Below are 49,677 nucleotides of genomic sequence, written 5' to 3'. Positions count from 1 at the left end.
AAAGACCTCTATCAACTACTACCTTCAAACTGGGAAGAATACCGACTTAAATAAAATATCCCTACAATTCAAGATGGGGTTGGTCGGGCGGATACGTTGATAAAGTGAATTTGGACTTAAATATCATCTATCTTTAACTAATAGATTTTAATTTATCTTCATGAAATCAAGCTCTTCAAATATTCTCTTCAAATATCCTATTGTTACTGGAATACTGGTTTTTTTATTGATAACAGGACTTCAATATTTTACTGTAAAGGATTATGATTTAAAAAAGAAATCGGAGGAGCAACGTGTCATTGAGCAGGCCAATCTTCTGGAGAAGCAAATCTCTGGTGCTTTGGCTAATAGCATCTCTACCACGCGGGTCTTGGAATATATCGAGCGCAATTATGGGATCGGTAATGACTTTGACAGTATAGCTGCGGGATTATTAAGAACAAATAAATTCATCGATGCTATACAATTAGTAGAGGGAGGAGAAATCAAATACACCTATCCACTTAAAGGAAATGAAGAAGCCATTGGTTACAATATCCTCGAAAACCCTAAAACTAAATATGAAGCCTTAAGAGCCATTGAAAAACGTCAACTGTATTTTGCCGGCCCTTTCGAGCTAAAACAAGGTGGAATTGGAATTGTCGGAAGAAACCCAATTTTTAAAAATGATGAATTTTGGGGATTTGCTGCTGTAATTATCAAATTTGATTCTTTCATAAAAGTAGCAAACATTGATATTTCAGATGAAAGTCCATTTTACATACAACTTTCTAAAATCAATCCTGAAACAGGTGAGGAAGAGTTTTTTCTACCAAAAAATGATGCTGAATTTGATGGTTTTAAAAAAAATCTCCTGTTACGTGAGGGAGATTGGAGTATCACAGTACAGCTAAAAAAATCTACAGCTTTTAAAGAAGTATATCCATTCATGGTGCTTCGCGTTGTCCTATCAATGATCCTAGGTTATCTCTCGTTCTATGTCACTAGCTTGCCTGCTATTTTATCCAGAAAAGTAGAAGAACAATCACACGAAATCAAGCTGAGTAATGAGAGATTTACCCTTGCGACAAGAGCAACTTCAGATGCTATTTGGGATTGGAATCTATTGAATGGAGAAGTATATAGAACGGATAATTTCGAGAAACTATTCGGCCATCCTATTGATAGCTATTCTGGCACAGGAGAATTTTGGATCAGTCAGATTCATCCAGATGACTATCAAAGAATAGAAAAAGACATGAAGGACTTTTTGAATAGCAATAGAGAATACTGGGAAGCAGAGTTCAGGTTCAAAAAAGCTGATAGGACTTATGCTTATGTATTGGATAAAGGTATTGCTATTCGAGACGAAAATGGAAAGCCACTTAGGATGATAGGTGCAGTAGAAGACATCACCGTAAGGAAAGTTACTGAATTAGAATTGGAAAATGAAAGAGAGTTTCTCAAATCTATGATGGAAAGCTTATCCGAAGCAATAATTGCTTGTGATAAAGAAGGTAAACTTATATTATCAAACAGAGCTGCTCGAGAACTCCATGGTGAGAATATTTTAAATACACCTCCAGACCAATGGAGTGATACTTTTGGTTTGTTTTGTTCAGATGGAAAAACCAAACTTCCCTTAGAGGAAATACCACTTAATAAGGCTTGGAAAGGAGAAACAGTCCTTAATCAGGAAATTGTAATTAAAAGAAAAGATGGCACTTTCAGCGTAGTTTTCGCCTCAGGCACTCCCATCATTACTCAATCAGGAAGAAAAATCGGTGCTGTAATAGCCATGAAAGATATTACTGCTATGCGATCAAATGAAAAGAAGTTGTTGAATTTAAGTAATGAATTAGCTTTAAGAGCAAAGAAATTAGAAATCTCAAATTCAGAATTGGAACAATTTGCATATGTTGCTTCTCATGATTTGCAAGAACCACTTAGAATGATCACTGGATTCTTGAATAGATTAGAAGTGAAATATGCACAAGTTCTCGACGATAAAGCCAAGCAGTATATCTTCTTTGCTTCTGATGGAGCCAAACGGATGAAGCAAATTATTCTGGATCTTTTAGAGTACTCCAAAGTGGGGAATTATGAAGATAAAAAACAGCTTATCCAAGTAGATCAAGTTTTGAAAAACGTCACTATTCTCAATCGGCGCATCATCAAAGAGAAAATGGCTGATATTACATGGTCAGAGATGCCTCAGATCTACTTTCAGGAAACACCACTTCAGCAAATTTTTCAAAATCTGATCGGTAATGCCATCAAATACCATCATCCAGATCGAAATCCAGAGATTAGAATAAATTTCGAAGACACACCAGATTCATGGGTGTTTTCTATTAAAGACAATGGGATTGGTATAGAAAAATCTTATTTGGAGAAAATATTTATTATCTTCCAAAAACTTCATACAAAAGATCTCTACGAGGGTTCCGGGATAGGATTAGCCATTTGCAAAAAGATCATCGACAAATATAATGGCAAAATCTGGGTAGAATCTACTCCTCAAGAGGGAAGCATCTTCTTTTTTTCTTTACCAAAATCTAAATTATGAAACCAAGTTTTAAGATTGCATTGATTTATTTGTTGGTCGGTGTCTTATGGATACTATTAAGTGATAGAATTCTTGAACTAATACTTGAGCCGCTTGATATTTTTGAATACAAATATTATCAATCTATTAAAGGTGTCACGTACGTCACTCTTACAGCTATATTACTTTATATTTTAGTCAAGAAATACCATATAAATCTTTCCAACAAAATCAATGAACTAGAGAAACTTAACGAAGAGCTCAATTCTCAATCTAAAAAACTAGAAAATTCAAATAGAGAATTAGAACAAATTGTATTTGTAGCATCACATGATTTACAAGAACCCTTAAGGATGATTTCCAGTTTCATGACGCAACTGGAGAGAAAGTATATCTCAGAAGTAAATGACAAGGGTAAAAAATACATTCGATTTGCCATAGACGGAGCAGAAAGGATGAAAAGAATCATTCTAGATCTACTTGACTTCTCAGAAGCCACCAAAATCAACGAAGACGACGTAGAACTCAATATGAATCAACTGATGGAAAAACTGGTTGCCTCCCATCAGAAAACTATTTTTGAAAAAGAAGCTAAAGTCACTTGGGATCCAATGCCTAGTATCATAGGAAAAAGAGTGCAGTTAATACAGGTTTTTCAGAACCTACTTAGGAATGCCTTGTCTTATCATAAAGAAGAAACCTCACCTGAAATTCATATTACTTTCAAAGAGGATAAAAGAGAATATCTATTTGCAATAAAAGATAATGGCATAGGAATCAAGCCAAGATACCAAGAGAGAATTTTCAATATCTTCCAAAGACTTCATACCCACGATGAAGTAGCTGGAACTGGTATGGGATTAGCTATTTCCAAAAAGCTAGTTTCCAATATGGGTGGGAAAATATGGGTGGAATCAGAAGAGGGAAAAGGAAGTACTTTTTACTTCACGATTCCAAAAAATCAATTGTGATGATACAACATCCATCAATATTCTCTTGAAGATCTCCCAACCTAGTGATGTTTAATTTGCCATTTCGAAATAGATATTAGTAACTATGAAAACTCCAAATCTACAAACTGAAGATTTGATCAATACAATCAACGGCATCATATGGGAAGTACATATGACACCATTGAGATTTACTTTTGTTAGTCCTCAGACAGTAGACATACTTGGGTTTGAACAAGAAGATTGGCTTCAAGAAGGTTTTTGGGAATCCAAAATTCATCCAGCTGATAGGGATTTTACGCTTAGGTATTTTTTAAATCAAATAGAGCATAGGCTAAATCATTCTTTTGAATTCAGAATTTTTGATCAATGGGGTAATATCAAATGGCTAAATAATATAGTCAGTGTGATACAGTTCGAAAATCAAGTTATCGCTAGAGGTGTGATGACGGATATAACTGAGAAAAAGAATATTCAAACTGAAAGAGACCGAAACAGGTACAAGCTTTCCAAAATTATGGATGGTTCTTTGGATGTCATTTGTACCATTGATAAAGAAGGTAGATTTGAAGACATGAGTGCTGCAGCTATAGATCTTTGGGGGTATAAACCAGAGGAGATGATAGGAAAGCTTTTTATGAATTTTGTATATCCAGAAGACCATACCAAAACAGCCCAAGCTGCTAAAGACATCATGGAAGGTCGTAATATGACAATGTTCCAAAATAGGTATATCAAAAAAGATGGAACTCCTGTTCCTCTGATTTGGTCTGTCAAATGGGATTTCTTGGACGAACTGATGTATTGTGTAGCACGTGATGGAACAGAAAAAGAAAACAACGAGGCTCAAACTGCACTTCGATTAAAAGTGGCTGATATTTTTTCAGAAAAAAAACTACTCAAAGATGCGTTTGAAGAAACATTGAAAATATTTCTTTCATTTACTGGCTTAGACTATGCAGAAATCTGGACTAGTAGTATGGATGAGCAATCTATTATCCTTACTGCTTTTAAAGGTCCTGATCATATAATCCCAGAAAGAGAGTTTCGCCCCATCAATGGTGAAAAGGGACTAATAGCAGAAGTATTTAGTAAAAGAAAGCCAATCTATATCCCTGACCTTAAATCTGGAGAAAATCTGCTTCGAACAGGGTTTTCAAAAAAATTCGGGTTCGAAGGAGCAATCGCGTATCCTGTGGATTTTGAAGAATCAGTAAGTGCTGTAGTAGTTTTAGCTGCAATAGGTAGGCAAGTTAACCTTAAATCTCTACCTAAATTAGAAAAAGATCTCCTCAATCAGCTAGGAGCCATGATCAAACGAAAGCAAGCTGAAGACGAGCTCAATCAGTTTTTTGAACTTTCATCTGATTTACTTTGCATTGCTGGATATGATGGTTATTTCAAAAAAATCAACCCAGCATTCGAAACAACTTTAGAGTATTCAGTAACCGAAATTCTCAAAAAGCCATATTTGGACTTCACCCCTGAAGAAGATCGCTCAGACTTGATTGAAGTGCTCACTGAAATCTATTCAGGATCAAGTATAGCTAAATATGAAACTCGCTTCATCACCAAGACTGGTAGAACTATATGGTTAGCATGGACAGCTACTCCTATTCCTGAAGAAGGGTTGATCTATGCTACAGGTAAAGACATCACAGAGAATAAGGCGGCAGAACAACAGCTACTTGCACTTAATGAATCGATTTTAGATAAAGCCAAGCAACTTGAAGACTCCAATGCTGAGCTTGAGCAGTTTGCTTATATCGCTTCGCATGATTTGCAAGAGCCACTCAGAATGGTGACTGGATTTTTACATCAACTAGAAAAAAAATATCAAAACCAGTTGGATGAAAAAGCATTGAAGTACATTAGCTTCGCTACAGATGGAGCTAAAAGAATGCGACAAATCATTCAAGATCTGTTAGAATACTCTAGAATAGGCAGATCAAATGTGGCCAAAGAACCAATCAATCTCAATGAAATGATGATGGAATTGAGTAAAATTTTCCAACCTACTTTGGAAGAGAAACAAGCCCTATTGACTTGGGATAGGCTTCCGGAAATTCATGCTACTAGAAGCGGTATGTTTCAACTTTTGCAAAATCTAATATCAAATGGCTTCAAATATCAAAAGGCCAACAATCATCCCAAAGTTCATGTCAGTTGTGAAGACTTGAATTCTCACTGGCAGTTTACTGTTCGTGACAATGGCATTGGAATAGCGAAAGAGCATCAAAAAAAGGTTTTTGAAATTTTTCAACGCTTGCATTCCAAGGAGGAATTCAAGGGCAATGGAATTGGGTTGGCTATTTGCAAAAAAATAGTAGAATCAAATGGGGGGATAATTTACGTAGAATCAGAAAGTGACTTCGGTAGCACTTTTGCATTTACCATTAAGAAATAATGTAAAATTCTGCTGGGCAATCATTTTAGATAATCATCATATTTATTTTTGAAATTTATTTTCTTTTTTATTTAAATTACAGTTCGCTAAATCATCCACCCATGGTTTTCAAATTCAGGAGCTTTATTATTAGCTTCTCCTTCTTGATCATTTGCATAATAGCAATAGTGTTCCTTTTCAAAACACCAGGAATGCTGAGGGATATTTTTGCACTAATCTTTATAATTTCCTTAGTTTCCTTGTTTTATTTTAATCTAACTACCCTAAAACAAAAAATTCAAAAATCTCAAACCAACCTTGACGAATTCAACACTGCTTTTGAATTTGCGGCTATAGGAATGGCGCTAGTCAATGAAAAAGGAAGATTCACCAAAGTAAATAAGAGTTTTTGTAAACTTTTAGGGTATACTCCCGAAGAATTAACATCCCTAACTTTTCAAGAAATAACCCATCCTAATGACCTTAATGCTGATTTGGAATATGTAAACAAACTAAACCGTGGAAATATAGAAAGCTATCAAATTGAAAAAAGATACTTCAACAAAAATGGGGAGACTATATGGATCAATTTAAGTGGTTCAAAAGTCCTCAATCCAGATGGAAGCTTTAAGCACTACATTGCACAAATACAAAATATCACTGAAAAAAAACTAGCTCTAGACGAGCTAGAGAAACAAAAAACTAGAATTGAAAATATCCTTAAAGGAACCAACGTAGGGACTTGAGAATGGAATGTCCAGTCAGGTGAGACTATATTCAATGTACGATGGGCAGAGATGATAGGATATACTTTAGACGAACTTCAACCCATTTCAATCCAAACTTGGGAAAGATTTGCTCATCCTGAAGACTTGAAAATTTCCTCTCAAAAACTCAAAGATTGTTTTGAGAAAAAATCTGACTATTATGATTGTGAGTGTAGAATGAAGCATAAAGAAGGGCATTGGATATGGGTTTTGGACAAGGGAAAGGTGATTTCATGGACTAAAGAAGGTCTTCCGCTAATGATGTTTGGAACCCATACCGATATCACCGAGACCAAAACATCAGAATTGAAATTAGAAGAAATGGCTAAAAAATTTCAAGGGATTTTTGATTCTACATTTCAATTCATTGGTTTTTTAAACCCAGATGGGATTCTACTTGAAGCCAATCAAACAGCAATGGACTTTGCTGGGCTTTCCAAGGAAGATTTGATTGGAAAGCCATTCTGGGAATGCTATTGGTAGACAATCAGTGAAGAAACTCAAAACACGCTCAAAGAAAACATCAAAAAAGCATCCCAGGGAGAGTTTATTCAATACGAAGTAGAGGTTTTAGGAAAAGACTCAACAGTCACCATTCATTTCAACCTTAAACCATTGTTTGATGATGCTGGTAATGTCATTGCCATCATTCCAGAAGGCAGACCAATTCAAGAAATAGTAAATGCGAGAAAAGCACTTGAATTGAAAAATGTAGAATTGGAGCGATTCGCCTATATTGCATCTCATGACTTGAAAGAACCATTAAGAATGGTTCATAATTTCATGGGTTTGATGGAAAAAAACTATGCTACACAGCTTGACGAAAAGGCTAAGAAATATATTCATTTTGCGTTAGACGCAACAAGTAGAATGACTGGCTTAATCAATGATTTGTTGGAATATGCTAAGATAGGCGCAGAGGACACACCTTTTGAAGAAATAGACTGTAATGTTCTAATCCAAGAGTTCATCCCTTTATTCAAAGCTGAACTAGAAGAAAAAAATGGTGAAATTCACTTTCAGTACCTTCCGACAATAAAGGCGCAGCGAACTCCTCTCAAATTACTTTTCCAGAACCTCATCAACAATGCTCTCAAATATCAAAACTCTAATAAACCACCAAGAATTCAAATTTCGGCAATAGAGTCCACGCAGTTTTGGCAGTTTTGTGTAGCAGACAACGGAATTGGAATTAATGGAAATATCTTCCCTTCATCTGTCAAAATGCCAGATGGTAAACTTTGGTTTCCTACTATCAAGGGGGTTGCTATAATGGATCCAAAAAATGATCTTTATGATAGCCAAGAAGTAGCAATTCAAATAGAAGGACTTAGAATCGGTGATCTATTCATTAATGAAAATGAAAAAATAATTATCCCACCAGGGACATTCAAGTTTGATATTAGTTTCACCTCAGTAGATTTTGATGATCCAGAGAATACTCAATTTTTTTACAGGTTTACCAAGAAGGACATGGAATACATTCCCATAGGAAATGACCGAATCATTAGCCTCACTTCAATTGAAAATGGCAATTACACAATCGAGATAGTCGGTTATAAGTCAGGCAGATGGACTGAACCTGCCACTATTAGTTTTAGAGTGGATGGTTTCTTTTTCGAAAGCAATGCTTTCAAACTTATGATTGCCTTCCTAATTTTTTTGGCCGGTGCTTTGAGTATTTACATTGTAAAAAAAATAAGCAGAGGAAAAAAACTAGAAGAAATGGTTTTAGAAAGAACCAAAGAGCTGGAAGCCTCGACTACCGAACTTCAGACTGCACTCATCAATATTGAACAGCAAAATTTCAAACTCAAAGAAATCACTTGGCAGCAATCACATATTGTAAGAGCTCCATTAACTAGAATCATGGGAATCTTACATGTTTTAAAACATTCAAATAACTTCAAGCACTTGAACAAAAGCAAAGAAGATCTCATACAGGAATTAGAAGATGGATTGATGGAAATGGATGACATCATCCGCACAATTCATAAGAGTTCTGAAAAAGAAAATAATCCCCATGATGAAAACTGAAGTATTGATTATAGATGATGACCCTGGAGTACTATTTTATCATGAACTCATGGTCATAGAAAGTGGGCTATCTGAAAATCCAATGACCTTCAATAGTGCTGAAAATGCTCTGTATTATATCAATTCAAAAAGATTTGAAGAAACTCAATTCTTGATATTTTTAGATTTGAATATGCCAAGGGTAAGTGGCTGGGATCTCTTGGATACTTTGACTAGAGGCAACTTCAAAAATATAGCACAAGTAATCATCGTGACTTCTTCACTTAGTCAATCTGATAAAGTCAAAGCCAAAGATTACAAGGTAGTAAAAAGCTTTTGGGAAAAACCAATGACAGAAAAAGACTGTAAGTCACTTTTGGGTCCTTTTTAATATAGGTTTTTCAATCTATTATTGATATTTTTAGGTACTTAGCCCTAAGTACTATGAAAACATTCCATGACCTATCTATAAAGGCGAAATTGTTTTTCCTCTTATGCCTTTTATCCATTCCATTGGTCTATTTCACAACAAGGCTCCTTTGGCAAGAATACCAAGCTACACAGGTACTATCACGATCTAGGCAAAACCTAGAAGAGGTACAATTGATCACTGATTTGTTGCAGGAAATGGAGTCAGAATGGATATCAGGCTTTGATCATTTCCTGTCTTCCAACCCTACTTTACTACAAAAACTCAATTCAGAGATAACAAAGACAAACACCACTTTTCAAAAACTAGTCAAATTTGGCCGATTGACCAACAACCAAGTGTCAGAAACACTTATAATAAATAATCTTGAGCTCATCAGAGGCGACTTTAGATCCAATGACTCAGGTAAAAATATCTTGCAAATCAGGGAGTCTTTCAATCAAATTACCAATTTGTTGATTAACGAAATAGATGATTCTGGTAAACAAGCCGAAAACAAAGTAGTCAAACAGAGGATCAATGAAATATTTCACATATCCAGTGCAAAGGAACAACATGCCTCTATTCGCTTTTTAATAAAATCACTCCTACTTTCAGAAACAAATCAAACTTCCAAATTAGCTAAACTCCAAGCAGCTAGTGACCTTTTTGATTACCACATTTCAAAATTCAAATCAAGTATAAGTAGTGACGAACTTGAAATATTTCACAATGTTTTTTCAGGAATTGCTGTAGATCAATTTATTGGAACAAAGAATGAAATCCTATCCAAATCTAGTCTAAATACTGTTCTCTATTCAACTGAAGAATGGACTGACATATCCATCAATGGTTTTGACAAACTTTTTGAATTTGAGACGACTTTTATTGATGAAGTGATTCTGGAGGTAGAATCAATGATTAGCAAATCCAAAACGCGTTTCAATTTGATCTTAGTGACATCCATTTTGGTGTTTGGCCTTACGCTTTTATTTGCATTTTACCTGACTAGATACATCGCTAACAACCTCATAAAACTCACCAAATCTGCCGAGCGAATTAGTCGTGGGGAGATAGAAATCTCACCTTTAAGAACGAGTAATGATGAATTAGGTAGACTTTCCCTTTCATTCAATGCTCTCATTCAAAATGCTCAAAATTTAAGTAATGCGGCTTTAGCAATCGGTAATGGTGATTACGAAACAACTATACAAGTCAGAGGAGATCAAGATAGATTAGGGAAAGCGCTTGTACAAATGAGAGAAAATCTCCTCAAGCTATCATTAGAAAACCGGAAAAGGACTTGGCTTCTTTCTGGAAATTCTGAGCTGAATGATACCATCCGAGGTGACAAAGAACCTAAACAACTAGCTGAAGATGTAATTACTCAAATCTGCAATTACCTTCAGGCTAATATAGGAGCTATCTACCTCTATGAAGCAGGTAACTTCAGTCTCTTTGGCAGCTTTGCATACATACCAAAATCGAGCGAAAACAATCAATTTGAATTAGGAGAAGGACTCTTGGGCCAAGTAGCGCTAGAGAAAAAGCCTATTATCATCAATGATATCCCTTCCAACTATATCAAAATCAAGAGTGGATTAGGTAATGCTATTCCAAATAACCTCCTACTCTACCCAATTATATTTGACGAGCAAGTACTTGGAGTTGTTGAATTGGGTACATTAAAATCTTTTGGTGAAGAAGAGCTTCAATTGATGCTTATGATTGGAGAAAATCTAGGCATTGCTTTCAATTCAGCATTTTCTAGGGAAAAAATGCGCGATCTATTAGAAGAAACACAAAGGCAAGCTGAAGAACTGGAGACCCAGCAAGAAGAGCTCAGACAAACCAATGAAGAGCTGACAGAGAAAACAGAAATGCTCCTCCGGTCCGAAGCAGAACTCAAGACCCAACAAGAAGAACTTCAGCAAACTAACGAAGAGCTAGAAGAAAAAGCCAATCTCCTCCAAGAACAAAAAGAAAGACTTGAAAATGCAACCAACGAGCTAGAAACCAAAGCTCGGGAATTGGAGATTACAAGCAAGTACAAGTCTGAATTTTTGGCTAACATGTCTCATGAATTGCGGACACCACTCAATAGCATCTTGATTCTTTCTCAGCTGATGGCTGAAAACAAGAATAATCAACTAGCAGAGAAAGAAGTTGAGTTTGCCAAAAACATATACAGTTCAGGAACTGACCTATTGTCCTTGATCAATGAAATTCTGGATCTCTCAAAAGTTGAAGCAGGCAAAATGGAATTGGATATTGAGCAAATTGATATATCAGAAATTTCTAGAGACCTGAAGACTATGTTTGTAGAAGTAGCGCAAAGCAAAAATATAAACTTTGAGATCAAGGAATCATTAATTGATATTCATTCAGTTCAAACTGACCGGTTACGCCTGAATCAAATATTAAGAAACCTGCTATCAAATGCTTTTAAATTTACCCCAAAAGGTGGGAATGTGGCAATCGAAATATCACAAACTAGAGGGGCCCAAAAATTCAGGAACAAAAAACTTCAAAAATGTAAAAATGCATTCGTCTTCAAAATAAAAGACAATGGTATTGGGATACCTGCTGAAAAGCTAGGAATTATTTTCGAAGCATTTCAACAAGCTGATGGCAGCACCAAAAGACAATATGGAGGAACTGGATTAGGGCTATCTATCAGCAGAGAATTGGCCTCAGCGCTTGGAGGTGAAATTGAAGTCGAAAGCATTTCTGGAACAGGAAGTATTTTCACCCTATACCTTCCAGAAAATTTCATGCAAACCGAAGATCTCCAAAACGTAGATTCTCCAAGCTTTGAAAAGTCAAATCGAACTCAGGATTCTCAAAATCAACTTGCCTCTCTACCTACCTTGGATGAAAAAGAACACAATATTGAAGATGATAGAGAAACTATAAAAAAAGAAGATCGGGTAATCTTGATTATGGAAGATGATCCAATTTTTGCAGAGACCCTTTTGGAATTTGTTCGCAGTAGAGGATTTAAGGGCATCATAGCCACCCAAGCAAACAAAGGGGTAAGCTATGCCTTAAAGTTCATGCCTATGGCAATTCTGTTAGATCTCAAGCTCCCGGATATCAGTGGAGAGGAAGTCTTGAAAATGCTTAAAAATAGTCCTGAACTACGTCATATCCCAGTACAGATTATCTCAGGACAAGACAAAAAGATTGAGACGCTAACAGCTGGTGCCTTTGATTTTCTCAAAAAACCAGTTGATCTTCCTTCATTACAAAAGGCATTTGACAAGATTGAGGATTTCTATAAGCGGAAAGTAAAAAAACTTCTCATTGTAGAAGACAATAGCAACCAAAACTCAGCGATCCAATCTCTTATGGAGGATCATGATATTGAGATACATACAGCATTTACAGGAGCAGAAGCCTTACAACATTTCGACAACCATCGTTTTGATTGTATGATCATTGATCTTGGTTTACCTGATATAAGTGGGATTGAATTGATAGAGCAAATCAGGAAAAAACATACCATTAACCAAACCCCTATTATTGTCTACACTGGAAAGGAACTTAACAAAGAGGAGCATCAAACATTGCTCAAATTGGCAAATAAAATAGTCATCAAAACAGTTGAAAGCAATGAAAGGCTACTAGATGAAACCAAGCTCTTTTTGCATCGTGTAGAATCCAAGCTTCCTAAAGAAAAGCAAGTTGCCTTCAGGACACTTCATAAAAATGATGAAATACTGAAAGGTAAGCATGTGTTGGTCGTAGATGATGATATTCGAAACATATACTCGCTTACCAACTTGCTTGAAGAGGAAGGAGTCATATGCCATACTGCCGAAAACGGAAAAGTTGCGGTAGACATGTTAGCTCAGCTAAAAGATGTAGACTTGATCCTAATGGATATCATGATGCCAGAGATGGACGGCTATGAAGCCACCAAAGCCATCAAAAGCCTTCCCAAGTATTCGAAAATACCAATCATTGCTTTGACAGCCAAAGCTATGAAAGGTGATCGAGAAAAATGCCTCAATGCGGGCATGTCTGATTATATTTCAAAACCTATAGATATAGATCAATTGCTTTCCTTAATGCGGGTTTGGCTATACAAGTAAGATGATATGGAAGTAGAAGAACATCAACTTTGGGGTTTTTTAGAAAAATTGTATTTGAATTTTGGTTATGACTTTAGAGATTATGCACGGGCTTCATTAAAAAGAAGAATCTGCCATTATCTACAACTCAAAAAAATCAATTCTCTTCATGAACTCTGGGAAACTATAGAATCCAATGAATTGGCTTTAGAGCAAATGATTCAAGAGATCTCTGTTACTGTTACTGAGATGTTTCGAGACCCTACCTTTTTCAAAAGTCTCAATAAGCATGTGATTCCGAGACTCAAAACTTACCCCTTTTTCAAAGTTTGGGTGGCAGGATGTGCCACTGGAGAAGAGGTCTACACCATTGCCATCATTCTGAAAGAAGCTGGCTTGCTTGAAAGGAGCATTATCTATGCGACTGATATCAATCAACATTCGTTAAAAAGAGCTTCGGATGGAATTTTCCCAATAGATTCCATGAAAAACTACATAGCTAACTATCAGCAATATGGGGGCTTAGGAGAATTTAGCCAATATTATTCTGCCAAATACAATGCGGTAATGATGAATAAAGATCTCAGCAAAAACATCGTATTTGCACCTCATAACCTTGCCGTGGATCATGTTTTCAATGAATTTGAACTGATCATTTGTAGAAACGTCTTGATCTACTTTAATCAAAATTTACAAAACAAGGTCATCAACCTATTTTACCAAAGTCTATGTGATTTTGGATACCTGGGATTAGGTAGTAAAGAGTCGCTGCTGTTCACTGACAAAAGAAAAAACTTCGTTGAAATAGATCGAAAAGAGAAATTATTTATGAAATCATAAAATTAATGAAATCATTCAGGATCATATTGATTGGATCATCTGCAGGCGGCTTACAAGCCATCATGCAGATCCTTCCGGAACTTTCAAAGGAATATCCAATCCCTATTATCCTAGTACAACACCGTGCAAAAGAGCCTAAGGACTTGTTAGAAGAAGTTTTACAGCATAAAACCAAACTTAAAGTAAAACAAGCTGATGAAAAAGAAAAAATTCTTCCTGGTCATATTTATGTCGCTCCACCTGATTACCATCTTCTAATAGAGCAGAATGAAACCTTTTCTTTGAGTAGCGATGAGCCCGTACAATATAGTCGACCATCAATAGATGTGCTATTTGAATCAGCCGCTTCAGTCTATGGAGCAAGTCTATTGGCTATCATACTTACAGGAGCCAATCAGGATGGGACTCAAGGACTGAAAGCAATAAAATCAAAAAATGGATATACAATAAGTCAAAATCCAAAAGAGGCCACATTCCAATTGATGCCAGAAAGTGCCATTGCATCAAATACCATAGACAAAGTCCTAAATCTCAATGAGATCAAGCAATTTTTAATCAACTTATCTAATCATGTATAAACCTGTCAAAGAAACCATTTTAATAGTGGATGATAAGCCAGGGAATATCCTTGCCTTAGAATCACTTCTAAACACCACAGATAGGAGGATTCTACATGCTCTCACTGGCAATGAAGGATTGAAGCTCGCATTAGACCAAGAAATTGATTTGATTCTATTAGATATTCAAATGCCAGAAATGGACGGCTTTGAGGTAGCTCAAATCTTGAAAACGAATAAAAGAACAAGAGAAATACCCATCATTTTTATTACTGCTGAGATCATTGATTCAAAAAATATTCTGAAGGGTTATGAAGAAGGGGCTGTAGATTATTTGACCAAGCCACTAGACCCACAGCTTGTCAAAGCAAAAGTCAATGTACTTCTCCGGCTTCAGGCTCAAAAAAAAGAACTGATAGAAAAAAATTTAATTCTTGAAAAATACAATCTCCTAATTAACAATTCAGCGGATATGATTGGAGTGATTGATCGAAAATCCTTAAAATTCGAACAAGTCAACCAGGCTGTGGAAGAAATACTTTACTACAGCGAAAAGGAGTTATTAAAATATGACCTCTTCTATCTTCATGATAAAAACAATCACCAGCATTTAAAAAAACTTAGCCAGCAGGAAGGAGAACTAATTAATTTTGAAACTTGGATTTTCACAAAAAAAAGAGAACAAAAATGGTTGCATTGGAAAATCAGAATCAAAGGTGAAAAGTGGTTTTTCAATGCCAGAGACATCACCGAAATCAAAAAGAACCAAAGAATTAGAAGCTACCTTGCCACTGTAGTAAAGCAGTCTAATAATGCTATATATATATCTGATTCTGATGGCAATATCATCTCTTGGAATATCGGTGCAGAAAAGATCTACGGGTACTCCGAGCGAGAGGCTTTAAAAATGAAAATCTGGAACATCATTCCTGATATCATCAAACCTGAGGCTAGTCTTTTGATGCAAAAAATTCTCAAAGGCGAAAGAATCCTTGACCTGGAAACTAAAAGGATTAATAAGTTTGGCAAATTGATTGATGTATTGTACTCGGCAACACTTTTGGACGAGGAGAAAAAAAGTACCGAATCCTCTATTGCAATCACCGAAAGAGATATTACACAGCAAAATATAGCAGAAGAAAGGATCAAAAAACTAAATCAAGACCTTCAAAATAATGTAGCACAATTGGAGTTTTCTAATCAAGAACTCGAATCATTTTCCTATTCAGTATCTCATGACTTAAGGGCGCCCCTCAGGGCACTTTATGGATACGCACAGATCATAGAAGAAGACTTTGGTATGGAGCTCAGTAATGAAGCTCAGAAGTATCTAAACAATATCAAAAGAAATGCCCAACGAATGGGAGTATTGATTGATGATTTATTAAATTTATCTCGGCTAGGAAGAAAAGAAGTTGATAAAAATAGAGTTGATATGCTCCGAATTGTAAATGAAGTGATTGATTCAGTAGATATAAAAATTAGAGAAAAATCAAATATTCTAGTAGATCAACTCCCTTCTGCACTTGTGGATTACACACTTTTCAGACAAGTCTGGGAAAATTTAATTTCTAATGCTATCAAATATTCTAGCAAAAAAAATCAACCTGCAATTCATATTTATGCGGAAGAATCAACTGATGAAATCACCTATCATATAGAAGATAATGGCGTGGGGTTTAAAATGGATTATGCTGACAAGCTTTTTGGTGTTTTCCAGCGTTTACACAGTGATCAAGAATTTGAAGGAACAGGAGTAGGTCTTGCCATAGTTAAGCGGATCATCAACAAGCATCATGGGAAAATCTGGGTTGATTCTCAAGAAGGTATTGGGACAACATTTTCATTCACCTTACCAAAAAACTAAGATGGAAGCGATAGATATATTATTGGTCGAGGACAATTCCAGTGATGCAGAATTGAGTCTGAGAGCTATTAAAAAATATGATCAAGATCTCGCTGTACTTCATTTGGAGGATGGAGAAAAAGTACTTGATTTTATAAAAAATAGTAAAGAGCAATCTGTCATTAACTCACTCAAATTGATTATCTTGGATCTAAAGATACCAAAGATCAATGGTATAGAGGTTTTAAATCATTTTAAAGAGTCGAGTAGGTTCAAAAACATCCCAATTGTCATGTTGACCTCCTCAATGGAAGAAAAAGACATTGAAGCTGCTTTCAATAAAGGTGTCAGTAGCTATCTAGTCAAGCCTATGATCTATGAAGAATACATCAAGATGATTCATGAAATGCTACAATATTGGATAGATTATTATCACAATTCCAAATAGGATGAATAAGTTAAGAATTTTATACCTCGAAGATTCACAAGATGATATCAATTTGGTCAACCGAGTTTTAGGAAACTCTGATTTAGATTATGAATTAATCACCGTAGACACAAAAGCAGAATTTGAGAATTTTTTAAACTCTGAAAAAGTAGATACAATTCTTTCTGATCACACCTTGTTTCAATTTAATTCTAAAGATGCACTTCGGATTTTTAAAGAAAAAAATCTGGATTGTCCATTTATATTAGTTACAGGCACTGTTTCGGAAGAATTTGCAGTAGAGATATTGAAAGATGGAGCTGATGATTATGTCCTGAAAGATAGACTTCAAAGGCTTCCAACGGCAATCGATAATGCGCTAAGAAAGAAAGGAGGCGAAAAATCCAAGAATAGAGTCAATTCTGAAAATCAGCTCATTTTAGAGCTGCTGAATAATGTATCTGATGAAATTTATGTAATGAATTCAGAGACTTTGATCTTTACTTATGTCAACCAGGGTGCCTGTAATAACCTTGGTTATTCTAAAGAAGAGCTTCTTGAAATGACTCCATTTGAACTCAAGCCAGACATCAGTAGAGAGAAATTCTCAGATCTCACCTTACCCATGCTTCTGGGTGAGGTAGAAACGGTAAACTTTCAAACAGTACATAAAAGAAAAAACGATACTATTTACCCAATTGAGGTAGTTCTTAAATATCAACAAATCAATGGTCATTCTTATTTTGTAGCTACTGCAAGGGATATTACTGAACACTTAGCTACTGAAGAAAGACTCAAAAGACTCAATATTGAGCTCAAAAACTCTAATGAAGAATTAGCAAAGTTTGCTTCAGTAGCATCACACGATATGCGTGAACCGCTCAGGATGATCAAAAGCTTCTTGGACTTGCTAGAACGAAAATACGGTCAAGAATTAGATGAAAAAGCAAAAACTTACATCCATTATGCCGTAGATGGAGCAGAAAGGATGACAGCCTTGATCAATGATTTACTGACTTATGCGCGCATAGATGGAAATGAAAGCCAAATCAAAAATGTAGATTGTAACGAAGTTCTCAATGAAGTAGTAGAACTTTACTCCTCAGTAATTAAAGAAAAAAACGCAAATGTCCAATCAGGAATGCTTCCAACCATTCGTGGAAAAAAAATTCCTATCAAGCTAGTTTTTCAGAATTTAATCAACAATGCATTGAAATACCATGCACCTGAAGTAAAGCCCGAAATTAAAATTAAGGCCGAAGCTTTGCCAGATCATTGGTTATTTTCCATAAGTGATAATGGAATTGGCATAGAGAAAGCCTTTCATGATCAAATATTTCAAGTTTTCCGAAGACTACATCCTAAAAATGAATATGGTGGCTCTGGCATGGGACTTGCTATAGCTAAGAAAATAGTGGAGCAACACCTAGGTGAAATCTGGGTAGAGTCGGATAAAGGTAAAAACAGTACCTTCTTCTTTACAATTTTCAGAAACCTCTAATTCCTTGTATCAGGCGCATTTTAACATATCGCCAATTCCCTCACTAATCATCAGATATGAATCAGATGAGATGAAAATAATGGCTTGCAACGAGGCTTTTTGCGAATGGGCTGATTGTAATGAAAAAATATCAAATCTACGGACAATCGCTCAAGCTTTTGCGCATCATGTTTCAAGCAAACAACTTATAGAATTAGAACACCTATTAGAAGTGGTGTTAGAAAGAGGTAAAACCAGATTTTTCAACTTTATCAAGAATACAGCTCAGCTTGAAGAGTTTAGGATTGAAATAAGAAAATTAATAAATGGTAAAAATGAATTAGCCCTTTTCCTCCAAGCTGTTCACCCTAGTGGTAATAAATTGAAATCAATCCTCAACCATATTCCAACAGCAATTATCGATGTGAATTTGGATGGAAAAATTTTAGGCTGTAATCCTATCACTTTAAACACATTAGGATCTGATAATTACGCGGATATATTAGGTGTCAATATTCTCAAATTCTTCCATGAAAGTGATAGACCTGTCGCAAGTGAAATCATCAAGCAGATAGGACAATTTGAGAGGCTAGAAAGAGAGCTAAGAATCATAGACCTCAAAGGGAAAAAGAAATGGCTTTCTATTACAGTGGCACCACTGAGTAATAAAGAACAAAAAATCATCTCCATCCTAAGTATAGCTAAGGATATTACAGAGGAAAAAAAGGCTTTGAGAGCCCTTAAAAGAGAAAAAGAACTTACACAAACTTTGATTAACAATGTCCCTTCCCTCTTTTTTCTTTTTGATCAAAACGGAAAGCTACTCAAATGGAATGGCTACACAGAATTAGCTACTGGGTATTCTAATGATGAATTTTCTCAAATTCCCAATGTCATAGATCTTATTGTAGATGAAGATAAAACTAAAGTTAAAGAGGCTATATTAAAAGCATATGAATTGGGCAGCTACCAAGTTGACGCCTACCTACAACATAAAACAACTGCTTCAAGTCCTTACCTTTTCAAAGCCAAACCAATAATCTATCATGGACAGCCATGTATCATTGGAACCGGTGTAAATATCAGTACAAGGAAGGAATTTGAAGATGCACTATCCGCAAAAAATCAAGCTTTGGAAAGGGCTAATCAAGAACTTAATGCATTTGCTTCAATGGTCTCACATGACCTGAAAGAACCCCTCAGAATGGTGAAAGGCTTTATGGAGTTGCTTGATAAAAAATACAGCGATGATCTTCCACCAAAAGCCAAGCAATACATACAGATATCCAAAGACAGCGCCATCAAAATGCAGGATTTGATTAGTGAAATGTTAAATCATGCTAGATTAGGTTATGCTGATCAAGCCATGGAGACTTTCAATCCAGAAATCTTAATCAGTGAAATCAAAGAACTACACAAGGCTCAAATTGATGAAAAAAATGCCAAGTTTCTTGTCTACCCACTGCCGATGATAGAAGCCTCTAGGACAGCTATCAAAATTGTATTTCAAAATTTGATCGGCAATGCCTTGAAATACTGTAATGACAATCAATATCCTTTGATTAAGATTGCAGGCAATGACCTAGAAGATTATTGGGAATTTACTGTGACTGACAATGGCCCTGGAATTGCAAAAAAAGATCAGGAACTGATATTTCTCTTGTTTACAAGAACAAAAGCCTCAGTTAAATATGAGGGAATAGGTATGGGACTTGCTACATGCAAAAAAATCATCCAACAACATGGTGGGAGCATTTCTGTAGACTCAGACCTTGGTAAAGGGGCTAAATTCACCTTTACCATCAAAAAGTCACCTGAAATGTTCAAGTAGGTTTACGATAAGACAAACTTTTTAGTATATTCGGATAATACAATAATTATTTAGCATTTGGGTAAATCACCTAGGAAAGCTATTAATAAATCTATGAAAAATGTCCATATTCTGTTGGTGGAAGATAATGATGGTGACATCCTATTAACTTTGGAAGCACTAGAGGAAGCCAAAATGAAAAACTCAATCAGCGTAGTCAAGGATGGTGAAAAAGCCATACAATATGTAGAGAAATTTGGTGAATATAAGGATGTGATCAGCCCCGACTTGATTATCTTAGATGTCAATCTTCCAAAACTTAATGGACATGAAGTGTTGCAATATTTTAAGAAAAGTGAAAAGCATAGACATATTCCGATCATCATGTTGACTACCTCTTCTTCTCCTAGAGATATCAATGAATCTTACAAAAATCACGTCAACTGCTATATCACCAAACCTATTGAAGTTGATGACTTTATCAAAGCAGTAGTAAGCATTGAGAATTTCTGGCTGTCCATCGTCACTTTACCTTCAAAAACCAACTAAAATGAATGAAAAGGAAGAATTGATGCGCATATTAGTCATAGAAGATAATATGGGGGACTTCCTACTCATTTCCGAATATTTGGAAGAAGAGTTCAATTACTTGGAAATCGAGTGTACCAGTACCTGCAAAGAAGCCCTTACTAAAGATACTTCTATATATGACGTCATTCTACTAGATCTAAGTTTACCTGATAAAAGTGGAGAGGAGTTAGTAACAGAAATCCTGAAATTTGCGGAAAACAAGCCTGTAATTGTTCTCACTGGCTATTCTGATAGAAATTTCGCGATTAAGTCTATTGGTATGGGTACAGCTGATTACCTTCTAAAAGATGAACTTAAGTCAGATATTCTCCAAAAAAGCATTGCATATTCCATAGAGCGTAAAAAAGTATTCAACCAACTAGAGGATTCCGAAAAAAGATATCGAGAGCTTTTCCACCTAAGTCCGCTTCCTATGTATGTATTTGACAAGGAAACATTCAAATTCCTCGATGTCAATAAAGCGGCAATTTCACATTATGGATTCAGTAAAGAGGAGTTTTTGAATATGACTGTATTCGACTTTCGACCTGATTCTGAAAAGAAAAGGGTACAAGAAACTATAGCACAGAATGAAGACTTAGAAGGAAAGAAAAATCCTGGTGTTTTCAAACATTTGAAAAAAAATGGGGAGTTGATCGATGTAGAAATCAGTTACAATGACCTTGATTTTGAAGGAAAGAAAGCCCTATTGGTCTTGGCCAATGACGTAACACTCAAATACCAGTACATAGATGCTATTGAAAAGCAAAATGAAAAGTTGAAAGAAATAGCTTGGATTCAATCACATGTTGTAAGAGCTCCTTTGGCAAGACTGATGGGCTTGGTCAACTTGATTAAAATGACTGATGACAACGATCCTGATATAGACAAAAACGAAATGATGCAACATATCCTCAATTCTACAGAAGAATTGGATAAAATCATCAGAGATATCACAAATAAAACTGAGCAAATAAATATAGATTCCTTGAAATGAAATACGATATTTTAATAGTGGATGATGAAGACATCATCATCAAACTCGTCAGGCATCTTTTGGTAAAAAGTGGGCTTCACCAAGACCCTAAAGGGTTCCTGTCAGGTCAGGATGCCTTGAGCTTTTTGAGTGATCAAAAAGATAGTAAAGAACCCCAAATAATTTTATTGGATATCAACATGCCTGAGTTTGATGGTTGGGACTTTTTGGAAACTATCCCAACTATGGATTTAAAATTCCCCATTTACGTAGTCATAATTACTTCTTCCATTAACAAATCTGACCGACTTAAAGCAAGTCAATATGATTTGGTAGCAGGATATATAGAAAAACCTGTAAGTATGAAAAACATGGAAGAGATCAAGGCCTTGGATCGTTTAGCTTCTCTATTTGATGTTTGACAATAACTTGAGATAGATTTCAGGAGATTGACCTAGATGATTTTTGAAGTCATTTAAAAATGCAACTCTTGAACTATATCCAACCAAAGCTGCATATTTCTGAACTCGATAAACATCCTTGTGTCTCTGTATAAACTCTATTGCTTTTTTGATTCTAAATTGATTTAAAAATTGCCTGAAACCTATTTTCACAGAGTCATGAATGATTTTAGAAAGTGCTCGGGGACTTAGCCCGAGCATTTTTGCAAAAGTGTATAAATTCAAATCAAAATTCTTGTAATTACTGTTTTCCTCTAGCATTACATTTAAATCATGCTCTTGGATATTTTAGGTTTCTGAAATCATTGCTTTTTAAACTTCAATCCTAACCTTATTTATATAACTTTCATTCACCTCTATATTTTCCCAAAAAATGCTATGTTTCAACAAATATTTGTGTTTTTACGGGACTTTTCTAAAACCTGGTAGGTATCTATATCAAATGCTACCTCTCTAAAACCTGCCAGATTTCAAACGATTACTTTTATCATTCCGATCTTTTTTTTAAATCTGGCAGGTTTCTAATACTACCTCTCTTTCTAAAACCTGTCAGGTTTTAAACAGTAACATTTATTTTGACTAATCTTATCTAAAACCTGTCAGGTTTCTTACCAAATCAACACTTCTCTCCTATCTGATCTGATATTCTTCCTGAACAATGGAATTACTGCCAAAAACTCGTGGGTGGTATTTGGAAGCAAGTAGGATTTATTCATCGGTAACTCATAAACATAGCCAATGCGCATCATTGGAAGCAATACACCTAATTGAAAATTATTGGCGTAGTCGACTCTATGACCTGCTCCAAGCCAAAGCTTATCCATCATCAAAACCTTGAAATTCAATTCAATGTTATCTGGTAAATCTGACTGACTCCTGTACATAAAATTGGTCGCGATAGCGAGGTTTTCAGAAATTGCATTTCTGTAGCCTGCTTGAACAATGCCCACTCTTGGCTTTCTTTCCATAAATACATCACCTGAATTGATCGCTCCTTGATTGACATGATGCATGGCATAGGAAATGTAATAATTCGGATGGGTCAGTGCTAAACCAATGTTGAAGTCCATTACCTGCATATTGGCAAAACCATTCAAATATTGATTGATCTTTGGGTCATTGGATTGTTCTGTAGTCAGGTTGTTTCCATCCAGTCTTACATTATTGTAATTCACACCCATTCCTAGCCTTAAGGATGTCTTTTCCGCTATCTGAATTCTGGATGCATAAGAAGCGATTAGCTCCGTCTCGGTAAATGCTCCATATTCGTCATGAAGGATATTGAAGCCCAAGGCATTTTTATTTGGATCAGTACCTTTAGCAAAATCTGCAATATCAAATTCCAAAGATCCCACGTAAGTCATCGGGGCACCTTCGAACCCTGCCCATTGATTACGGATCAGTCCTCTGAAGTTAGAGCCCTCATAGCCTGTTAAAGCTGGATTGAAATAGCTCTGCATGTGGCTGAATTGAGATACATATTTTCTAGATTGAGCAAAAACTGAGGAACTCAAAGCCAATGCTAATAAGAATGTTAATAATTTTTTCATAGCTTATGTTTTTAAAGAGGTGAAAGGTTCGAGATTAAAGGACAAAGGAGCCCCCCTTTTTCCTTTAACCTTTTCCCTAATTCCTGTTATTTATTTCCTAAATAGATTCAACATTCCTTTTCTTACCTCTCCTGTTTCTTTCACTTCTACTGTCCAGTAGTAAGTACCAGTAGGCAACTCTATGTTTTCAAAGGTTCCATCCCATCTAATGTCTGGGTTTTGGGTATAGAATAATCGCTTACCACTTCGTTCAAAGATTTGGATCACCACACCTGAGTAGAATCTTAATTCAGCAACTCCCCAAGTATCATTTACATTGTCTCCATCAGGAGTGAAGGAATTGAAGATTTCAATATTGCTAACCGATGTCCTATTTCTGATAATGGTAAATTCCTTTTCAAGAATATTTCCGTCTCGGTCCTGTACGCGAATCAAAATCTTAAATTCTGTTCTACCATCTGCCCTTTCTGCTGAGTTCCAGAATAAGGTTCCGCTGTTGATCTGGAAAAACACATTGTCAAATGCCATATCCGCTAGTGAAATATCATGCTGATTATCGATTGGGTCGATTACGGTCAGGTTACCCACTGCGATAAAGTTCTGTCCAGCATCCGCCTCAAAACTGTTGTTGTCAAGTAGAATATCCTCTGGTGCTGGCTTAGGAAGAACAGTCACCACGATCTCAACTGTCAACGCTTCCGTATTCAGAATTCCTGAAGGTAAATTAATCGTTGCCGTTAGCTGATATTCTCCATTCCTGAAGACATACAAGGTTTGTAAATCCCATATGATCGGTAATGCTAGGAATTGACCATCAGTTGTAATTACTGTGACTGTGGAAGGTAAACCTGGATAAACTCCCCAAACTGTCTCGATTGGAGCAGGCTGCATGACCGCTTCAATCACCGCAGGGATAATCTCAAAATCTGCACTTTTATATACAATCTGATAGTTCCCTCCAGCTACTAAGCTTCCAAGATTGATTGGGTAAATGCCAACAGCTTCACCCACATCCCTTATCAAAGTACCAGTCAATACTTGTTCATCATCACCAGCTGCAAAACCTGTTGCAGAATAGCTCAATACCGGATCAGCCGTTCCAAAGATTTTAGACTGCCCTTCATTGGCTGTGATCGTCAGAGTAGCTTGGATTACTTCCAGTTCTCCCTCAACTAAGGTGATATTATAATTAGCATCTGCACCACCGCTCAAAGTGATAGGATAAGTTCCAACATTAGAATCTGTATTAGCTATGGTGCTAATACTAGGTTCAGTAGTTACTTGTGTATCTCCATTTACTAAACCTAAATATGTAATGGTTAGAGAAGGATTCGCTTGGCCATAGACCTTTTTCTTATCCGCTGCGGTAATTATAACTGAAGCCGGAGTCACTTTTAACTCTGCACTCAGGGAAAGCGTCATATAATTTAAGCCGCTTATGCTAGCTATTACGACTTTGCTCCCAACATTTGTTAAGCTATTGTTGCTGTAAGCAACTGAAGTCCCTGATGGAAGTTTTCCTTTAATAGCAAGTGACATGGAGGTTCCGTCATATACGAATATGCCATCCTTTAATTCAACTCCTGTTACTACTGCTGGGGTAATCGCTAAAGTCGCTGTCAATTCCAATGTAATGTAGTTAGCACCTGTGATTGTTGCAGTCACCGTCTTGCTTCCAACATTCACTAAGCTATTGTTGCTGTATGTTATCGAAGTTCCTTCAGGAAGTTCTCCTGTAATAGTAAGTGACTTGGAAATTCCGTCATATATATAGCTATTCTCCATCAAATCAACTCCAGTTACTGTTGCAGGTACGATGGTAAATTCAGCTCCTTTGAAGGAAATTTTATAATTATCATTTGAATTAAGATCTCCTTGGTTGATGGTATAAGCACCTACAACTTCTCCAGCTACTCTTACCAAAGATCCTGTGAGTACAGATTCATAATCATTGCCTTCGAAACCTGTTGCCTTGAAAGTCAATGCAGGATCGTTGGCACCATAGACTTTGCTTTGTTCTGGGTTGGCCATCACAGTCAAAGTTTTGGTAGTGATACTGAAATTATCACCTATAAAATCAATGCTGTAGTTTTTCCCAGCCGAAATTGTCCCTTTATTGATGGCATAAGTGCCTACATCTTCTCCAGCTGCTCTTGCTAAAGTTCCTGTGAATATGGACTCATCGTCACTGCTTTCGAAACCTATTGCCTTAAAGGTCAATGCAGGATCATTGGCACCGTAAACTTTGCTCTGGTCTGGGTTGGCCATCACAGTCAAAGTTTTGGTAGTGATATTGAAATCAGCCCCTGTGAATTCGATACTGTAGTTGTCGCCAGCTGAAAGTGTTCCCTGATTGATGGCGTAAACACCAACATCTTCTCCGGCTGCCCTGGTCAAGGTTCCCGAAATGATAGATTCATCATCTTCGTTTACAAAACCAGTTGCCTTAAAGGTCAATTCAGGATCATTGGCACCGTAGACTTTAGCTTGTTCTGGGTTGGCCATCACAGTCAAAGTTTTGGTAGTGATATTGAAATCAGTCTCTGTGAATTCGATGCTGTAGTTATCGCCAGCTGAAAGTGTTCCCTGATTGATGGCATAAGCGCCAACATCTTCTCCGGATGCTCTTGCTAAATTTCCTGTGAATACAGACTCATTGTCACTGCTTTCGAAACCTGTTGCATTAAAAGTCAATGCAGGTTCTGCGGTACCATACGCTTTTCCCTGGTTTAAGTCCGCAGTGACAATAAGGGCAGCCTTATTCACTATTAAAGTTCTTTCAATAGGTTCGGCAGCAAAATATTGTGATGTACCACTTTGTGAAGCTATAATTGTTGTCGTTCCAACTTTCAAGATCGTTGCTTGATTACCTGATATACTGACTATTGATGGATCTTCAGCCGTATAAGTCACAGCCAATCCCTGATCAGTTTCTGTATCTCCCAAAGTAAAAGTGGCATCTCCATAAGTCTTAGGGTCAATTTCAGAGAATGTAATCGTTTGATTCAATTTGTTGATGGTGGTAAATTTCCAGGTATTGGACTCTGGGATAAAACCTTCAAATACATTTCCTGCCTGATCTTCAACAAACCCAGTAGAAATACCTACCGTAATATCGGTATTAAAAGGAAGGCTGATATCAAGGTCAATTGAAAGACTTAAATGATCACCTGAAATGCCTATTTCATTACGATCCGCTGGTACGGAAAGGTCATATTGCCTTAGGATTGTAGAACCATTATTAACAGTAAGCATGCCTGTATTTCCCAATACTACCTCCTCATCAAAAGTAATAAACAAGCTTGGTTGGAACTCCACATCAGTTGCGTTGTGAGTAGGTGCAAATGTGGAAACAAGAGGGGCTGTTTCATCAGTGACTGTAATGGTAAACTCCTGATCAGTAAAGCCTGCATCATTTGTAGCTCGGAGAGTAACCGTATGGTTACCAACGTCTGATTTAGCTGGAGTACCTGTCAATACATTCCTTGTCTGAAGACGGTAAACTTCATTGGTGTTGACTTTTGCATATACCAAAAGACCACTAGAACTTAGCGATAAACTCCAAATATTATCTGAAGCACCCATAGACACTACTTCAAAAGAAGAAAAATCAGAGCTGTATTTTCTTATACCTCCATTATCCATTGATATGTAAAAATTACCGCTATCGTCTGTTTTGATGGAGGTTGGTCCCGTCGGTAAGTCTGATAAAACTGTAATTAACTCAATTCCATCATATTTCAGGATTGAATTAATTTCGAAAGCTGCAAAAAATAAATTATTGTCATTATCAATTGTCAATCCAAATGGACTATTTGAAAACAGATCACTCAATACAACTGAAACTTCTTTGGTAGTCTCATTGATTTTTAAAATCTCACTTGAAGGATAATTTGCAGCATAGATAAAGCCATCTTTATCTATCAAGGAGATTACTCCACCTGGTCTTGTCAAGAAAACCTCTTCGACAGCTGACGGATTATTCAACGGCACTCGAGTGATAGAATTTGTAAAATTATTATTTCTTGAAATATAGAGGTACCCATTAGCAATATGCAGTGAGAAGACATTTCCAGGAATTCCTGACCTCCAAGAAGTGCTAGTACCATCTGGGGTGATTTTAAAGATCTGAGTACCATCTGTTAGAATGGTATTGATATTTCCATCATTGTCCGCAGCTGTACCTCTAAGTCGAAATCCATTAGGTACCGTCCCCGCTAGAGACGCAACACCGGACTCACCTGCGCTGAAACTTAACCATGCTGGCATAGTAGGTGAACTGATTGTTGTTTCTAAATCACTCTCTACCGACCCTTCAATAATATAATTGTAAAATTCGCCATAGGGAATGGTCGTGATCGGAGAACTTGTGAAGATAGGCGCTAAAGGGGCAGTTTGAGTATCAAAAGACAAGTCCTCACCATAAGCTGTTCCGATTGAATTGGTAGCATATGCTCTCACATAAATCGTAGAACCAGCCGGCAGTCCAGTCACAGTGCCTGAGAAAGTGCCAGTACCAGATTCCATTTCAACTTTAGTGTCTGAAATGGTCGGATTGCTAGATTGGGACCATACTATCCCTCGATCAGTCACTGCTGCTCCACCGTCTGAAGTAATTTCCCCACCAAGTTTAGTAGAAACTGTAGTCACATCAAGAGGTGTAGCTGTCGTCAATTCAGGTAAAGTGATTTGAACCAAACCGGGAATAGGGTTGACTTCAGGTTCAGATTCAGGCTCATCATAGTTTAAATTTTGCAGGTATGGATAAGAGATGTAATCACCAGCTTCGATTTTCCAGATTCCGGTAGTAGCATTGAAGTCCCAATTTGCATCTGTAAAAGTCGTCAGAGTTTTCATTTCGGCTGTAGACTTTCCAGTTCCGCCAGCACTGGATAACAGACCTGAGGTTTCGGTGTCCCAGAAGCAATTTTGCGCACGTCCGCCATTATCCATAAAACCTGTAAAACCCCCTATATCTGAACCAGAACCTGTTACTTTTCCTACAGAGTAGCTAGTATTGATCGTTCCTCCATCGTTGTTTAATCCAACAAACCCACCAAGATGAATTCCGGAGGAGAAGACTTCAACGTCTGTGTAGGAATTATTTAGAGAACCTCCACTATGTTGTCGCCCGGCAAGTCCCCCAACTTGGTTTACCCCTGAAACACTCCCTTTCACATATAACTTGGAAAAATTTCCGGCTATTTTTGAACCGATTAAACCTCCTACGAAATCTTTCCCAACAATGGAGACATCAATAAGTCCTAAATTATTTACATGGCCTCCTTCTGTTTCAGAAAATAGTCCCACATAATCTGTTTGGGGTCTATTGATTATTAGCCCCTTTATGAAGTGATTTTTCCCATCAAAGCGACCTGTAAATTTTCCAAATGGAATCCAGCCTTGATTGTCATTTGCTGTGGCTGAGGCATAGGTCTCGTAGCCTGATGAAGTTTCGTTTATATTATTATTAAGGATATAATAACCCACTAAATTCTCTCTGATGTTGTGTAGATGTCTCCAGTCTTCAATCTGGTAAGGATCTTCTATAGTTCCTGCTCCTCCTGCAAAAAGTGCAGGTATAGCAACTGAACTGCTCGCCGTTCCCGCTCCTGCGGCATTGACTGCACGAAGCTGAATAGTATAGGAAACAGTATTGTCAATACCGGTGATGGTAAGGGGTGAGATGGTTTGGACTGGATCCAGTGGCACCCATGTGTCTCCTTCGTTAAGTGAATATTCGTAGTTTATAATAGCACTTCCCCCATCCGAACCAGCGGTGAAGGTTATCTCTATCTCGCCATTTCTTTGAATAGCGGCGAGATCAATTGGGGCAGATGGGGTCGGTGGTGGATCATTTGAATTTTTCAAGACCACAAACCTAGCCGTTGGTATACCATTGATTGAGGTAAAGGAACCCCCTGCATAAAGGTAATTAGCGGAAATTAGAACAATATTCACTGAAACGGAAGCGACGGTGGAACTGATATTTTCTGCATCCGCAATCCACAGGGGATCGACAGCCCCATCCGTATTATTAAGTTTGGCCAAATTAACACGGGATACCCCTCCAATGGTGGGAAAAGATCCACCCACATAAATATCACTCTCAGAAATAGCAATTGAATTAACAACATTGACAGTGTTGGCAGCATTTGGATTCCAAATGGGATCCGCAACCCCTGTCGTATTGTTTAATTTAGCAATTCGGCTACGGGCCAGTCCTCCCAAAGAATTGAAAATTCCACCCACATAAATATCATCTCCCGATACAGCAATTGAAAAGACCTCATTGCCAAAAGTACTACCTGCATTGGGATTCCAATCAGGATCTAAAACTCCTGTTACTTTATTTATTTTGGCGATTCTGTTTCGGATTTGGTCACCTATAGTAGTAAATACTCCTCCTAAATAAATATCGCTTCCCGATATCGCTATAGTACGGACAGTACCGTTAGCAATAGGATTCCAGTCAGGGTCCAATGTCCCTGTTGTTTTGTTTATTTTGGCAATTCTGTTTCGGGTTTGCCCCCCTATGGTAGTAAATGCTCCTCCCAAATAAATATCGCTATCGGCTATTTCTATCGTGTTGACATCACCATTAGCATTGGGATTCCAATCAGCATCAGCATCTCCTGTGGTATTGTTTACCTTTGCCAATCGGTTGAGGGACTGACCTCCCACATTTGTAAATCTTCCCCCCAAATAAATTTCGCTTCCCGATACTACAATCGTATTGACAAAATTGTTAGCATTTGGATTCCAATCAGGATCTATCTCATTGGTTATTTTGGAAATTCGAGCGACTCGATTCCTAGCTATATCTTTCAAAACATCAAATCTCCCACCAAAAAAGACATCGCTTCCAGATATCGCTATGGAATTTACAGTATTGTTAGCTTTTGGGTCCCAATCAGCATCTGAAGTTCCAGTGGTATTGTTTAACTTCGCAATTCGGTCCCGACTTAGCCCACCGACCGTTGTAAAGGTTCCACCTACAAAGATATCACTTCCAGATATTGCTATCGAATTGATAACCCCTCCAGAATCTGGATTCCAAGTAGGATCAACTTCTCCCGTTATCTTGTTTAATTTGGCTAAACGATTGCGTGTTTCACCTCCGACTGAGGTAAAATTTCCTCCCACATAAATAGCATCACTAGCTATAGCCATATCAAAGACCGTATTATTTGGATTTGGGTTCCATGTGGCATCTGCAGTACCCGTAGTCTTGTTTAATTTGGCTAATCTATTATAGGATACTCCTCCGATTGAGGTAAAAACACCACCCAGGTAAATATCATCACCGGAAATAGTAATTTTTTGAACTGTATTATTTGGGTTTGGATCCCAAGAAGCATCTACTGCTCCGATAGTATTATTCAATTTGACTAATCTGTTACGGGTTAATCCTCCTACCGAGGTAAAAGATCCACCCACATAAATATCACCATCGGAGACAACAATAGTATTGACGGCACCACCTGTAATGTTTGGATCCCAATCGAGATCAACCTCTCCTGTTGTCTTGTTTAATTTGACTAAATTATTACGGGTTTGTCCGCCGACCATGGAAAACGATCCACCCACATATATATCACTTCCTAATACTACAATAGAATTGACTACAGCGCCGCTTGACATTTTTGGATCCCATTCGAGGTCTAATGTTCCATCGCTGAAGATATGAGCTATCCCCAGCCTTGGTAATCCGTCAACTACCCTAATCAACCCTCCAATAAACCAACCGCCTGAACCGTCAGGAACCACTACGTTTACATTTCGATCAGCTAAAGGCTGATCAACTGTAACTTGATCATTTGTTGTAGAGATTTTTGCAAATCTTCCGGGTCTAGCACCACCAACTGATGTAAATGTTCCCCCGATATAAAAATAATTGTTATCCTCAGCAATGGCTGAAACAATACCATTATTCACCCCAGGCTGCGGGACAAGGGTTTGTCCTACAAGAGGTGAGTGTAAACCTATCAAAATAGAAAGAAAACATCCAAATAGGACATATATTTTTGAAGGAATAAAAATAGGGACTATTAAACTGGATCGTAGATTCAATGTCCGTATCAACTGTTCGGATTGTTTTGCTTTTGTCATTTTATAATTTTTCGTAAACCGTGATTTCATAATGAAAAAATTTAGAGAGTGTAAATGTTGGGTTTTGATTATTAGTATCTCAAAGGAGCCCAATTCACCTCTGTTTTTCAACTTTTATATGTTTCAGTTACCGTTTTTGAAACGTGAAGGCGAGGAGATTCAATTAAGTAATTGTGAAATACAAAAAATAACATCAGAAAAATCCACGAAAAAATGGAACATAAATTCTTAAATTAAACATTGTTCTTTTTCTCAAGTTTTTAAGTGCAACTATCCTAAAAAATCTAATCGCATTTACCCAAAACTAAAAGATATTCTCTTGACACTATTTTTAGCTTCATCCATTTTTATTTCAAGGAGAATAAAAGTATTGGTTAGAAAAATAAAATCTGGACCTAAGAGATGTTAGAAATTGATTTTAATGTTATTCCAAATTAATTTGTATTAACTTGAGAAGTTTCATCAAAACCTTTTAAATAAGTTATGAGTTTCAGTCTTTTAAAAAAATAAATGCTAGTTAATCCACTCATTCTCTTCCTACACCCTCTTGGAACCTTTTCCAATATTCATTTGGACTGTATCCCTTCTCTTTTTTGAAAGCATTGAAAAAAGTAATTCTTGAATTATATCCACAGGCATCACTGAGTGCTTCAATAGTTTGAAGATCAAGAAAATTTTCTTCAATTTTCAGCACTGCATAATCTATTCGAAACCTATTGACCAACTCTTTAAAATTACAACCATAAACATCGTTTAAAAGTGTAGGTAGTGCTCTAGAGTTGACCCCAATCAATCCGGCAAGAGATATAGTTGTAATATCCTTAAGAAGGAAAATTTGATCACTCTCAAAAAGCACTTTGAGTTTCTCATTCAAGTCGCTATTTGAATTATGATTAGTTGCCCTAACTTTATTTTCGATACCCATCAATTTGGAGATAACAGGAAATGACCTTTTCTTTTGAGGAGTTTTCTGAGCAGTACGAGCCAAATCGAGCTTTAAATAATTCTTTAACACATAAGTAGAAACAACTACTAGAAACAATCCAAACAATACGCCCTGCACTTTTGGGATTTCCTGATTATAAACTCTAACAAAGAGTGTTGAAATTGAAAAAATGATTACTAAGGATTTTAAAGTAAATAGAAATATCAAGGAAGACTTAAGCCAATACTTGTATTCTATATTTTTTAATTCTCTAATGCTATCTGATTTGAGTATAAGGTTGAGGGCTATGGTAAAATAAACAATGATCAAAACCAGCCTAATTAGGTGAATGTAAAAGCTAGGTATAAATCCGACAATGTGTACATATACATCACTGTAAGATACCATGATCTTGTCTAAAACATCTTGCTTCTCAATGGAGGGCATCAAATAAAAAGGTATTAAATCGATAGCAGAAATCAATGCAGGTAAAAAATGTAAAAGATCTTTTTTTCTAAATACATCTACTCCAAAACTTATATTTCTGACTGCAAGATAAAAAAGCGGAGCAGGAAGAAACATTATAGGACTAAATACACCTAAAAGGTCTTGATTGGTAGCAATAAAACCAAAATTAAACCAAAGTACCCTTGTCAAAAAAAAGGTTGAATAAATTAATAATGTCAAACAAATAAATTTATCCTGAAATCGAAATTTTAAAGATCTAACTAAATAAATTAAAGATAATAAGGTATAAAAAGAAGTTACGACAAGGAATATTAAATTAAAGTTAGACATTTATAGGAAATTCAGTTTTTTTGAGTCTGAAGGGGTGCTTAATACAGCTTACTCTTTGACGAAAGTATTCATATTCCTTCATATTCCAACTCAATATTTGGATTAAACATAAAGCATTTGATACCTGAAAACTGATTTCCAAAAAGAAAATTAAAAATTATGTTATTTACATAGCCTCTTTTGACAGATGACAAAAATCAGTAACATTTATACTTTTTGATTCAACTTATGCCGGAATTCTAGATAATCATTTGATTTATAAATTCCACTTTTAAAGTGTTGCTTCATAATTTTCCCTAATTTGAGATATATTAACCTCTTGATGTTTTCGTCAAGAGTAATTTTAATATGATTATCCGCTTGTATACAAGTAGGGGCAAATGCTTGCAATAACTAATCTGTCAAATAGTTTTTCACCAAAGTATCTTCGGTTTAGTTTGTAACAGAATTCATTGAGATAGTTTTGAAGCATCTTTTCTGAAACCATATGGTACTTCTGCAGATCTCTTTTAAGGTTACTTATTGCTATATGTGCCCATTTGAGGTTGAACTTACCCTCTTTTGTGGAGGATAGTTCGCTTACATGGACATCGATACAATCTTCTAGGTTAGAATAAGTCGTACTTTCATCAGTCTGAACCACAGCTTTCTTGTCAATCAGTCCTTTTATCAGTTTTTCGGCTGTTTTTGCCTTCAAGTTATCTATTTTGACCATCTTGAAATATCTGCAGCTTTTTGTCCTTTTCTCCGGTAATTAAGTCTTCAAGAATAGATGATTCAGCCATGACAGCAACGGAAGCTTGTTTTTGACTTCCGCGTCCTTTCTTCAGCTTCATCCTTTCCGAAAGTTTTGTTGCCTTGCTTACAAAAGCCTCATCATATTCAACCATATCCTCTAGTTTATATTGGCTGTCACGTTTACCCATTGCTTCCCGGAGCTTGTGGTACAGTCTGAAAACAGTCTCGTATCTGCTATGCCCCATCTGCCTCTGGAGTTCCAGGCAGCTAAACCCCTTCTTGGTTGCACTTACAAGTGTCATTGCAAGCAACCAAATCCTTAATGGCAACTTGCTGTTTTCCATAACGGTACCATTCTTCAGGCCTGTCCTAAATTCACAATATTTACATTGAAACATATTGAGAGAATTAAGCCAGTAGTGTTCTCTGGACTTACATTTCTTGCAAATAATGCCTTCTCTTTCTCTTTGTTCCTTAAAGAAATGGATGCAACTTGCCTCATCTGGATATCTTTCATTGAATTGTAGGATAGTCATGGCTTTTTTCTTTATTTCAAGCCAATTAAACACTTAAAATACAGTCCTGAAAGTTATTGACACGTATTGTCAAAGTATAAAATTTGCCTACTTGTATGTAGACGGATATTCATAAAAGCTTATATGATTATTCCAAATTTCACCAATAATTTAATTAACAATATTAAGGTTCCTGAAGAAAATCAACGACATTTTTAGCTTAAAAGTATATTTAGAATCAACCGTAAATTATAACGTTCAACCACTTTTCTAGCAGTCTCCATATTATTGAAGTTGATCATTATGATAACCTAAAGTCCAACTTTTTTGATTTCCCACTTTTTCAAATTAAGTTGGAACAACTTTCACCCCCACGCTATGAAAAATCTTAAACTTGAATTCAAATGGGCCATCATCTTTACGGTAATGACCTTAGCTTGGATGGTCCTTGAAAAGGCAACAGGCTTACATGGAAAGTACATTGATTACCATCTTTACCTGACCAACCTCTACGCCATTCCTGCGATAATTGTGATGGTCATGGCATTGAAGGACAAAAAGAAAAACTTTTATGATGGCAGGATGACCTACAAGGAAGGTTTAATTTCCGGAGTTATCATTTCTGTGATCATTGCCATTCTCAGCCCCGGAACACAATGGATCATCTCTTATGTAATTACACCTGAATACTTTCCAAATGTCATCAAACGCTCCGTTGAGATCGGCTATTTCAACACAACGGAAGAAGCAGAAGCCCAATTTAATTTTGCGAACTATGCCAAACAATCTACCATCGCCGCCTTGGTCATGGGTGTGATCACTACGGCAATTGCGATGATCTTCATCAGAACAAAAGAGAAATAGTTATTAGTGGATTAGTTGATTGGTTATTTGCTTAACTGTTTAATTGATTAAGAACCACCCTAAAATTAATAAAATCACAAAGAGCCATCCCCCGTAATACTGCGGGGCAGGCTATGTGGGAGGGAATATCAAATTGGTAAATGAACATGAAGAAGGTTAATAATTATTTTGTGGGCTTTGTGGATCTTTGAGAATTTTGTGACGTTTTTTTTTCAGGACATTAAGAGTACTAAATTATTAAGCGTTTTTAACTGAATCTATAATCAAATGAATAAAGAAAACTTACTTGAAACTTTAAAAGAAAGGTTTGAGAATAATATGCAAAGACATCCTGACTACAAATGGCAGCATGTGCTTTCTAAATTTTCAAAAAATCCTCAAGCATATAAAACAATCCAGCAAATGGAATCTACAGGCGGTGAGCCAGATGTGATTGGAATTGATCATGAAAGTGGAAAATTTATCTATTGTGATTGCAGTATTGAAAGTCCTCTTGGCCGAAGAAGTCTTTGCTATGACCAAGAAGCTTGGGAAAAAAGAAAAGCCAATAAACCCTCTGGAACAGCAAAAGGAATGGCTAAAGATTTCGGTATACAGCTCTTAACTGAAGAAATGTATTTTCACTTGCAAACTCTTGGTGATTTTGACCTCAAAACCTCCTCATGGCTAGAAACCCCCGATTCTATCCGTAAAAAAGGCGGAGCAATTTTCGGTGACAAACGCTTCGGAAGAACCTTTATCTACCACAATGGCGCAGATTCCTATTATGGCGCAAGGGGATTTAGAGGATATTTTTTGTTGTGATATATGAAAACATCATTACACCAACTTTTTCATAAATCGCTAAATAATTGTTAAATTAAAGATCATTTGATACACTGATAACTTTTTCCCTAATTCTGACTAACGTATTTTTAAATGCTTGATAACAAGTTAAATACAATAATCATTTTTCTCAATTTCCTCGTGTTCTTCCTCCCATCCGTTAGCTTACGAAATCAACTTTTAAAGAGTAGGGGGAATAACTGATAACGATTATCCGCATAGTTACAAATCTTCAATGTGCATGATGATGTCTTTGCAGATAATCACATGTCTTTTTCACATTAATAAGAAGTTCGCTTACTTTCATTTAGCCCTTCATAATATTTACATATCTTTGCACCTTCAAAAATAGATAATTCATGATTTCAGTAGATAACCTCTCCCTTAAGTTTGGGAAAAGAACACTCTTTGAAGACGTTAACTTAAAGTTTACACCTGGCAACTGCTATGGTGTCATTGGTGCCAATGGTGCTGGTAAATCCACTTTCTTAAAGATTCTCTCTGGAGAAATTGATAGTACTACTGGCCAAATCAACATCACTCCAGGTCAGAGAATGGCCGTATTGAAACAAAATCACTTTGAGTTTGACGAGGTAGAGGTTCTCAAAACAGTCATCATGGGGCACAAGAAGCTCTATTCGATCATGGCTGAAAAGGATGCTATCTACATGAAAGAGGACTTTTCAGAAGCGGATGGTATTAGAGCCTCAGAGTTGGAAGCCGAATTTGCAGAAATGGACGGCTGGAATGCGGAATCAGATGCTGCTTCCATGCTTTCTGGGCTTGGAATATCTGAGGACATGCATTACATGCAAATGAAAGAATTAGCTGGTAATCAAAAAGTAAGGGTATTGCTTGCTCAGGCACTTTTCGGTAACCCAGACATTCTGATCCTCGATGAGCCTACCAATGACTTGGATGCTGAAACCATCAATTGGCTGGAAGATTTCTTGGTCAATTTTAAGAATCTTGTGATTGTAGTATCTCACGATAGACATTTCTTAGATGCAGTCTCTACACATATTGTGGATATAGATTTTAGCAAGATCAAAATATATTCTGGTAACTATACTTTCTGGTATGAGTCTTCTCAGCTTGCTGCTAAACAAAAATCTGATCAGAACAAGAAGACAGAAGAGAAGAGAAAAGAATTGCAGGAATTTATCATGCGATTCTCTGCCAACGTCGCCAAATCTAAGCAGGCTACGGCTAGAAAGAAAATGTTGGAAAAACTCAATGTAGATGATATTCAACCTTCAACAAGAAAATACCCTGGCATCATCTTCAAACCTGAAAGAGAAGCTGGAGATCAAGTCTTTATGACCGAGAGCTTGGAATTGAAGGATGAAAATGCCATTTACTTCACAGACGTCAATCTAATGGTAGACAAAGGGGATAAGATCGCTTTTATCTCTAAAACCAAGCAGGCGGTAACGAAATTTTTCCAAACCATCATGGAAGAAATCCCTACTCAAAAAGGAACTTTCAAATGGGGTGTGACGATCAACAAAGCCTATTTACCAAATGACAACTCCAAATTCTTCCAATCTGAACTGAGCTTGATTGATTGGTTGAGACAATATTCTGCTAATCAAGAAGAAGCACATGTCAGGACATTCTTGGGTAGAATGCTATTTACTGGAGAAGAGTCTTTGAAGAAATGCTCAGTACTTTCTGGAGGTGAAAAGGTTCGTTGTGTGGTATCTAAGATGATGCTTCAGAACCCTAACCTTTTGGTGATGGACGAACCAACCAACCACTTAGATTTGGAATCAATTACTGCATTCAACAACGCCATCATAGATTTCAATGGGACGGTATTGATGACTTCCTATGATCATGCCTTCGTGCAATCATCAGCCAATAGAATCATCGAGTTCACTCCAAAAGGTACTATTGATAGAAGAATGCCTTATGATGATTACCTAGAGAGTCCAGAAATAAAGGCTTTGAGAGCAGAGATGTACTCTTAGGATTTAGGATTTCAAATTGCAGATTTAAGATTTAAAAATTGATGGTAATAGCTATTCCAGTTATCTTGGCACTTTGTACTTCTTACATGGTACAAACAAATCTAAAATCTACCTTCTAATATCTAGAATCCCTCTTGCTTCTCACAGCAATCATCATATATCTAATCATCACTGTAGCGGTGGGTGCTTGGTCCTCGAAACTGGTCAAAAATTCCAATGACTTTGTTTTAGCAGGCAGGCAGCTACCGCTTTTTTTGTCTGCCTCTGCCCTATTTGCAACCTGGTTTGGTTCAGAGACGATCTTTGGGGCTTCTTCTGAGTACTTGGAATCAGGACTTCAGGGAGTAATAGAGGATCCTTTTGGTGGCGCACTCTGTTTGATTTTATTCGGGATATTTTATTTGAGGCCGATGTACCGCATGAATGTCTTGACTATAGGAGATGTGTACAAACGTATCTTTGGAAAGCGTGTAGAGTTCTTCGCTGCGGTATTCATGATTCCAGCTTATTTCGGCTACGTCGCTGCTCAATTGGTCGCATTGGCTTTGATATTCAATAGCATTTCAGACATTTCCATTTCAAATGCCATCATAGTCAGCGCTGGAATTGTGGTATTTTACACCTTTCTCGGAGGGATGTGGGCGATTTCTATTACGGATTTTATACAGACCACTTTGATTGTAGTAGGTTTGATTTGGGTGGCTGTCTTAGTTGCTCAAAAAGCTGGTGGTGTGATGCCTATTTTGGAATCTGCTCCTGAGGGAAGTTTCCAGTTTTTCCCTGAGGCAAAAGCCAGCGCATGGATCAATTACTTAGGTGCCTGGATGATCTTGGGTTTAGGGAGTATTCCTAGTCAAGATATCTATCAGCGGGTGATGGCTTCAAAATCTGAAAAAGTTGCTATCCGATCAACTTATTTGGCTGGAGGATTCTATGTGAGCATTGGACTTTTACCCTTATTTATTGCCTTAGGAGCAAAGTTTCTCTATCCAGAGATCTATTTGGACAATAGGCAACTGCTATTGCCAGAAATGGTACTTCGACATAGTGGCTTACATGTACAAATTCTTTTCTTTGGTGCTTTGATTTCAGCAATCATGAGTACGACGAGTTCTGGACTTTTGGCACCTTCTGCCATTATTTCAGAGAATTTGATTCGCCCATATTTCGGAAAGAAAATCCAAGACAAATACTTCCTGTGGATCTTACGTTTTAACATTATTTTTGTGGCCATCATCGCTACAGTCATGGCACAATGGAAGACAAACATTTATGAATTGGTGGCTGAGGCTTCTATCCTGATGTTGGTGAGTTTATTTGTACCTTTGACCGCTGGGTTATATTGGAAAAAATCCTCAGAAATGGGCGCACTGATGTCTATGGTTTTTGGTATGATAGCCTATATCGCCTTACTGAATCTTGAATTACCTATCTACCCCCATGTACCTGCTTTATTGGTAAGTATGGTATCCATGTGGCTAGGCACTATGATTTTCCCTAAAAAACAAAAAAAACATGCTTGATTATCCTAAAATCTTCTTAGCAAAGAATAAAGAAATCTCCATTCTCAGAAAACATCATTGGATCTTTTCTGGTGCGATTGCCAAGAGAGACAAGGACCTCGAAAATGGTCAATTGGTCCAAGTCTATAGTGCAAAGGATCATTTCCTAGGTATTGGTCACTTTCAAAATGGCTCCATCATGGCGCGTATGATTTCATTTGAAGAGCAGCCTATTGATGGTATATTTTGGGAGAAAAAAATCAAAAGCGCATTTAAAGTAAGGCAGAGTATTGGTTTGACAGACAGTGAAGAGACCAATGTTTATAGACTTATACACGGAGAAGGTGATGGCTTACCTGGATTGATCATTGATTTCTACAACGGAACGGCTGTTATTCAGGCGCATTCTATTGGTATGCATCAGCATATTGAGGAGATTTCTCAAGCGCTGCAGGCTGTTTATGGAAAGAGACTCACTGCTGTCTATGACAAATCCGCTGAGACCTTGCCAAAAAATATTTCAGGAATTGAAAACAAATTGATCTTTGGAGAGCCGAAGACAAATTTGGTAAAAGAATACGGCTGCATCTATGAAATCGACTGGGAAAAAGGACAGAAAACAGGCTTCTTTGTAGATCAGCGAGAAAACAGGCATCTATTCGGGAAATACAGTGCAGGGAAGAAAGTCTTGAACACCTTTTGTTACAGCGGTGGTTTCTCTGTTTCTGCTTTGAAAGCTGGCGCAAAAGAAGTGCATTCCATAGATATTTCGGCCAAAGCAATTGAGTTGACCGATAAGAATGTAGCGCTCAATGCTGCTGAATTTAAAGGAAAACATCAGTCTATTGTCGCAGATGTGGTGAAATATATTAAAGAGATCGAGCAGGATTATGATGTGATCGTCTTGGATCCACCGGCATTTGCCAAAAACATAAAATCAAGACATAATGCTGTTCAAGGCTACAAACGTCTCAATGCAGAAGCTTTCAAACACATCAAAAGTGGTGGAATTTTATTTACATTTTCTTGTTCGCAGGTAGTTGATAAACAACTTTTTGCAAACACAATCACCGCCGCGGCGCTGGAAAGTGGTAGAAATATCAGAATCCTTCACTATCTTTCCCAACCATCCGACCACCCGATCAATATCTTCCACCAAGAAACGGAGTACTTGAAAGGATTGGTGGTGTATGTAGAATGAGATATAAGACATAAGACGTGAGATATGAGACAAACCTTTGGGGTTTTCAAAACCCCGAAGGTTTAAAATCAAATTAATCAAATATTATGCGTTTGGCAACCTTAAAACATTCCAGCATTCAAACCTTATAATTTTCTAACAATCTTACAATTCTAAAATCTTCCCGATAGCTATCGGGACTAAAATCTAAAATTATAATGTACATAGGACTACAACACGCGCATTCGGGACTTGCCTATTTGGTATTGGCAGCATTGGCGATTATCATGATCATTGCTCTAATTGGAGCATTGAGCGGAAAAGCTTTCACTGAGAAACACAGAAAAATCGCTTTGATTGGTTTTATCCTTTCACACGTTCAACTTTTGGTTGGCTTGATTCTTTACTTTGTCAGCCCAATCGGTTTCTCTTTGTTGACAGGTGGTGGTGCCATGGGAGACAAAGTAGCTAGATTGACTGCCTTAGAACACCCAGTGATCAATATCATTGCTATTGTGGTGATTACCATTGGCTATTCCAAAGCCAAGAAAATGACAGACAGCAAGGCTAGATTCAGGGCTATCTATATGGCTTATGGTATCGGATTGATCTTGATTCTGAGCAGAATTCCTTGGACAAGTTGGTTGGGTTAATATCAACCAAACAATATTGTAAAGCACTCAAGCAAATTTGTTTGAGTGCTTTTTTATTTCATGAACTTTTTATTGTGGTTTATTTTTAGGGTTTCTCCATGTATTAAAAACTGAATATATTACTATATTCTCCTTTTCAATTTCAAATATCACTATAAATGGAAATTTCGAGACTAAAGCTTCGCGGAAGGGATCTCTTTTTTTAGGGAAAAGTAAGGGGCTTGACTTAACACGTTTAAAACATTTATCTAATTGAGTTAAAAAAAATTCACCAAGATTAGTTTGTTGCTTTTCATAATACTGATAAGCTTCAATAATTTCGAATCTAGCTTCCTCTTTTAAAAGCAAATTCATTTTATGGAACTTCTAGCTGAATCTTTAACTTCTTCCCAAGAAAAAGATTTGGATTGATCCGACAGGTGTCTTTCTCTTCTTTGATCCATAACTTTATAATCTTCTTCAGATAATCCATCAATTATATTTGAAGAATCTTCTAATAAAACTTTAACATTTTGCAAAACACTTTCCTCATTTATATTTATAAGCATCTCAATTAATTCTAACTTTTCAGAATCAAAATATATGGATTTCAATTTTTTACGTGAAGGACTCTGCTTGTACTCTGCTTGTCCTTCCGCCAAAATGTCAATCCAATCAGCAACAGGCATTTCATCTAAAGTTTTGTAATCTCCTGAAGTTATTTGTGCATATAAAAATTCAGTCAACCTTGAAAGGCTGATGTTTTGCTTAGCTGCAAACTCCTTTGCTTTTTCAATGACTTTTTGGTCAAAAGAGAGAGTGATTTTTGAGTTCATAAATCCTAAATCTTGATAAGACAAATTATGAAAAAATTATACGTAAAATCAAAAAATAGACTGATAAAGAATTAATTATGAAAAAAAATCGCTCCAAGTCTAAAAACTTGTATCGATCTATCATAAACGATACTTTTATTCAAACTTAAAGACAAACCTCTCAAAGGCAAGTTGATCTTCTCTCAACTCTTGATTTAAGGTGTGTGCGTAATAAAATATGGTTACTGGTGCGAAAGCGGATATACATAATATCTTTTTTTATGAATTCATCAGGGATATTAAAATCGGTGAAATCTGTGTAATCTGCGAGCGCCTCTATTTCCCCCAGTTCTTCTCCCCTGCCTCTATCGCAAGCTCCAAAATATTCTGACGTGGTGGCAAGGGGCAAGTCGCAAAAGGTGTAAAAACACATGGCGGATTAAACGCTTTATTGAAGTCCAAAATTACGATCCCATTTTCATCGGCCTTCTGGGTATAGAGATAACGTCCACCTCCATACGTCTCAGCACCGCTAGTGCCATCAGCAAAGATCAAAAAGAGTTGATCTCCTTCTTCTAAAGCGTCTAAGGAGTAAACTCTACCTTGATAACCAAAACTCACTTTACCAAGCGCTTGTGCGGGATAGGTTTGACCCAAAACATTGGAAATTGGTATTTCTTTGGCAGGTTCATAAGGGATCAATCGTGCTTCAAATCTCCATTCCATATTCACTGGAAACCTATCAATTCCCTGAAAATCCTTAATAAGACCTGATTCCACATTTCTCAATCGCAAGCCCACTAAATCTGACCTCTGCAATACAGACATTCTATAAGTGCCATATGTAATTGTTGGAGAAAAATCATTTTCGGGATCGAAAACAAGTACTTTTTCTGTAATCAATTCATCACCAATCTTGATTCCATCGATTTCAGGATTGAAATAAACTTGCTTTCCAACCTTTTCAAAGGTTCCAAAAAATTCAGGAAAAGATTCATCATCAACTAGCAATTCAAATTCTTCATTTCTCCCCAATCTATTGCTATCCTGCTCAAACCAATACAAGCCAACAAGGTTGAGCCAACCATTTTCGGATTTGAGAGAAGAGATTCGATTGTTGTACCAGTTTTCAATATCTGTTTCGTGATTCTCCTTTGTGATGAAAAAATTTTCTACCTCAGGTTCTTTACAGGCGGTTGTTAATAATAACAAACAGAAAATAATTATAAAATAAGTTAATCTCATCGAAACTAGTATTTGATACAAGTATGATGAAGATAAGGACAAATATTAAATTTTCACCTTACTGAATTTTGAAGAATCATAAATTTTTGAAATTTTAGCAATATGAAGAAAACTATTATCAATCCTCTATTCAAAGATCAAGTAACTTTTACAAACACAAGTGAAGAAACCAATGGTGAATTGACAGAATTAGACTTGATTTTGAGTCCTAAAGGTGGAAATCCTATACATCATCATACCAGTTTTGAAGAAAAGTTTACTGCTGTAGCAGGTGAGCTTGGACTTAAATTGAAAGGTAAAACATTGCTATTAAAACCAGGAGAAAGTTATACTGTCAAACGGTTTGAAGCGCATGGATTTTTTAATCCAAGTGAAGATCATGAAATCAAATTCAATATCAAGATTACGCCTGGTCATACAGGTTTTGAAAACTCTCTGAGGATCATGTATGGATTGGCACAAGATGGTTTGACTGACAAAAATGGGATTCCAAAAAACTTAGGTGTGGCATTTTGGTTAGGAGAACTTAACGATTCCAAAGTTCATGGGATTGTGTTTAAAATTCTTCAACCTCTTGGAAATATGTTAGCAAAAAAAGTAAAAAATAAAGGACTTGATAAGGAATTGATCAATAAATACTGTAGGTAGTAGGTAGAACGTGGATGATGCTGGTTAGGTGGATGGGTGCGGATTGTTTATTGGTTTATTTTGCTTTTGAGATAAATTTCAAAATTAATGAGTTTGGAGTCATCAAGCATGCCTTTGGAGATTTTAATCTGATCATTTTCTGATTTGATTAGTAACTTATTTTCAACTTTTTCAATTGATTTGACATCAGCTATTTTCATTCTTTTTTTCTTAAAGATACCAGCCTTGATGATTAGATCATCTTTGATTTCTAAAAATGGGTTCTGGTAAGTAATCACCAGATAAATACAACCCAAAAAACCCATAAAAAAATATCCTATTGAGAAGGCATCAATGGAAATAAAATAACCCTTCAAAACACCCAAAAGCATGTAAATCCCAGTCAAGATAAACATCATGGTATATGAATGTCTGTCATATATTTTCATAGGTACTATTATTACATTATCGATACACGATTAAAATCCAGCTCTAATCTGGTCTGCTATTGCTTTTAGTTCTTCTGGAGTAAGTTTGAGTTTGGGGCGGGTGAAGTTGATGTCATCCATGGTGCGAAGAGGTACCAAGTGCACATGTACGTGAGGGACTTCTAAGCCTATGACAGCCACTCCTACTCTGGTACATTTGATGGTTTTATCAATGGCCTTGGCCACTTTCTTGGCAAATACATGCAATCCTGCTAAGACATCATCTTCTAAGTTGAAAATGTAATCAACCTCCTGCTTGGGGACTACAAGGACGTGCCCTTTGACTAAGGGCATGATATCTAAAAATGCGATGTAATTTTCATCCTCAGCGATAATTTCTGCTGGAATTTCTCTATTGATAATTTTAGTAAATATTGAAGCCATAGTCCAAAAATAAAAAATCCCGAGGGATTACCATCGGGAGAAGAAATATTTAATAAGAGATTTCCAATACTTCGAATTCCAATACGCCTGCTGGAGCATTGATTTGTGCGATTTCACCTACGGCTTTTCCGTTGAGGCCTTTGCCAAATGGAGAAGCTAGGGAAATCTTACCAGCTTTGAGGTCTGCTTCTTCTTCGGAAACCAAGGTATAAGAAACGGTCATGCCATTTTTTACATTTTTGATTTTCACAGTAGATAGGATTCCCACTTTGGAAGTATCCATTTTGGAGCTATCCATCACTCGGGCATTTCCTACTACAGCTTCAAGTTTGGCAATTTTGAGTTCAAGTAAGCCCTGAGCATCTTTAGCAGCATCATATTCTGCATTTTCACTCAAATCTCCCTTGTCTCTTGCTTCAGCAATCTGCTTGGCGATGTCTTGTCTGCCTTTGGTTTTGAGTTCATGAAGCTCATCCTTCAACTTCTTCAATCCTTCTTCTGTGTAATACTGAATGTTTCCCATGTTTTTTAAATTTTACTATGGCTATGAAAAATAAAAGAACGGTCTCAGATATGAAACCGTTTCTCCTATGCATTTGCGTTATGTTGAAGACAAAGATATGAAGATTGCTGAATGAAAGCAATTTTATTGTTGAGGATTATTTGTATTGGACAGGGGTCGACGGAGGACAGTGAACAGTTTAGGATTACGTAATTCGCAAAAATGAATATTCATTAGATTAGTTAAGAACAGCTATGGGTTTTGATTTTATTGACTAGGACTTGGTTGATTTTTTCGTAAGATTGGAATGTCCAGCCAGCGATGTGTGGGCTGAAGAGCACATTTTCCCTGTCTGCTAATCTTTGAAATTCTTGCTTTTGTACTTCTGAGAAGGTCTTGAACTTCTCATTTTCCAAAACATCTAAGACAGCTCCCTTAATAATACCTTGATCTAGGGCTTGATTTAGGGTCTCAAAAGTGATCACTTCTCCCCTTGCTGTGTTGATCAGGTAGATAGGTTTGCTGAATGATTTTAATAAGTCTAAGGTGAAAAAATTGCGTGTTTCTGATGTGAGCGGAACGTGGATGCTGAGAATATCTACCGTCTGCTGTATTTGTTCAAGAGTACACTCTTCAACTTCTTCAGAGCCAAAGCCATTCTTATATTTATCGTAGGCCAAAATTCTTACATCAAAACCAGCTAACTTTTTCGCAAAAGCCTGACCCATATTACCGAAACCGAAAATCCCCACTGTTTTCCCTGCCAACTCTTCTCCCCTGTTTCCTTCCCTATCCCAAATCCCTTTTCTTACCTCTAAGTCAGCTTTCTTGATGTGGTTAAAAAGTGATAGTAATGCACCAATAGCGTGTTCTCCGACTGCATCCCTATTTCCCTCTGGCGCATTGTGTAATTGAATCCCCCTCTGTTCCAAATAACCAAGGTCAATTTGATCCAGTCCAGCTCCTGCTCTGCCGATAAATTCTAAGTTGATGGCCCTTTCCAAAAGTGCCCGATCCATTGGTGTCTTAGACCTAATGATCAGTCCATGATATTGAGAGACTAATTCCATGATTTCAGCTCTTTGGATCTTCGGCTCGTAATCAACATGGAAACCTGCATCTTCTAACAATGAAATGATGGAAGGGTGCATTTCATCGATAATTAGGACTTGCTTTTTGGTGGACATGGGGAGAGGTAAATTTTAGATTTTAGCCCCGAGGGGTCGGGGAGATTGTAGATTGAGGCGTGAGGGTTTTGGTTGATTGGGGTTAGATATTAGGGTCGATGGACGACGGACGACAGAAAGGGGACAACTGTGGGCTTTGGACCGTGGACATTATCGTTTTCATCGGGATTAGTTGATTGAGTTATTGGGTTATTGGGAAGGATAGGCAGATTATGGTGCCTTGGTTGACTTTGCTTTGTATTTCCATTTCCCCGTTGTTCTTTTCTACGTAACGTTTGCAAAGTGCAATACCTAATCCTGTTCCCTTTTCTTGATTGGTTCCAAAGCTAGAGACTAGGTTGTTTTCCTCTAGCTTTGCAAGATTGATTTCGCTTATCCCTATTCCATTATCTTCTATACAAATCATCATTTTATCGTGAGTTACATTTGCTGAGCAAGAAATCAAGCCCCCCTTGTTGGTAAATTTGATAGCGTTAGATAGGATGTTGCGCAGCGCTATTTGGATCATTTGTTTGTCTGCATAAAGCATTAAGCTATCATCGACCTCAATTTTGATCTGATGTTGTTTGTGATCTATGGCATATTGCAGGGAATTGGTGATTTCATTGAATAGGAGTTTCAGATTGAAATGTTCAGGGTTGATGTTTTCTCCCTCTTTTTGACTTATTGACCAATGGAGCAAATTTTCCAAAGTAATTCCAGCTCTTTTTATCTCCATGCTGAGGTGAGGCATTATTTCACTCAAATCTTCCGAATCCAGTTGCTTTTCATTGATCAGCTCTGCTACTGCGACGAGTGATTTCACAGGTCCTGTAAGATCATGTCCAATTATGCTAAAGATCTGATTTTGATGTTCATTCATACGCTTCAAGTTCATAGCGAGCATTCTGATTTCCTCATTTTTGGTCTTCAAAAGCTGGTATTGCTTTTTTGACTTATTGAGATTTCTGTTTACCATAATGAAGAGTATGATTGAGATAAGAAAAAGGATAAAAAGTAGCCCAATGATCAAAAGTTTTTGCTGGTTACTTTTCTCTTTCGTTTTCAGTTCCAGATCAAAAATTGCCTTTTCTCGTTCCAGTAATTTATTTCCTTCTATTCTGGCAATTTCCAAAGTTTGTTCCTTTTGTCTGAGAGAATCTTTGTAAGTATAATGATTCTTTAGGTTATCAAGTGCACCTTGGACATTTCCCAAACTTTCTTGAAGTTGGGAAATGGTATTATAAGCATCTGAAATATTCGATATGACTCCAGATTTCAAAGCATTGGACAAGGACTTTTCAGCAAAGTCTAAAGCTTCATCAGGGTTGTCTGTAGCTACATAATATTTGATTTGGCTGGTATATGCGTATGAAAGTGCTTCGAAATCATCCGTTTTTTGAGCCATCATCAAGCCCTTGTCAAAGTACTTTTTTACTGAATCCAGTTTCCCATTTGCTCCGAATCGATTTCCTAAATTTAAATAGGCATTGGATAGGTATCCATAGTCGTTGGTTTGTTCGAGGTCTCTAATTGCTTCATAATATATCGGTAGGGCTTGATCAAATGAATCCACAAAATTGACTGCTAAGGCTTTATTGAGTTTATAATTGGCACGGTTCAAAAAATTATCTTCCTTTTCAGTCAAGTCGATTGCCTCTTGGTGATATTCTAGGGCTTTTTTATAGTCTTTTTCTCTAAAATAGATCAATCCAATATTATTGCTAGTACTAGCGGACTTGGATGTAAGCTTTAATTGATCATAAATTTCCTTTGCTTTGAGGTAGTAATCTATGGCTGTTCCGTTATTGGATTTTTGGTAGTGGTAAACTCCAAAGTTGGTGTAGCTCTGTGCAATACCTAGTTGGTAGTTGAGGTTTTGGCTTGCTTCTAAAGTTTTGGCAGCATAAATCAGCAAGGAATCTGGGTAGCTTCCTCTCAAATTAAAAGCACGATTATTCAATTCATCAATCGCCTCTTCAGTTTTCAGGTTTTGAAGGTCTTGCATCAAGTATGTTCTATCCGCTGGTTCACTAGGAGTATTGAATAAGAACAATCCAAAAATGGAAAATAAAAGCAATGGCATTTGGAGTAAGGTTTTTCTTTTAGGTTTCTAAATCTTAAAATTAGGTAATTGGATTGGAAATCAATTTAAAAGGTTGTTGAAAGGTAATTAAATATTTGGAATGAGGTAAAATGTAAATTTAGGGGCGATGGCCGATAGTCTACGGAGGGTTTTAAAAAACCATTCAAGCTTTTCAGAATATAGTATATAGACAAAGGTCTTCATGACTATAAAAATAGAAAAAGCCGAGGAAAAATCCTCGGCTTGTGGGCCCAGCTGGGCTCTCCCGAAGCCTCGGGACAGCGACCTCCTGCCCCGAAGCCTCGGGGGAGTCAGAAGCTCTTGAATTTGTTTAGAATACTTTCATATTTTTCATTATCCTCTTTTAGACTTTTAATAAACTTGGAGGATTTCAAAGTGGTGAGACCTATATAAAACCTTTCAAGCTTCTCAGAATATAGTATATAGACAAAGGTCTTCATGACTATAAAAATAGAAAAAGCCGAGGAAAAATCCTCGGCTTTTGGGCCCAGCTGGGCTCTCCCGAAGCCTCGGGACAGCGACCTCCTGCCCCGAAGCCTCGGGGGAGTCAGAAGCTCTTGAATTTGTTTAGAATACTTTCATATTTTTCATTATCCTCTTTTAGACTTTTAATAAACTTGGAGGATTTCAT

Annotated in this window: 36 protein-coding genes and 1 pseudogene; 24 read left to right on the top strand and 13 right to left on the bottom strand. The window is 36.8% G+C overall.

The window, feature by feature from the left end; all coding sequences use genetic code 11:
- The first annotated feature begins 160 nt into the window (after positions 1–160).
- The 17 genes from CHB66_RS15605 (at position 161) to CHB66_RS15525 (ending at position 22,059) form a co-directional block, all read left to right on the top strand.
- Positions 161–2,548: an ATP-binding protein gene (locus CHB66_RS15605; RefSeq protein ID WP_089242348.1), complete on the top strand. Its 2,388-nt coding sequence runs from the start codon at positions 161–163 to the stop codon at positions 2,546–2,548.
- Positions 2,545–3,498 (top strand): sensor histidine kinase, encoded by a 954-nt coding sequence (locus tag CHB66_RS15600; RefSeq protein ID WP_089242347.1) that lies wholly within the window; start codon positions 2,545–2,547, stop codon positions 3,496–3,498. The genes CHB66_RS15605 and CHB66_RS15600 overlap by 4 nt, the downstream gene beginning before the upstream one ends.
- 85 nt (positions 3,499–3,583) lie before the next feature.
- Positions 3,584–5,884 (top strand): PAS domain-containing sensor histidine kinase, encoded by a 2,301-nt coding sequence (locus CHB66_RS15595; protein ID WP_089242346.1) that lies wholly within the window; start codon positions 3,584–3,586, stop codon positions 5,882–5,884.
- A 191-nt stretch (positions 5,885–6,075) separates the two neighbouring features.
- Positions 6,076–6,609, top strand: a complete 534-nt coding sequence (locus CHB66_RS15590) for a PAS domain S-box protein (RefSeq protein WP_170932510.1) — start codon at positions 6,076–6,078, stop codon at positions 6,607–6,609.
- Positions 6,610–6,660: 51 nt separating this feature from the next.
- Positions 6,661–7,113: a PAS domain-containing protein gene (locus tag CHB66_RS15585; RefSeq protein WP_089242350.1), complete on the top strand. Its 453-nt coding sequence runs from the start codon at positions 6,661–6,663 to the stop codon at positions 7,111–7,113.
- Positions 7,114–7,245: 132 nt separating this feature from the next.
- Complete coding sequence (locus CHB66_RS15580) at positions 7,246–8,667, top strand: histidine kinase dimerization/phospho-acceptor domain-containing protein (protein WP_170932509.1); 1,422 nt, start codon at positions 7,246–7,248, stop codon at positions 8,665–8,667.
- Positions 8,654–9,037: a response regulator gene (locus tag CHB66_RS15575; RefSeq protein ID WP_245812759.1), complete on the top strand. Its 384-nt coding sequence runs from the start codon at positions 8,654–8,656 to the stop codon at positions 9,035–9,037. The genes CHB66_RS15580 and CHB66_RS15575 overlap by 14 nt, the downstream gene beginning before the upstream one ends.
- A gap of 53 nt (positions 9,038–9,090) precedes the next feature.
- Positions 9,091–13,152: a response regulator gene (locus tag CHB66_RS15570; RefSeq protein WP_089242343.1), complete on the top strand. Its 4,062-nt coding sequence runs from the start codon at positions 9,091–9,093 to the stop codon at positions 13,150–13,152.
- A 6-nt stretch (positions 13,153–13,158) separates the two neighbouring features.
- Complete coding sequence (locus tag CHB66_RS15565) at positions 13,159–13,971, top strand: CheR family methyltransferase (RefSeq protein ID WP_089242342.1); 813 nt, start codon at positions 13,159–13,161, stop codon at positions 13,969–13,971.
- Positions 13,972–13,976: 5 nt separating this feature from the next.
- Positions 13,977–14,549 carry a chemotaxis protein CheB gene (locus tag CHB66_RS15560; protein ID WP_089242341.1) on the top strand — a complete coding sequence of 191 codons (573 nt, stop codon included), beginning with the start codon at positions 13,977–13,979 and terminating at the stop codon, positions 14,547–14,549.
- Entirely contained in the window at positions 14,542–16,395 is a 1,854-nt protein-coding gene (locus tag CHB66_RS15555) for a PAS domain S-box protein (protein ID WP_089242340.1), read from the top strand. The genes CHB66_RS15560 and CHB66_RS15555 overlap by 8 nt, the downstream gene beginning before the upstream one ends.
- A 1-nt stretch (position 16,396) precedes the next feature.
- On the top strand, positions 16,397–16,822 hold the full coding sequence (locus CHB66_RS15550; RefSeq protein ID WP_170932508.1) for a response regulator: 426 nt from the start codon (positions 16,397–16,399) through the stop codon (positions 16,820–16,822).
- 1 nt (position 16,823) lies between these two features.
- Positions 16,824–18,302, top strand: coding sequence for a sensor histidine kinase (locus CHB66_RS15545; protein WP_089242338.1), 1,479 nt, complete (start codon positions 16,824–16,826; stop codon positions 18,300–18,302).
- 70 nt (positions 18,303–18,372) lie between these two features.
- On the top strand, positions 18,373–20,112 hold the full coding sequence (locus CHB66_RS15540) for a PAS domain-containing sensor histidine kinase (protein WP_089242337.1): 1,740 nt from the start codon (positions 18,373–18,375) through the stop codon (positions 20,110–20,112).
- 93 nt (positions 20,113–20,205) lie between these two features.
- On the top strand, positions 20,206–20,640 hold the full coding sequence (locus CHB66_RS15535) for a response regulator (RefSeq protein ID WP_089242336.1): 435 nt from the start codon (positions 20,206–20,208) through the stop codon (positions 20,638–20,640).
- A 1-nt stretch (position 20,641) separates the two neighbouring features.
- Positions 20,642–21,658 (top strand): PAS domain S-box protein, encoded by a 1,017-nt coding sequence (locus CHB66_RS15530; RefSeq protein WP_089242335.1) that lies wholly within the window; start codon positions 20,642–20,644, stop codon positions 21,656–21,658.
- Positions 21,655–22,059 carry a response regulator gene (locus CHB66_RS15525; RefSeq protein WP_089242334.1) on the top strand — a complete coding sequence of 135 codons (405 nt, stop codon included), beginning with the start codon at positions 21,655–21,657 and terminating at the stop codon, positions 22,057–22,059. Before CHB66_RS15530 ends, CHB66_RS15525 begins: the two co-directional genes overlap by 4 nt.
- Here CHB66_RS15525 and CHB66_RS15520 read toward each other — a convergent pair.
- From CHB66_RS15520 to CHB66_RS15495, 5 genes and pseudogenes are all read right to left on the bottom strand, one after another.
- Complete coding sequence (locus CHB66_RS15520) at positions 22,045–22,359, bottom strand: helix-turn-helix domain-containing protein (protein ID WP_089242333.1); 315 nt, start codon at positions 22,357–22,359, stop codon at positions 22,045–22,047. The genes CHB66_RS15525 and CHB66_RS15520 overlap by 15 nt on opposite strands.
- Before the next feature lie 347 nt (positions 22,360–22,706).
- Positions 22,707–23,648 (bottom strand): PorP/SprF family type IX secretion system membrane protein, encoded by a 942-nt coding sequence (locus tag CHB66_RS15515; protein WP_089242332.1) that lies wholly within the window; start codon positions 23,646–23,648, stop codon positions 22,707–22,709.
- 90 nt (positions 23,649–23,738) lie between these two features.
- On the bottom strand, positions 23,739–31,760 hold the full coding sequence (locus tag CHB66_RS15510) for an MBG domain-containing protein (protein WP_170932507.1): 8,022 nt from the start codon (positions 31,758–31,760) through the stop codon (positions 23,739–23,741).
- Between the two features lie 526 nt (positions 31,761–32,286).
- Complete coding sequence (locus CHB66_RS15500) at positions 32,287–33,342, bottom strand: helix-turn-helix domain-containing protein (RefSeq protein WP_170932506.1); 1,056 nt, start codon at positions 33,340–33,342, stop codon at positions 32,287–32,289.
- A gap of 493 nt (positions 33,343–33,835) precedes the next feature.
- Positions 33,836–34,757, bottom strand: a pseudogene (locus tag CHB66_RS15495) (IS1595-like element ISBeba1 family transposase).
- 357 nt (positions 34,758–35,114) lie between these two features.
- Between CHB66_RS15495 and CHB66_RS15490 the strand changes: the two are divergent.
- The 6 genes from CHB66_RS15490 to CHB66_RS15465 all read left to right on the top strand — a co-directional run bounded on the left by CHB66_RS15490 (position 35,115) and on the right by CHB66_RS15465 (position 41,733).
- Entirely contained in the window at positions 35,115–35,600 is a 486-nt protein-coding gene (locus tag CHB66_RS15490) for a DUF4199 domain-containing protein (protein WP_089242328.1), read from the top strand.
- A 267-nt stretch (positions 35,601–35,867) separates the two neighbouring features.
- Positions 35,868–36,404 (top strand): DUF4256 domain-containing protein, encoded by a 537-nt coding sequence (locus CHB66_RS15485; protein ID WP_089242327.1) that lies wholly within the window; start codon positions 35,868–35,870, stop codon positions 36,402–36,404.
- Between the two features lie 380 nt (positions 36,405–36,784).
- A complete protein-coding gene (locus tag CHB66_RS15480) occupies positions 36,785–38,398 on the top strand; it encodes an ABC-F family ATP-binding cassette domain-containing protein (RefSeq protein WP_089242326.1) in 1,614 nt (537 codons plus the stop codon).
- Between the two features lie 134 nt (positions 38,399–38,532).
- Entirely contained in the window at positions 38,533–39,921 is a 1,389-nt protein-coding gene (locus CHB66_RS15475; RefSeq protein WP_089242325.1) for a sodium:solute symporter family protein, read from the top strand.
- Positions 39,914–41,101: a class I SAM-dependent rRNA methyltransferase gene (locus CHB66_RS15470; protein ID WP_089242324.1), complete on the top strand. Its 1,188-nt coding sequence runs from the start codon at positions 39,914–39,916 to the stop codon at positions 41,099–41,101. The genes CHB66_RS15475 and CHB66_RS15470 overlap by 8 nt, the downstream gene beginning before the upstream one ends.
- Before the next feature lie 197 nt (positions 41,102–41,298).
- Positions 41,299–41,733, top strand: a complete 435-nt coding sequence (locus CHB66_RS15465) for a hypothetical protein (protein ID WP_089242323.1) — start codon at positions 41,299–41,301, stop codon at positions 41,731–41,733.
- Positions 41,734–41,802: 69 nt separating this feature from the next.
- Here the strand turns inward: CHB66_RS15465 and CHB66_RS15460 are convergent, their stop codons facing one another.
- The 3 genes from CHB66_RS15460 to CHB66_RS15450 all read right to left on the bottom strand — a co-directional run bounded on the left by CHB66_RS15460 (position 41,803) and on the right by CHB66_RS15450 (position 43,739).
- Entirely contained in the window at positions 41,803–42,087 is a 285-nt protein-coding gene (locus CHB66_RS15460; protein WP_089242322.1) for a plasmid stabilization system, read from the bottom strand.
- The gene (locus CHB66_RS17165) at positions 42,084–42,548 is read right to left on the bottom strand and encodes a DUF6364 family protein (RefSeq protein ID WP_212668468.1); all 465 of its coding nucleotides are present in this window, start codon (positions 42,546–42,548) and stop codon (positions 42,084–42,086) included. The genes CHB66_RS15460 and CHB66_RS17165 overlap by 4 nt, the downstream gene beginning before the upstream one ends.
- Before the next feature lie 315 nt (positions 42,549–42,863).
- Entirely contained in the window at positions 42,864–43,739 is an 876-nt protein-coding gene (locus CHB66_RS15450; protein ID WP_245812756.1) for a DUF1684 domain-containing protein, read from the bottom strand.
- 135 nt (positions 43,740–43,874) lie between these two features.
- Here CHB66_RS15450 and CHB66_RS15445 point away from each other — a divergent pair, with 135 nt between their 5' ends.
- Positions 43,875–44,420: a cupin domain-containing protein gene (locus tag CHB66_RS15445; protein WP_089242320.1), complete on the top strand. Its 546-nt coding sequence runs from the start codon at positions 43,875–43,877 to the stop codon at positions 44,418–44,420.
- Between the two features lie 47 nt (positions 44,421–44,467).
- Here CHB66_RS15445 and CHB66_RS15440 read toward each other — a convergent pair whose 3' ends face one another.
- The 5 genes from CHB66_RS15440 to CHB66_RS15420 form a co-directional block, all read right to left on the bottom strand.
- Positions 44,468–44,848, bottom strand: coding sequence for a hypothetical protein (locus CHB66_RS15440; protein ID WP_089242319.1), 381 nt, complete (start codon positions 44,846–44,848; stop codon positions 44,468–44,470).
- A 30-nt stretch (positions 44,849–44,878) separates the two neighbouring features.
- On the bottom strand, positions 44,879–45,271 hold the full coding sequence (locus CHB66_RS15435) for an HIT family protein (RefSeq protein ID WP_089242318.1): 393 nt from the start codon (positions 45,269–45,271) through the stop codon (positions 44,879–44,881).
- A 49-nt stretch (positions 45,272–45,320) separates the two neighbouring features.
- Positions 45,321–45,794, bottom strand: coding sequence for a transcription elongation factor GreA (gene greA / locus CHB66_RS15430; RefSeq protein ID WP_089242317.1), 474 nt, complete (start codon positions 45,792–45,794; stop codon positions 45,321–45,323).
- 221 nt (positions 45,795–46,015) lie between these two features.
- Positions 46,016–46,960, bottom strand: coding sequence for a 2-hydroxyacid dehydrogenase (locus CHB66_RS15425; RefSeq protein ID WP_089242316.1), 945 nt, complete (start codon positions 46,958–46,960; stop codon positions 46,016–46,018).
- 181 nt (positions 46,961–47,141) lie between these two features.
- On the bottom strand, positions 47,142–49,025 hold the full coding sequence (locus CHB66_RS15420) for a tetratricopeptide repeat-containing sensor histidine kinase (RefSeq protein WP_089242315.1): 1,884 nt from the start codon (positions 49,023–49,025) through the stop codon (positions 47,142–47,144).
- Positions 49,026–49,677: the final 652 nt, after the last annotated feature.

It is taken from the genome of Belliella buryatensis, from assembly GCF_900188245.1.
GTDB classification, from domain to species: Bacteria; Bacteroidota; Bacteroidia; order Cytophagales; family Cyclobacteriaceae; genus Belliella; species Belliella buryatensis.
This window is presented reverse-complemented; position numbering and strand designations above follow the sequence as displayed.

Excerpts from the sequence above, each read along its gene's own strand:
- CHB66_RS15605 (WP_089242348.1), top strand. The coding sequence starts at position 161 with ATGAAATCAAGCTCTTCAAATATTCTCTTCAAATATCCTATTGTTACT.
- CHB66_RS15600 (WP_089242347.1), top strand. The coding sequence starts at position 2,545 with ATGAAACCAAGTTTTAAGATTGCATTGATTTATTTGTTGGTCGGTGTC.
- CHB66_RS15595 (WP_089242346.1), top strand. The coding sequence starts at position 3,584 with ATGAAAACTCCAAATCTACAAACTGAAGATTTGATCAATACAATCAAC.
- CHB66_RS15590 (WP_170932510.1), top strand. The coding sequence starts at position 6,076 with ATGCTGAGGGATATTTTTGCACTAATCTTTATAATTTCCTTAGTTTCC.
- CHB66_RS15585 (WP_089242350.1), top strand. The coding sequence starts at position 6,661 with ATGATAGGATATACTTTAGACGAACTTCAACCCATTTCAATCCAAACT.
- CHB66_RS15575 (WP_245812759.1), top strand. The coding sequence starts at position 8,654 with ATGATGAAAACTGAAGTATTGATTATAGATGATGACCCTGGAGTACTA.
- CHB66_RS15570 (WP_089242343.1), top strand. The coding sequence starts at position 9,091 with ATGAAAACATTCCATGACCTATCTATAAAGGCGAAATTGTTTTTCCTC.
- CHB66_RS15565 (WP_089242342.1), top strand. The coding sequence starts at position 13,159 with ATGGAAGTAGAAGAACATCAACTTTGGGGTTTTTTAGAAAAATTGTAT.
- CHB66_RS15560 (WP_089242341.1), top strand. The coding sequence starts at position 13,977 with ATGAAATCATTCAGGATCATATTGATTGGATCATCTGCAGGCGGCTTA.
- CHB66_RS15555 (WP_089242340.1), top strand. The coding sequence starts at position 14,542 with ATGTATAAACCTGTCAAAGAAACCATTTTAATAGTGGATGATAAGCCA.
- CHB66_RS15550 (WP_170932508.1), top strand. The coding sequence starts at position 16,397 with ATGGAAGCGATAGATATATTATTGGTCGAGGACAATTCCAGTGATGCA.
- CHB66_RS15545 (WP_089242338.1), top strand. The coding sequence starts at position 16,824 with ATGAATAAGTTAAGAATTTTATACCTCGAAGATTCACAAGATGATATC.
- CHB66_RS15540 (WP_089242337.1), top strand. The coding sequence starts at position 18,373 with ATGAAAATAATGGCTTGCAACGAGGCTTTTTGCGAATGGGCTGATTGT.
- CHB66_RS15535 (WP_089242336.1), top strand. The coding sequence starts at position 20,206 with ATGAAAAATGTCCATATTCTGTTGGTGGAAGATAATGATGGTGACATC.
- CHB66_RS15530 (WP_089242335.1), top strand. The coding sequence starts at position 20,642 with ATGAATGAAAAGGAAGAATTGATGCGCATATTAGTCATAGAAGATAAT.
- CHB66_RS15525 (WP_089242334.1), top strand. The coding sequence starts at position 21,655 with ATGAAATACGATATTTTAATAGTGGATGATGAAGACATCATCATCAAA.
- CHB66_RS15520 (WP_089242333.1), bottom strand. The coding sequence starts at position 22,359 with ATGCTAGAGGAAAACAGTAATTACAAGAATTTTGATTTGAATTTATAC.
- CHB66_RS15515 (WP_089242332.1), bottom strand. The coding sequence starts at position 23,648 with ATGAAAAAATTATTAACATTCTTATTAGCATTGGCTTTGAGTTCCTCA.
- CHB66_RS15510 (WP_170932507.1), bottom strand. The coding sequence starts at position 31,760 with ATGACAAAAGCAAAACAATCCGAACAGTTGATACGGACATTGAATCTA.
- CHB66_RS15490 (WP_089242328.1), top strand. The coding sequence starts at position 35,115 with ATGAAAAATCTTAAACTTGAATTCAAATGGGCCATCATCTTTACGGTA.
- CHB66_RS15485 (WP_089242327.1), top strand. The coding sequence starts at position 35,868 with ATGAATAAAGAAAACTTACTTGAAACTTTAAAAGAAAGGTTTGAGAAT.
- CHB66_RS15480 (WP_089242326.1), top strand. The coding sequence starts at position 36,785 with ATGATTTCAGTAGATAACCTCTCCCTTAAGTTTGGGAAAAGAACACTC.
- CHB66_RS15470 (WP_089242324.1), top strand. The coding sequence starts at position 39,914 with ATGCTTGATTATCCTAAAATCTTCTTAGCAAAGAATAAAGAAATCTCC.
- CHB66_RS15465 (WP_089242323.1), top strand. The coding sequence starts at position 41,299 with ATGTACATAGGACTACAACACGCGCATTCGGGACTTGCCTATTTGGTA.
- CHB66_RS15460 (WP_089242322.1), bottom strand. The coding sequence starts at position 42,087 with ATGAATTTGCTTTTAAAAGAGGAAGCTAGATTCGAAATTATTGAAGCT.
- CHB66_RS17165 (WP_212668468.1), bottom strand. The coding sequence starts at position 42,548 with ATGAACTCAAAAATCACTCTCTCTTTTGACCAAAAAGTCATTGAAAAA.
- CHB66_RS15445 (WP_089242320.1), top strand. The coding sequence starts at position 43,875 with ATGAAGAAAACTATTATCAATCCTCTATTCAAAGATCAAGTAACTTTT.
- CHB66_RS15440 (WP_089242319.1), bottom strand. The coding sequence starts at position 44,848 with ATGAAAATATATGACAGACATTCATATACCATGATGTTTATCTTGACT.
- CHB66_RS15435 (WP_089242318.1), bottom strand. The coding sequence starts at position 45,271 with ATGGCTTCAATATTTACTAAAATTATCAATAGAGAAATTCCAGCAGAA.
- greA (WP_089242317.1), bottom strand. The coding sequence starts at position 45,794 with ATGGGAAACATTCAGTATTACACAGAAGAAGGATTGAAGAAGTTGAAG.
- CHB66_RS15425 (WP_089242316.1), bottom strand. The coding sequence starts at position 46,960 with ATGTCCACCAAAAAGCAAGTCCTAATTATCGATGAAATGCACCCTTCC.
- CHB66_RS15420 (WP_089242315.1), bottom strand. The coding sequence starts at position 49,025 with ATGCCATTGCTTTTATTTTCCATTTTTGGATTGTTCTTATTCAATACT.